The following is a 57,671-nucleotide window of genomic DNA, read 5'->3' as shown; positions in this document are numbered from 1 at the left end:
AAGTATTGAACTGGAAGTCTGATGTGATTTGTGAGCCAATTGCTTGAGCGCTTCGGCTTGGTAAATACTTAAGGATAAATATTTGTTCAGGCGCTGAAGCTGCTGTTGTCAGAGCCAGAAGATAATTCTGTTTGCGCAGCTTAGACTCATTCATGCGCTCCTTGGCACACTTTCCTCTTCCCTGAGCTTCAAGCACCGGAAATACAGTTTCATCTGCAATTAGTACATCGGCTTTCTTTAAAGAGGATTCATAAAGCAGAGCAAGAGGATGCAGGTAAAAGCGGGCTAAATCATGCAAGTTGTACGAGACGGTGTCATGGCCCAAGCAAAGCTTTTGCTGCAGCTCCTTAATCTGTCTGTACAGCGGTATTCCGCTGTAAAGTCCCATAGCTAGCTCAAGCAGCATCGATGTACCGACTGTACGTGCGCAGTTAACCGGATGCTCTGCATCGACCGGGAGCCTGACATGTGCTTGTCCGCATTTGGGACATACATAAACATCTTGCCGCTGAGAGAGCGCCTCAAGATTGTTCAGTTTCGGCAGTGTCTTTCTTCTTATTGTTTCTACAAAGCTAGAGAGCTTTACCATCTCTTCCGTGCAGCCTTTGCAGTGAGGAACTTTGTCGGAAGCAGGAACAACGGTGCGCTCTCTTACCTTTGGATTTACCTTTTGGCGCCCAAGGCTCGGTTTCTTTTCTAAAGCGGCAATCGAAGCAGCAGGCTCATTGACGATGCTTTTAAATTCTCCGGCTAACGGAGTGTTCTCCGGCAACGATTTAACGACTTGATCAACGATGCGTGTGGCCTCTATCAGTTCTTTGCTGCCGTTAACCCACGAACCTTTGTTTTCTTTGAGTTCTTTATCAACCTCTGCCCTACCAATTTTTTCCGATCCTTTTCCCAGTAACGCTTGAAATTGACTCGAACTATTTTCAGCCAAGACTCTGAGCGATTCAAGCATATGGCTGATCTGCTGTTCAATGGCTAGCCCCATCCATTTATCTTCGGCAATCAGATATTTGTCGGCTAATAAGGCCACTTCTTTACAGTTGTGAAATGCGTTGATGACAATTGTGGAGAGCCCGCGAAATCGCGCCTGTATTTCTTCTTTTTCTTTTTCCGTTTTAAGCACAAGCTCAATGAGTTCTTCTTGTGACAAATTTTTGAGCTGCTTCTTGTTGAACACTTTGCTCTCCGGTTGGGAATGCCGAACACTGTTCATTATGAAGCAACTGAAAGCAGATTAAAACCGGCCTTAGCAGTCCCCTCCAAAGCTCTCAAATACCATGGCTAAAAGCCTTGGTGATCAAGGTTTATAGGATGGATTTTTTTAACGTTCGTTATCAAACAAAGTGTTACAACTTATTGTTCCTTAAAGTAGTTTTTGCGGGCTCCTTCAATGCGTTTTCCATTTAAAAAGGATACGAGCTGTTCAGCTGTTAGGCTTCTTTTAGCCGGGCTGTCAAGAAGACTCATTAGCTGTTGGAAGCTCCCATGATGCAGCCGTCTGGTTATCAAAGTCATTCCCGACTGGTCAGCTGCGATAATCTTGGCCAGCGCCCGTGTACGAGATAAAAACACAACACAATGATTGCCCGAGCAGATGTCTATATTAAGAGTGCTTCTAGCAAAGGCTTCCAGTCTAAAGTAACCGGCTCGTAGATCAGTGGCAGTGGTGACGACCGTAATCTTGCAGCCTTTAAAGTTCAGAAAACTCATGACTGCACTCCGAGAAGCATCTTTATCAAACCTCTGGCTTCAAGGCTAGGATCCGCCGTTTCATAGCTCACAGTAACCTCCGATCTTACAGAAACGGTAATTTGCTTCGAGGCTGGTCCTAATTCTGCCGGCTTTTCTACTGCGGCCGGCTCGATTTCAAATATCTCAACCTCGTCTTCTTGCATATCTTGCTCGGCTGCCTCAAGTTCGTCGGGGACAACTGTTGGGCTCGGATTGGCTTCCACTGTAACGGATGGAAAGGAAAGAACGTAGTCGGCTTGGCTCATGTAAAACTCCTCTCGGTTGTTCAATAAGCCAATTTTTCACCTTCGCTAGAAAATATTCATCACAGTCATGGGAACCTTACGATACAACAAAGCAGACCCTCTAAATAAAAAAAAGGAAGTATCTGCAGACCAGGATCTGCAAAAATCCATTTACAGGTCCACAGATACTTTGGGTGCAAAGCTGGAAGAGGGAGGGAAGAACAAGTGTTCTCTAACATTTCTCCTCAGTTGCCACCCCAAGAGGGTAAAACGAATTAATCAGTAGAACGGATATTTTTTCTCCGGCTGAGGAGCATTTTCGTAGAGACGGAAACGGAATAAATTTCCGCGATTTGTCCTAACATGAAGCAGGTAAGGAGTGTCTTCTTTTATTTCGACCTCTTTAACATATCCGAGTTTTTGAGGCTCTTCCTTGTAGCAGTATTTGTACCTTTCCTTTTCCTCTTCATTTCGAGGTTCCTTCGGAAGAGGCTCGTATGTCAGTCTTATTTCATGCCGACCTTTTGGAAGCAAGAAACTTGTCTTTTCATCCTTCTTGATAATGAACGCTAATTTCTTATCAATCCACAAGCTCATCCCGCATTTTCCAGTAACTTGATAGGTCTCTAATTGGATCGGCGTTCCCGACGTTTCTCTGTAAAGAACTCTATCCTCTGGGATTGGTTTTAAAGCCGGCGGCTCTTTTTGAACGTATGCTGCGGCAGCCATCGTAGTAGTCAAAGATAGGCCAAGCAAAATCAAAGAAGTTTTAACTTTAAGCATGGGTTCCCCTCTTCGGCTCCCTTCCGGGAGCCTGAATTAAATTAATTTTTAGAAAACGTAACGAAGACCAAAGTCGAGGCGGTAATCTTGCTTTAACTTCCCGCCCACACTTCGTTTTGCTTGTGCATATCCGTGAAGGTTTTTATCGAATTGATAATTTCCTCCCACACTGATTTCACCCCATGTGCTTCTGAGATCGATATCGCTGTTGTTTTTGGCTTTTTCCAGAGCGTAGTTAGTCTTGTATTGAGCCGTAAAATCACGCAAAACGTCGGCTCGGACGAAAACTCCTCCTTTAGCATTTTCATAGCCAACCCCAACGCCTACACGGCCAATCAAGGAATTAACTCGATCCGTATTGACCTTAACTCCGTTTTTAGTAGTAAAGCTCAACCCTTGGATATGTCCGTATGTCACCTGAATTTGAGGATCCACATACCAATTAGGATTCAAAGGAATCTTTTGTCCATATTCAACGGAAGCAGAATAAGCATTGCCGGAGCGTTTACCTTTAGTGATGTACCTTGCCTGATCACTGACAACAGTGAAATCATTATGAATTCGAGAAGCACGAAGTACTACATCCAGATAACTACCGTCATCAAATGCGCCCAAAGCGTAAATGGATCCGCTGGCAATCCAGTTGTCATCCTTACCGCCGTTAGTAAGTTTGCCGTCCCCGTAGGTATAGGAAGCTGCCGCACCCAAAGTCCACTCTTCATCCAAGGGTCGGTCTAGGCCCAGCTGAACTCCGTAGTACTGATTCTTAAAGTAATTGCCTGCCTCGGAATATTTATTTCTTCCTCCGCGTACTTTCACCCAAAGTCCTCTGGCACTTGAGTCATCTCTAACCTCGCCTAAGCGCTGATAAAGCGTTTCGTTTTCTTGACGCCAGATGAAGTAATTTGCCATACCCAGTGAGTCGATTGAATCCATAGTCGAGGTGGTTTTCTGCGGCTTGTTTTCGCCAGGACCAGATGGGTTAGCAGGGTTAGCAGGGTTAGAAGGATCAGCAGGATCGTCCGGGTTCTCGGGTCCAGGAGGATTGTCTACAGCAGCGAAGTTTTGAGAAAGTTCCTTGTCACTTACCACACTACCAACACCAGAATTAGTGTAAGAGGCAGATATTGTTGGGTCTACATCTTCGTCTGCCAATGTTACTGCATCAGAGTGAAGACTTTGGGCCACTTCTTTCAGGATATCTTCTGCTTTAGCCACTTCTTGACTCACATCGCGACCTGTGCCGTCTTTGTCATCAAAATAGTATTTAGCAAAAAGAGTATTTTCCGGTGTAATCAGGCCCTCTTTATAGGAAAGGGTGACATAACCAGCTGCTTTCCTCATAGAGGAGGAAACTTGGGTTAAGTCTGGATTCTTTAGAGCTAAATTCTTTTCAGTGTCCATCTTGGCACCAACTTCCATAGCCTCTGCCACATCAAGTCCTCCCAGAGCCAAGGCGCCTTCTTCGACACTCCCCACAATTAAATTCTGAACAGCCTGATTCATGATATGAAGCACGGTACTTGTATTTGAATTAAAGATATCTGAAGTTTTGCCCGCGCCATCTAAGGCTGACGTAACATCGACTTGAAGATTCAGATGAGAAGCTCTTCCGTCACCTTGCTTTGTTATCGTTTTAATTATGATAGGCGTGGAATTAACGATAATTTGATTGTTCTTCCAACTAGACCCTAAAAGGAAAGTCCCATTTCCATTAAATTCTCCGTCCACATAGACCGCATTTCCTTCCGAGGGAAGATGAACTGTATAGTTATCTAGAGAAGAATCTCCTAAACCCATAGAAAAAATCGCGCGGGAATTGACTGAATTGCTCTGCATGCTGCCTTTGTCAATATCCCAAGCTCTATTCGTAACGAGCAATTTACCCTTATCGTTAAAATTAAATGTTCCTAGACCGGAATTCGCCCTTAGATTTAACGCAACTTTAAGATTTTGATAACGGTCCGAATAATTTCCTGTCATCAACCCAAGAACGGCTACATGACCTTGAACTGCATCAAAATTTCCATTCAATGTTGTAACAACAGGTAGACTGCGTAAACTCGAAATTTTATCGAATGTTACAGTTGTACCATCCGGAGGAAAACGTAACTGCTGAAGTCTATTAAACTCGGGGTAAACCAAAACCGCAAAGTCCTTTGTTGTCCCCTCTCCCACATCAAGTGTAACTTGCTGGGCAAGTGATGTGATTTCTTGAGTTCCTCCTAGGTTAGCGATGGCAGCCCGGAATGAAAGTGGTTTTTTCCCATTTGAAGTGATAAAAACGTATTGTGGGTTTTGGAGTTTTACACTTCCTTTAACTTCAATTTTTCCTGATATACCTACCTGTTGGGCGAAATTGTTATCTGAACTCCAATTATCTAAAGTTTCTTTCATGGAGTCCGGATCTTTTGATAGAGTACCTACTACACCAATAGACGAGGACTGTGTGCTAATGCCTGCTATTGTCGCCAACTCTCTAACTGTCTGATTATCACTGTTAATGAAGATGTTATTTACCTTGTCGATCAACTGAGTAGTAAAAAAAGAACCTCTTCCTCGACTGATTACGATTCCTGCTTCTGTCGCAAAAATATCTCCTATCTCCTTGACATGCTGCTGCGCCTTTATATTCTTATTCCCAATTGCAGCGGCTTCATCAAATTGAGCTTGCACGCCTATATTAAATCTAAAATCAGAATCTCCGATTTGTTTAATCACGCTATTAATTGTTTGGGATTTGATCTGATCATCTTTCTTTGACTCAAATTGACCCTGACCTTCTCTAAAGGCTATCCCATAGCCAAGTCCATTTTTTCCCGTAGATAATTTCTCAATGGTAGAACCTTCTGATCCAACCTCTTGAAAAACATTGCCTTGGTATATCTTATAGTTGGTTCCATTAACAAACGCATAGCCATCGAGAAGAAAGACTGTAGAAACTCCGTGAGACACCTTATAACTCCCTAGAGTGCTACTGTCATTCTTCACATTGTCCAAATAAATTTCATGAATTGTGTTGGGCCCAAAATCAAAGTTTTGTCGGTATTCTTTAACATCTGAAGAGCCGGCGTTTGCAACTGCCTGCTTTTGCATAAGAAAACCGCCGCCAGAGGCACTGATTTTATTGATCCCGGATAAAACCCCGTCCTTACTAATTGTAATCTCTGAGCGTTCATTACGACCTAAAAACGGAAGAGTGGTCGATATGAAATCCGTTGTTTTTATTGTGCTATCCGCAGGATCGCTTATTTGATAAGACCACTGTCTTGTGAATACTCCGTCACTACTCATTTCCTCAGACGTTGGATTACGCGCCGAAGGGTTAGAAATTATTGTTTCGGCCTTCACCAAAGTAGATGAAGATAGAAATCCTATCAAACAGATCAAATGTACGCTAGCTGTGAGTTTATTAAGAGTAAAAAATTCATTTTTTGACATAGTAACCATCCTTCATCCACCTTCATTAAGGGCTTAAACAAAGAGGTAGTAAAAACTAGAAGATGATGCGGATACCTGCGTCAAACCGGTAATCCTGTTTAATATCAGCGGCGAAGGACCGTTTTGCCTGAGCAAAGCCATAAACATTCTTTTTGAAGTTATAGGTACCGCCTACTGTAATCTCTCCCCAGGTATCCTTCATATTGATTCGACTAGAAGCTTCGCCACCGTCATTTGAGGTGTAATGCGCCTTAAATTGGTTTGTGAATTCCCTTAATGCATCAACTTTTACAAAGGCACTTCCGCTCTTTCCTTCCTTGCCAAAACCGACTCCAGCTCTTCCGATCAAACTATTGGAGCTTTTGATCCTGGCAGTAACCCCTGTATCAGTTAGATACTTGGCAGCACGAAGGTGTCCATAAGTCAGTTGAAGTTCAGGATCGAGATACCATCCTTTGCCAAACATATATTTCTTACCAACTTCTGCACTTGCTTGGAGACCGTAAGTGTGGAATTTTCCCTTTGAGATGTAGCGTGACCCGTCTGAGAGCAAATCACTAATAGCAGTGAAGTCATTATTTAAGCGGCTCCCTTTGACAATGAAATCGACGTAGGCACCGTTATTCCATTGTCTAGTTGCATACGCACTTATAGTTCCAATCCAGTTGTCATCTTTTCCTCCATTGCCTAACTTGCTATCCCCCTTTGTGTAGGTAAGGCCAAGCCCAAGCAACCACGTTCCTCCCTTTTCTTTTTTCAAGAGGTGGTCAATACCCAACTGGATTCCGTAGTATTTGTTTCTGTAGTAATACTTATTTTTGTCGTATGTATTCTTTCCTGCTAGTCCTCTGAACCAGAGACCTTCCAAGTTAGCATTGTCTCTGACTTCACCCATACGTTGATAAAGTGTTTCATTCTCTTGCCTCCATAGGAAATAATTAATGATGGATGCAGAATTGAGAGTCTTAACGGTTGAACTTGAGTCATCTGGCCGGTCATGAATTACGGGCGTAGGATCCGGCTCCTCCGGACGTGCAAAAATTGTTCCTTCTCCCAAGTTGGACTGATGAGCTTTACGATCTTCTTCAGAGTTTTCCTTTTGTTCGTTCTGAGGTTCAGCTGCTGCAAGAGCATATGCGCGAGCTTTGCCCGTACCTTGAGTATCATCAGAGGCTATCTCTTCATTGCGTTCGCGATCCTCAGTTGCTAGTGAGTCCGAAATATCATTTGGATTAGCAACCCATTCAGAATTTTCAATGTAGTAAATCGTCGAGAAAGTCTCTGCCGGCTCTAATAATGTTTCATCCAGATATATAGAAACCTTGCCTGCAACCATCTTGCCGCTGACATCCGTTATCTTTTTCTCAGTAATCGGTACCTGGACCCATTGTTTAAGCTGATTAAGTTGCCAAACGTATTTAACCGAGATGTCTTCATTCTTCATACCTTGTGCGAATGTCTTATCGGCAGTAATTTCTATATTTTGGGCATTCCCAGACGCCTGAAGTTTTGCTTGGAAGTCAGCTAAGTCCTCCGCTGTTATCTCTAATCCTGCATGTGTATTTAAAGTTCCGGGACCCGTAGCCTTCTCAATGAAGTCTCCGATGAACACATTATTAGCGGCCTGTTGCAAAAGCTGACCAGCGCGTCCAGATGCATCATATTTGAAATAATTCTTGAGCTGTTGAGCAGAAACGCCTGCTTGGTTGTTGCTAAGGTTAACAACTAAATTCAGGCTAGATCCTCTAACCACGTCATCCAGAACAATAGGATTTCGGTTTACAGAAATGGCCCCGTTTAATCCATGAACGCTGTTTCCTTGGTTGTCAATCGCTTCTACGGTTAAATTTTCTTTGTTGATATCAACGCCGAACCAAAGTGTACCGTTCCCGCTATATGTACCCTTAACATTAATTTCGCTTCTTTTACCAAGGTGAATGTTGTAGCCTGGATCGTCAGCCTTTGTCGAATCTCCGAGCAAAAAGTAGTGTTTTGATTTTTCGAAAGAGGCAACCTTACCGGCTTCATCGTAGTATCCAACAGCAGGGAATACTTTGATGTTTACTTCATCATTAAGCCAGGTAGTATTAAAAATTTCTCCGTTTTCACCTTTTTTAAGATCTCCTTTTTCGTAGTACCAAATTCCGCTTAATGGTTCATCCTCTTTGTTTTTGTTATCCATATAAACTGGCACTTTTTCTCGTGCGGCAGCAAACTGCAGGACCACATCCGCACGCAGCTCCTGGCCGAAGGTATTTTTGACGTAGTCGATAGAGTCTTGGTGAGAGGTAAGTTTCACCATGTTATCAAACTGCTGGTGAGGCTGAACGACAATGTCACCGGCAGCAAATCTAAAGTTTCCGGACAGCTCGGTTTTTGTCGTAAGATCTTGCCAAGCGGCTAGCCCAAAACCATTCTCAACAGAATATTCTCTGATGCCATCCCAAGAAAGGGGCTTATCCTTTCCGCCCGATGTCCAGATACCACTTTCTCGTCTAAACTCCGGAGAAACAAGAACAGAAAAAACTTGCGCATTTTGGAGTTGTTTTTGGTACTTCCCATCGACGAGAGACTTATCTTCTTCCGTGGAAATAACTACGCCATCAAACGCTTCGGACCATATTTCCTGCACGCCGCCTCTGTTGTATATCGCGGCTGCAACAGCTTTTTCTCGGTCTCCCTCTTGAGGTTTTTGTGAATTGAATTTTTCATAATTTTTAAAATTACCCCAGATGACGTCTCTACCGGATTTATTCAAGAGATAGTCAAGACCGCCTTCGCTTTGAAAATTTCCTATCTCAGTCTCACTTCCAAGCGCGGCCCGTACGGAAATACCTTTTGTCAAAATAACCTGTTGCTGGACGGGAAGATTTTTTACTTTGTTTTTAATGGTGTAACCTGCCGTTCCCCAGTTGTACACGCCAAAAGCATGGTTTAAGAACCTTGGTGTGTCGGATCCGCGAATCGTATAACCCGCTCCAACAATATTGATTTGTCCCACATTGCTTAGAAGCTGAACACCCGCTGTCCTTCCTTCGGCATGCAACACGCCGGCTTCGATAGCATTAATCTCTCCGACATTGCCAAGATGCTGAACAATGATCGGAGTGTCCATATCTCCCCTCCAGTCTGACAATGTAGGATGAAAAGCCGCTCCCCTTAAAGCCAATTGGGTATGAGGTTCAGAAGAACGTTCGGCATAACTTCCAATTTTTCCGATAGACTCGACAAATTGAGCAACTGCAGCTCTGGAGCCGTCTGTTTTTGTATGCGGAGCCGAGGCCAGCACCATCATCGTACCAACGCCGGACATGTCTACTTCTTTATCAAAGTAATAAGTATTCGTTATTAAATTTTCTATATGATCAAAAATCTGTTGAGAGACGTCTCCACTTGGAGAAGAAAGGGGGTCTGCAGACATGTCATATGTCAGATGAACTCCTGAGTCACTGGCATAAAGATTTCCGATCTTTACATGCGCATTTTGGGTATAAGAATTTTTTTATCGCCTTTGCTTCCATTAATCCTGGCCTCAAAACCGTGAGGAGTGTAAATATCGGCGACCTCTAAGTTTCCCTCTACTCCGTCTTTTAAGCCATAGATCTTTTGATATAGGGACGAAGAAACTTCGCTGGCATTCCATGGGTCACTGTTATAGGAGTTTCCCATGTGAAAAACTGACCCCAAGCTTGAGTGGTAATCGGAAACGATAAGTTTGAGAGGAATTGTTGAATAAAACTCTGCATTCCCGTTATTAGGGCGTTTGCTGCCGACCCAGTAAAGCGGGTCGCTGGCTTGACTAATTATTTCGGATTTTGTGCCGCCTACGCTAATATCTACTTTATTTGCGGCTTGTGTAAAGGAAGGTGTAAGAAAACAAGCTGCGCTTAAAACAGCTGCGAATAATTTAGAATACCCCCCTGTATCTTATTTCATCAAAGGGGAGTCTTCCATCCAAAGGGAGCAATGATTTTTCTAATGACATAACTATTCCTCAGATTTCAGACGGTATAAGTCTTTTATTTTTCATACCCATTATGGTGTAGACGTTGCAAGATGTAATTCGGGTTTTGTCCAAAATTTTGTATAATCCCTAATATTTGTATGACAATTGAGACCTATTCATCGAACCAATCTTACAAATTAAAAGAATTTTCTTTTAGTCTTTACCTTAATTTTTCTTCAACAATCTCGCTTAAGAGAATTCTGGGGAATTATTTATAAAATTCAAAAAATTAAATCTCCTTATTTTTTAGGAAAAATGCAAAATTATTTGTATAAAAAATTGTTCCTATAGGGGGTACAAATTTGAATGAAATGTCATTTTGCTTAACGGACAAATCAAATTTTATAAAGTTGTTTTAAAGCAACTTTTCGCAATTGATGAAAATGTAAAACCTCTATCTAGCCAAAAGACTTTTCCGCTTCACATTTGCATTTTTGTTGCCTAATACAAAAATTGGTTCAGATTCAAATTCGAATCAGTATTCTTGCTTATCCTTTCTTCATCCTTGTGAGTTGCGAAATGCACAATTAAAAGCATGGTCAGTTTCTTGACATATTTATCAACTCGCTGCCAATCTTAAGTTTCGGACTACCTGATTTTTCACGTAAAAAAGGCCCACTAATTGAGCCTGCGACAAAAAAGAAAATTTTCTGAAGATTACTTGTTAAATTTCATGCCTTTTAATTTTGCAAAAGGATTTTCCTTTTCTAGCGGTTCATCATCTTTATTCAACTTCTCCTTATCAAGGCATGCATAATCATGAGATGGAACCAACGGAATAGAAAGAATAATTTCTTCTTCAATCCAGTCCATCACATTAAGTTTTTCGCTTCCTACAACAACTTCGGTATCGTCATCTTCTTCAATAGGAATGGTGTCGGCTTCTTCCTCTGATTTAGCAAATCTAAAGACTACTTCTCTATCAATAGGAACATCAACAGGATTGTTGCAGCGGTTGCATGGAACGGCGACTTTTCCGTGAAGTTCCATAATTGCCCCGGACCAGCCTAACTTACCTGTCATACCGGTAATAACGTAATCAAAAATATCATCATGATTAGATGCAGTCTCCGCCAATCTCTTCATATCGCCGACTTTGACTTTGCCTTCGATCTTTCTTTTATCCCTGGACATTCTGTATACGTCTACATAGTCGGTCGACTTGAGTAACTCTGTCATTTGCGTTCCTTTTTTCGATTTTTCCGGTTTTAAAATAAGGCCTGTTTACAACAAACGACCTAACTATGACTTCAAAACCCTCTTTAATTCTTGGCTCCAGCTCTCCGTACCGCAAAGAATTGCTGGAAAGATTACATGTGAAATTTACCACTGACTCCCCACAAGTGGATGAAACTCCGCTCAAAGAGGAGACTCCAAGAGATTTGTCTTTGCGTCTATCCCGCCTAAAAGCTCGTGCCGTTGCACAAAAACATCCGGGATGTGTCGTCATCGGTTCTGACCAAGTCCTGGATCTGGAAGGAAAATGTGTCGGCAAACCAGGCAACAGAGAAAACTGCATCAAACAGCTCGAGGAGATGGCTGGTAAAACCTTAATTTTCCATACAGCAATGACAGTGATCGATGCAAGTGGTTTAGGCCACTCTGCTGTTGTCGATACTACCATCAAGATGAAAAAGCTCAAGAGAGAAACGATTGAAGCCTACGTTGATCTCGAAAAACCCTTCAACTGCGCCGGTTCCGCTAAACTAGAAAAACTCGGGATCTGCTTGATCTCCTCTTTCCAGTCTGACGACCCAACAGCTATTATTGGTTTAGGTCTAATTGAATTGACCTCTATGCTGGAAAAATGCGGCATCGAGGTTCTCCCCGGACTTAAATAAGGAAATCTCTCATGGCCGGCTGCCTCTTTATGCTTCCCGTTCCGATTTCAGATAGCCCCGCAAAGGAATCTCTGCCCGCACTAACAATCGAAACGGCAAAACGTTTGGATTATTTTTTGGCTGAGAACGCCAAGTCTGCCCGCGCATTCTTAAAGAAAATCGGACATCCAAAACCTATTGCGGAATTGAGCATCGTAGAGATTGGCCACCGGCCCGATCCTGCTCAGGTTAAAAGCTGGCTTGCACCCTGGCCGCAGGCCATGATATTGGAATTGTCAGCGAAGCGGGCTGCCCCGGGATTGCCGATCCGGGAGCGCAAGTTGCACAAAAAGCTCAGGAAATGAATTATCCGGTCCGTCCATTGGTAGGTCCCTGCTCAATGATTTTGGCTTTAATGGCTTCCGGTATGGACGGTCAAAATTTCAGATTCAGCGGTTATCTGCCGATAAAAGAACCCGAAAGATCTAGAGCTATTAAAGAGTTAGATAAAATAAGTACATTAGGATCCGGGGAGACTCAGCTCTTTATTGAGACACCGTATAGGAATAATCAAATGCTCAAAGATCTTCTGACCTTCTGCAGTCTCCAGACGCGAGTTCTCGTAGCAATGGACATTACAGGCCCGGAAGAATTTATTAAAACCAGAACCGTAGAACAGTGGAAAAAAGAAAACCCTGAACTTCCAAAATTGCCTTCAATTTTTGGGATCCTCGGGCCTCAGAAACGGACCGGACGAAGCCGTTAGCCTGTATTTATTAGCGATACAGGCGCACCTTTGCTACTACAATACTTCAAGTGTCTGCTGAAGTTCTTGAACGGTGTCCACAATCTTAGTCGGATGGTACTGTGCCAGCTCTTTTCTGCTCATTGCACCGTAGGAAACGGCAACGGTATCTACTCCGGCATTCTGAGCCATCTTTAAATCATGCTCAGAATCGCCAATCACAACGGCATCTTCCGGCCTTAAGTCATATTTCCTCAGCAATTTGTTGACCATCTGCGGAGATGGCTTTGGTTCAGATTCTGACGGACAGATATTGAAATCAAAGTATTTATCAAAACCAAGCATCTCATCCAAACGATCAAGGCTGGCTCTGCCCTTTCCCGTCGCAATGGTCAAAATAAAACCTTTCTCTTTAAGAGAGGCAAGCATTTCTTCAATTCCATCGAAATAACCTGCTTCTTTTGCCCGAGCGAAGAAATACTTATTGAATCTGTCTGTGAATTCCTGCAGTTTAGAAAGAGACTTGTCGCCCGATACCTGCTCGTAGATAACTGAGAGACTGAGACCGATAGTTTTGCGGGCAAAATCTAATGTTATTGGGTTCCAGCCCATTTCATTAACGGCATTTACTTCCGCCTCGGACAAATATCTAATGGAATCAAAAAGTGTTCCGTCAAAATCAAAAATAAGGAGTTTTTTCTTATTTTGCATTTTTCTCTAATACTTCAATAAGTTGTTTGCATTCTGCCGGAAGCGGACTTTCAATGATAAGTTTGTCTCCGGAGATTGGATGATTTAATGTCAGTCGATGCGCGTGAAGAAACATTCTCTTAAACGGCACACCCAAAAGTCCTTGCTCGACCTTGGCGTTAAAGTCAAAATCTCCGTATTTGTCATCGCCTACCAACGGAAAGCCTGACGCTTGAGCATGGACTCGAATTTGATGAGTACGTCCTGTCTTCAGTTCAACTTCCAAATAAGAAACCTGCCCGAATCTTTCAATCAAAGTAAAGATGCTGTGGCTCGGTAAACCTTCTTCTTTATCGACCTTGACTCTTCTTTCTCCGGAGGCCGTTAGAAATTTATGTAATGGAAGTTTGACGTGCTGTCTGTCGTTTACCCAGTCCCCTTTGACTAAGGTAAGGTAAACCTTTTGAACCTCGCCTTCACGCATCATTTCATGGAGACGGACAAGAGCTCTTCTGGATTTAGCAAGAATAATGACGCCTGAAGTATCTCTGTCGAGCCTGTGAGCCAATTCTAAAAATTGGTCCGATCCGAAAGTCGTTCTCATTCTTTCGATTAAGCCGTAAGAGATACCGCTTCCCCCGTGACAAGCCATACCAGCCGGTTTTTCCACAATCAGAAGATCTTTATCTTCGAAAAGAATATTGGGCATGTCTTCCGACTTAATCGGCGGAACGTAGCTATTTGGCTTTTCTTCCACACGAATCGGAGGAATACGAACCAAATCACCAGCTTTTAGTCGAGCTTCCACCTTTACACGGCCCTTATTGATTCGGACTTCTCCGTTCCTGACCATACGGTAGATATGAGATTTCGGTACGCCTTTTAACAAAGTAATCAGGAAGTTGTCCAAACGCTGCCCCTCATTGGCCGCTGAAACGGTCACTAAACGAGCTTTCAAATTTTGAGGTTCTGGTTTAGGCAACCGGCGGGCTTTTTCTTGTTTTTGGACACTCGGCTTCTGCTCCTTCTGGGCAGAACGGATTTGTTCCAAGATATCCTTACCTTTTCTTGTCCGACCTTTTGCCTCAGGCCGTTTTCTATTCGTAACTTCTTTGTCCGTTGCGTTTTTTTGCGGATGGCGCTCTGTGCTCATTTGTTTTAAAATCCTCACCGAGACAAATTATTAGCCGTTTGAAGGTGCCGCCAAGACTATTAAAGTCCTTGTGCTTAGGCCTCAAAGCTCGATATATGACACGTTGTTGTCACTAATAATTTTCGTCGCTCGTAAGCGTTGATTGTAGCCTTTTCGGACAGCCTTAATTTCCGCCTGCTAGGAAATTGAGATCCCAAACAGCTCATCGCGCAAAATGTTGAACATAAATCCGAGAGATTCGAGAACAATTTCTCAGTGGATCTTCGGTGGCGTTTCTTTTATTAGAACGTCTTGCTGAAAAGAATATTTTTTATTTTGCTGTGCAGCGTCCGGTTGATGCTGCAGGCAGAGAAGAACTAGAAGTTGTAGTTGTTGTTATTGTTTTTTAACTGGTAGAGGAAAGTAATTGAGCGTTTCCAACAGAGGAGAACTTACGGTCCGGGATCGAAGAATCCTTCGGAGGCCAATCTCCCCGTGCATAAAATCTGAAACGGAAGGCTCAGCGGATGCCCACAAATTACTAGCTTACCTTTTAACTAAACGTCCTCATCAATCTTTCACCTAGAGACATATTCTTTCAGCACGCCTGTGATCCGCGTCAGTGATCGAGGAGTGCCCAATGAAGCGCATGTTATTTAATGCCACGCATCCTGAGGAGCTGCGTGTCTGTATCGTTGACAGCCAACAACTGATCGACATGGATCTGGAGTCGTCTGCCCGCGAACAAAGAAAGTCCAACATCTACAAAGGTATTATTACTCGTGTTGAACCCTCTCTGGAGGCCTGCTTCGTAGACTACGGAGAAGAAAGACACGGCTTTTTGCCTTTTAAAGAAATCTCTAAAGCCTATTTCAACGAGGGAGTCGACTACAGAACAGCCACTATCAAGGAAGCTGTTTCCGAAGGCATGGAACTCATCGTTCAAGTTGAAAAAGAAGAAAGAGGAAACAAGGGCGCTGCTCTGACGACCTTCATTTCTTTAGCAGGCCGCTATCTTGTCTTAATGCCCAACAATCCTCGCGGAGGCGGCGTCAGCCGCCGCATTGAAGGCGAAGAAAGAGAAGAGCTCAAAGAAAACCTCAGCAAGCTTCAGTATCCGAAAGGCATGAGCCTTATCGCTCGTACCGCCGGTATCGGCAGAAGCGTTGAAGAGCTTCAATGGGACTTGGATTATCTTCTTAAACTGTGGGAAGCGATCGATGACGCAGCTAAGCCGCAGTACGATGACGGCAAAGGCAACATAGTCGACACCGCTACCATCAACGGCAGACCTTTGAAGAGGGTCAATCCGGCTCCTTTCTTGATCGTTGAAGAAAGCAATCTGGTTATTCGCGCCATCCGCGACTACTTCCAGCCGGAAATCAGCGAAATCCTCATTGATACCGACGAAATCTATGAACAGGCCCGTCAATTTATGAGCCATGTCATGCCGGATATGGTCGACAGAGTCAAGAGATATCACGACGACATTCCTCTGTTTACCCGCTTTTTGGTGGAAAAACAGATTGAAACAGCTTATTCCCGCACAGTTCCCCTTCCCTCCGGCGGTGCCATTGTTATCGACCATACGGAAGCTTTGGTGGCTATTGACGTTAACTCGGCCAAGTCCACCAGAGGGGCCGATATTGAAGAGACAGCTTTCAAGACCAATATGGAAGCTGCTGAAGAAGTTGCCCGCCAGATGAGGCTGCGCGACCTCGGCGGTTTAATTGTTATCGACTTCATTGATATGGAGAATCCGAACAATCAGAGAGAGCTTGAGCAGAAGATGAAGGAGGAGCTCAAAAACGACAGAGCCCGCGTACAAGCTGCCAAGATTTCCCGCTTCGGCTTAATGGAAATTTCCCGTCAAAGACTGCGTCCCACATTGTATGAAGGCAGCCACATTACCTGCCCGAGATGCAACGGCGTCGGTGTTATCCGCGACACAGAATCCAGTGCCATTCAAGTTCTCCGTATCCTTCAGGAAGAAGCTCTCAAAGATGGGACAGCCGCTATGCAGGCTCAGGTACCGGTTGATGTCGGCACATTCCTTCTCAATGAAAAGAGAAACGATATTGCCAAGATTGAATCTCGTCATAAGATCAAGATCTTCTTGATTCCTAACAAGAACTTAGAAACTCCCCATTATCAAATCGAAAGAATTCGTCCTGATGATGAAAGACTTGATTCCGTTCTTCCAAGCTACGAAAGAGTAGAAAGCTTTGAAGCCGAAACCAATGAGCCCTATTCCAGAGCTCCTCAACAGCATACTTCGGACAGACCAAAGCAAGTTCCTGTTATTAAAGGACTTCCTGCACGTGAAGAAGCTCCGAAGCATGTTGACTCCAAGAGCAAAGCTCAACCGAAAGAAAATAAACAATCGTTCTGGCAGAAACTCATCAGTTTCTTTACCGGAAGCGAGGAAGTTACTGAAGAACAAGTTAAGAAAGAAAAAGCTAAAACCCGCAAAGAGCAGAAGGCTGCCAAAGGTCAGGAAAGAAAAGCTAAACCTTCCAGAGCCGAAAGAAAGAACGCCGGCAAAGGCAGAGATCAGGCAAAGCAAGAAAGAGCCGAACGCTCCGAAAAAACCGAAAAGCCGTCCCGTTCCGCCTCAAAAGCCGAAGGCAAGAGAGACAGAACTGAAGACAGACGCACTTCTAAGAAAGCCGAGGCGGTTCCACAGCAGACTGCAGCAGAAAGCAAACCGGAAGAAGTCAAATCTCAGAGACGTGCTGAGAAAGAGGCTCAACCGACAAAACGCTCCAGAGAAACCGCTAAAGTTCCTGCTATTGCTCCGGCCAACGATGAAACAGAAGTTAAAGCAGCTCCATTAGCCGAAGCCGTTAAACCTCAAACTGAAACTATTGACGTTTCCGTTCCGGCCCCTGACGCTGCTGAAGCTGACAAGAACATCAAGGTCTCTGCTCCTGCAGCTGAAACAGCTCCGGTCAGAAAGCCAAGACGCTCCAGAAAAGAAAAAGAAGGACTTTTTGACCAGGTTGAAACTCCGAAACCGCCGGTTGCCGTAGCTCCGGTAACTGCCGCAGTTGAAGTAGCCGTTATGGATCAGGTGAATGCTTTTGTTCCGCATCAAGAAGCAGCTACCGTTTCCGCACCTTCCGCAGAAGTTCCGGCTGTTAATGTTGCCGACCTTTCTCTCGAAGAAAAGCCTGAAAAGCAATTCAGACACAACCCTTACAGAACCCGCAGAGGCAGAGGCGAAAGAAAGCAGCAAGCAGAGAAGAGCACTGAACAGGCGCAACCGGTTGCTGAAGCAAAACCCGCAGAAGCTACGCCGGCCCCGCAGCCTGAAGTACCTTCTTTGAAGGAAATTCAGAAACCAGCGCATGAAATCAGCTTCAAGGCAGAATCTTCCATCCCGGCTGAACCAGTTAAGGAAGAACCGAAACAAGCGGCTGAAGTTAAACAGGAACCGGTAAAAGCTCCTGCAGCACTCACTCCTGTAGTGGCCACTGTCCCGGTACAAGCTCCCACTCCGGCAAAAACAGCCGAAGAAAAGCCAGCTGCTAAGCCGGCAAAGAAAGCTGGAGCATCTGCAGAACCAAAACTTGAGCTCGTCTCTACCAAAGTAACTGATGAACCTACTGTTGAGGTTCAGAAACCAAAATTAGGCAGAAAGAGAATCAAGAAAACAGTTTCTGACGAACCGTTCGTTTTAGAACAAGTCCAGACAACAGCTAAATAATAGTCTGTCCGAAACTCAAAAAGCACCTTGGAGCCCGCTCTTCGCGGGCTCTAATTTTTGCTTAGTCGATCTGCTGTTTGGTAAGGTTCCCATGGCTCGATAAGAGCCGCAGATTTTCCGGCATTAGCTCTCTGCTTGCAATTGTTTGTAGGTAGACGGAAGCCATGGCTTGAGGCCGTAATCTTCCAGTCCGTGCTTGAAGTCCAAGGAACCTATCTTCTTGGTTTTATCGTGTCCGTCTTTTAACGCTTCCGTCCAAGCCTTATCGAGGACGTGACCATAGACGCTCCGACAGTGGACCTGCGGACAAAATCTTGGACACTTACTGCCTCAGTAAATTCCTCTCCAAGTTTTATATTTAAGTTCGTTTCTCTTTTTATACCCCCTCCCGGAACCCTCGGCTCCGGAAACTCCAATGCCTTTACATCCTTTCCCCTTCTCATCCTTACAAAATCTCTGCCCACTTAACGAATTCTCTATCTTTTAAAGAAAAAACTAAGGCCATCCGTTTAATTTCCAAATGAGTTTCAGATAAGCCGTAACTGCGTTCCTTCATTTGTATTTCCGCTTCCCTAAGCTTTTTCTCCGGACTCTCCCCATCTTTGACTAGCTTGAATTCGAACACCCAATGACGGAAACCGGACCTCACCTCTAAATCACTCCGGCCCTTGTTATTATGGACTTCGGTTCTGGCTCTCAAACCTGCGCCTGCGCAATATATTTGTATGAAAGACTGAATACTGGACTCTTTAAAGTCTTTGTAAGCCCGATAATCAATTCCTCTCAAGAAGTGATTAAGATTGTGATAAACCGACTCGGCATTCTCATTTGCCAAAAGATATGCAATGTTGCCTGCACCTATTTGTTCTACAGTTCGGCCTCTTAACATTTGCTCTAGATAAAGCTGAGCCATTGCTGTTCTTACTTCAAGGTTCGGATAATCCACATACGCTGTCGTGCCCTGAATTCTTTTTATTGTCAAGTAACCGGCTTGCGTAAGAAGCCCTACATCTGACAAATTTTCAACATCAGAAGAACCGCTCAATATGTTCAACGCTAGGGCCTTCTCTTTTCCATAGTACATCGGATCCCGTAACGTATGAGATTGTAAGTATTTGGCTAAAACACTAGGTTTTCCACCGCTTTCAAACCAATAATCCTTCAATCCTCTCTCTGGAGAGGAGAAAAAATGTAATAAAGACCAGGGAGCAAGGACCTTTTGTTTTGCGTTTTCTTCAAAACAAAAGCCGTCATAATGAGCAGTTAACTGGTTCAGAAGTTCCTCCCGCTCCACTTTCAGAGTTTCTGAAGCACATGACAAATACTTGGAAAAATACTCTTCTACTTCTTTATGCGTATATCCTAATAGGGAGCCGTATTCTGTCGAAAGCGAAATATCCGTTAAATTATTTAATGCTGAAAAAATATTTGTCTTGCTAAATTTCGTTATTCCAGTAATAAATAAAAAACGTAATGCTGTATCGTTAGATTTAAGGATCGAGTAAAACTTTGAAAGGTAATTCCTAACTTGTAAAAACAATTTAGGATCATCTAGACACTCTGTTAACGGGGTATCGTATTCATCGATCAATAATACCAACGACGAAGCTGGCAATCCGTCTAAAAAGGCTTCCAACTGATTGGTAAAAAAATTGGACCCACTTTTCTTAAACCCTATCTTTTGAAATTGCGTATCCAAATAATCATCAAAATATTCTTGGAATTCTTTGAAAGTTCCTTCTGGCTTTACTCTGGCAAAGTCCAGCCTCACCACTCGATAGTTCTTTTCGTCCTTCCAAAGCTTTTCAATTTCCAGACCCTTAAAGTCTCTCAAACCATGTTTAAACAAAGACTCAAAGGCGGAAATTAACAATGATTTTCCGAACCTTCTTGGACGAGCTAAGAAATACTTTCCTCTATTGGAGGCCAAACGGTAGATATAACTTGTTTTATCTACATAAATTTCATCCGACTCTCGAAGAGCTTCAAAGGAAGATGTGCCTAAAGGCAATCGTTTCAATAATTCCGTATTCATAAGAGTCCCTTCACTTTATTCTCACCATTATAGAAGTGCCCGCCTTTCTCAAAACATCTGTCTTCATGAGGTTACTCAAATAATCAAACTAGTCCTAAATTTCAATGACATGGTTTTGGATTTTTCCTGACATTGAGAGGTTCAGGATAAGTTCGCATCTTCTAATAGCAGCAATCCATCGAAAAGCTTCATTTCTCTATCAGAGAGAACCCGGACAGGTGGTTCCTGCTTGTCACCTCTTAAGCCAGATTTATTTTAATCATCAGATTAATCATGTTCTCGCATTTCTTCGCTAGCTATCTGAAAACTTCAAGCTGGGCGCGCAATGAATCTAGTTTCCTTAAATGTCCTAATCCTCCGTCACGGAGATACCTACTTTATATTCCATCGGGAAATTCCTGAAGGTGCAACAAGGGATCTTTAGATAGCATTACAGTTACCGACCTATGGGTGATTAAGTGGAGAATCGCTCTTTTTCCAAGGCACGTTATATGCAAAAAAAGAATAAAAAAAAGGAAGTCTCTATCTTCCGTTCAAAACCTCATTCTGTTAAGTTTTTTTTCTTACATAAGAAGTCTCCTTTATTAAAGCGCCAAGTATTGGCACTCTTTTCTGCTTTGTTTGTTCCTTTAGCCGCATTGGCCGCAACTGAACAAGACTTTAAAACGCCGGAGTATTACGCTTCGAACGGGCTGGATTTAATCAATGCAGCTCCTGCTTATGCGCAGGGATTCACTGGAAAAGGCGTGTTGATTGGTTTATTAGATACTGAGATGCAGTCATATCATCCGGAATTATCCGAGAAGTTTGAAGTCGTTCAAGCTTTTGACAAGGACGGAAACAGACTTCCTCTCCCAACGGTCTGGGACGTATCCGTGAGTCACGGAACCCATGTTGCCTCCATCATGGCTGCAAAAAAAGACGATAACGGAATGCACGGTGTTGCTTTTGATTCGAATGTTGTCGGACAGGTCTACATTGGACTTCAAGAATTTTATTATCCGGATAACGAAAATTTCTTTCAAAAACATCCTGAGATTAAAATTCTCAACAACAGTTGGACCTCACCTGAGCTCAATAAAGATCAGCTTCCAACAGGTGAGCTGTACAGCATAAACGAAGCGAAAAAGCTTTCCAAGTTAATGGGTGAGCGTCCGCATTCAGGCAGTCTCGTCAACTGGGCTCTAAACAATCCTAACAGTCTCGCGGTCATTGCCGCGGCCAACGACGGTTGGGTCCATCCTTCTTTTACCGGAATGCTCCCTCGCTATTACGGTTCCGAACTTGGAAACTGGATTACCGTTGTCTCAGCTAATCCTCTCGATACGCGTCGAGAAAACGGAAAAATTGTCTTCGGCCCAACAGGCCTTTCTTTGTTTTCTAATGTAGCTCGCGGTGCAGAACTGTTTTCTATCACCGCGCCCGGAAGCAATATTTTGGCCGCAAATGTAATTGACGGAAAGTACGTCTTAAAATCCGGCACCTCTATGGCTGCGCCTCAGGTTTCGGGAGCTGCCGCCCTAGTAGCTCAAGCTTTTCCGTGGATGACAGGAAAGCAACTAGCCGATACGCTTCTCACAACGGCTAACAGCAATATTGAATGTCCGGACATTCTTGTCGGTTTTGATAATTCGGTTGCTTCAGTTCTCGTCTTTTATTACTTTTCCAATGACAGACCCTCCCAAGAGCAACTAATTCAGGCTATCACCAAAACATACCAAGCCGATCCTGCTGCGTGGCCAACTTATTCTCTTAATACTCTTATTGACCTTTTCGTCAAAGACCATTACGAAAAAGACGGCACAGAAAAGTTCGACGATAAGTATGTAAGACTTGTTAAAGTCACCAAAGAAGAAGTGTTTGGCCAAGGCATGCTTGACGTTGGCAAAGCTGTGAACGGTATTGCACGCTTAGACGTCAACCGAATGAAGGCAGAAGACATTCGATCCTATGCTGAATTCGGAAACGAAAAGTTTGCTTTTGAAAGATTTAACACCCAAGGAAAAACAGCCTTCTTTAACAACGATATTTCCGAAAGCCTTTGGAATGACAAGTACCACCACGAAGAATACAAAGAAGGTGTTTATAGAGCGGCGACAACTTTCACCGGGTTAAAGCCCGGATTGATTAAGGAAGGAAGCGGCGTTTTAGTCTTAACCGGAACGAACACGTACTCCGCACCGACAGTTGTTGAAGGGGGCGTTTTAGACATTAGCAAACGAGCCGACGGTTCCGGTGGAACGCTGGTGCATAGTTCCATCTTAGTTCAAAACGAAGGTGCGCTTTTAGGCAACGGCACAGTTAACAACAAAGTAATAAATCATGGTACTTTTATTCCCGGTGATTTTGTGGCTCCTTTCACGGTTGGACATTACGTTCAAAGTCCGTCGGGAAATCTCATTTTCTTTGTAAGTAATGAGGGCGAGCACAACAGTCTGAAAGTGCTTGACGAAGCCAAATTAGAAGGCAAGATCTTACTTGGTTTAGAAAGAGGCTTTCACGTCAATGATAGTCTTCATCAAATCCAGCTTCAGGAACTTATCGAAGTAAGCGATCCCTCAAAATTATCCTTAGATTTGGAAGCTATTAAGTTTTTTAAAAATTCAGGAACTTTAGACGCTGAATTAGAAAGAAAAGGAAACTCCATCTTTTTAAAAATTTTGAGATTGCCCGACAGTTACACGCAATATGCCCAGACACCAGCTCAGTTTTCTTTGGGAAATGCGTTATATGCCGTTGCGTCGCAGAGTTCCTTAAGCAACGGTTTGAATAATTTAATCGAGTTAGTAGATTTTTCCGATCCCAGAAACAATGAGGTATCCAATATTCTCCAAGACACGCTGCCAAATTTATACCTGAATGCTCAGAAAGCGGACTTAGAACAGCTTCGAACTATTAATAACCTTCTCTTCTCGGCTCAGACCGAGAACGGTTATTGGACTAAGGTTTTAGGCACTCGAGGCTCTACCGCTAACTCGACTTATCTCAACGGCTATCGGACTTATCAGTACGGCGTGTTAGGAGGATACAGAACCAAAGTTTCTGACCAAGTCAAATCCGGACTATTTATCGGTGCTGCTCAATTAAATCTGAAGGAAAAGAATAGCGGGAGCAAATACGATTCAACAAGATTTTTGATTGGAGCAGAAGCGAGATACTTGCCCCAAAAAATTGATGGATTAACAGTTTTTGGCTCTATGTTTGTCGGCGTTAATGATGCCAAAGCAACTAGAAAATCAGTCGGCAGTGCTTATAAAGGCCACTGGACAGGTTTTGGTTTCAGTACTCAAGCAGGAGCGGAATTCTTAGCCGGATCAGAAACTATCAAAGCAGGTCCTTTTGCATTGGTTGATTACAGTTGGCTACGGACACCTTCTTTCACAGAGAAAGGCTCGGGCATTCCGCAATCCATCGCATCACACCATAGAGGAAACATTTCAAGCTTGATCGGCCTTAAATTTCAAGGCAGCACTCAAATTATCCAAACATCGATAACTTCCGATATATGGCTCGGCTGGCGCCATAGCTATTCAACGAGCGAGGCCAAGATTGGCACAAAATTTGCCGACGCTTCTCCGAGATTTTTTGCCGGAACTGACAGTTTCCAAAAAGATTCCATGGAAGGCTCTTTAAGAGTCAGTTTAGAACAAAAGACTGGCGTCTACGGCGGACTTGAAGCTTGGGGAGCTGCTTCCGGAAAAGCTCGCAACATTGGTGCCAATCTATTTATTGGAAAGAAGTTCTAGCCAAAAGAAGCGAAGAACTATTTCTTCCTGAATTTGACTGCTTGTCATTAAGCCGTCATTGCGATTTCGCCATAACTAGCTTCTCTTGCTTCGGCTGTCTACAGCACTGCGCAGTTCTGCCCGCCTTGTGTTGTAACAGACGCTCTGAGAGCGTTGGTCTGAGTTCCTGCAACAGTCGTGAGAATAATCACCTCTACTCGCAATGTTAATATTCAGTCCTTCGAGTTGTCTCTACTATGACCTCGGCTGACTTCTGATTTAACATCCAGTTCCCTCTCGAGTTCTGTAGCCGGTAGCATTAAATCAGACCTCCCCAGGTATGACGCCGTTCTTTCCCGCCTGTCCATCGGATCTACGTCCTAGGGTCTTGTATGAGTATTGGGCGTTGGGTACTTTAGCCCCCTCCCCTCAAAAAAAAACGCCTAGACCGCCTCATATCCGCTTCCTGTCCGTTGAACATGCGTTTTGCTGTCAGCTTCCTTCAGATTTAACGTCATCGTTGAACCCTTGCCGAGTCGCTAACCTTTCCCCTCACCGGGCAGGTTCGGGATTTGCACCCTATGGAGAGATGCCCTGCTGGGCGCACTAAAATAAAGCCAGCAGGTTTTAACTGCCGGCTTGTTTTTCCTAATGAGTTAATTAGGTCGTTTCAGGATTAGTTAGAGAAGAAATATTTCCTTTACCTTCATCCTGCAGCATATGGTTTAGTTCTCTCTGAAGCAGAACAATAACGGTATAACGGTTCACGACTTCTCTGTAGAACTGTAGGAGGGCCAAGTAGAGCTCAGAGCGGTGCAAAGGCATTTGATTGATATCAATCTGCTTCATCAATTCAAGCTGATAAAGATTGACCTCTTCTAAGTTAGTATTGGATAACCTCAGCAATACTTCGTCAGAGGTTGAGCCTGAAAGGATAAAGTTATCCAGAGTCTTCTGAAGACTCTTCAAATCACTAATGGACTTAAGAAGATTGTTTCTCAACACACCCTTGAAGACAGAGTGGGAGTTAGCAATGTGATCGTCCATCTGGCTCACTACCTTTGTTAAAAGCTGAGCCACGTCCTTCATGTTGGAGAACGTACGGTAGTAATAGTTTCGGGCATCGTAATCACCATCTTTACCATGAATAATCATCAGATAGTATTGACTTCTCATACGCACGATATGATCCAGCAAAGCCTGAGAACGGCTCTTGCATTGTCCAAGCTCAGACAAATCTTCTGCTAACAAGGCCTTAACGGCATCCGAGAAGATGTTGATAGTCTGTTCGAGGTTTTTTCCAATAGCATTGTTAAGACGATTTCTAATCTCTTCACGGGTCATATTTTCGTCAAGAAACTCTTCTGCTTGCTGTTCTTTCTTGGAACCAGCCAAGAAGTTAGAACGAATTAACAAAGTAACAACTACTAAACCCGCAGGAATCATGAACCACGCACCGAGCCATAAGCAAAGAAGAGCAGCAATACCGCAGGAAATAAAGGCGGTAAAGGCTGTCAAGAACCATCCGCTGATAACGGCTAAGACACCGGAAATACGATAAACTGCTGTTTCTCTATCCCAAGCACCGTCAGCCAAAGAGCTTCCCATGGCTACCATAAACGTGACGTAGGTAGTTGACAAAGGCAGCTTGAGGGAGGTAGCCGTTGCAATCAAAATACTGGCCAGCACCAAGTTAACAGACGCTCTGACCTGATCAAAAGGCAATGGGATCTCACCCTTTTGCAAACGAGGCTTTTCTAGTCTGTTATCAATTGCTGTTAGGACGGAACGAGGAAGAATTTGATTAACAATCTTATTGACGCTCAAGGCTGAGCGAACAATGACACGGCCTGTTACAGTGGCGCCGAACTGCTCTTTCTCGTTTCTGTCGCTGGCAGACAAGTTAATAGCTGTCTGCACAACTCGTCGTGCCTTCGGGCTGAACCACAAGGTTCCAACCATAATTAAGCCGGAAATAACAAGATAGATGGTCGGAGTTTGAACACTCTCCTTTAACCCGCCCATATAAAAAGTTTCAGGAGTAAGGGCTCCGTTCAAAGCATGAGCCGCGTCAGCTATCTGTACGCTCTGCAAAGCTGCAAGAGGCACACCAACGAAGTTCACCAAGTCGTTGCCTGCGAAAGCGAAAGCCAGTGAGAATGTGCCGGCCAAAATTACAAGACGAAGTGCATTGTAATTAAAGAACCAGATGAGGCACTGAATGACAACTGTCGTGCCTAAGAAGGTGTAAAGAAGAATATCGAAAGTATTAGCATTAATCCAGGTCAAAAGTTCCGGAGTCATGAAAGAAGCACCTTTTGCACCCTTCACGACAAGGAAGTAGAAAATAGCTGTTAAACAGAAACCGGAATAAATACCGCCGATATAACGGTATACCTTCTGGAATTTAAAGGAGAATACCATGCGGACGATCCATTGGATAATGACGCCGCAGGTAAAAGCAATAATGACAGAAGAAAGAATACCGATGATGATACTCAGTGCTTTTTCATTATTGATATAGGCTCCTAAACCTCCTAAAGATCCCGTTGTAATCCAAAGTTTGTAGCTAGCTGTAATGACAGAGCCGCCGAGCAATTCGAAAACAATGGAAACTGTGGTTGAGGTTGGAAGTCCAAGAGAATTAAAGGTGTCAAGGAGAAGTACGTCGGTCATCATAACAGCAAAGAAAACTATCATGACGTCGTAGAAGGTAAACATTGTCGGATTAAAGATACCGCTTCGTGCGATTTCCATCATTCCGCTTGAGAATGTACAGCCTAAAAGCACACCGGCGGCAGCGACGAACATTACTCTATTGAAAGAAGCTGCTCTCGATCCTAATGCGGAACTTAAAAAGTTAACCGCATCATTACTTACCCCCACAAATAGGTTAAACGAGGCAAGAAGCATTAAGAACAGCATAATGCCTGTTAAAAAAGTGTCCATATAGTAATAATTTTAGAAATAACTTAACCACCCTATGTTAGATATCCAATATGACAAATTTATTACATAAAAGGGTTATTTTCTCTTTATAACCTTGACCCTCAAAACCATTTTAGTCAGTCATAGCCCGCCGGCTCTTTCTTAAAAGCTTCTGCGAAGCTTTCTAAAGAGTATTATTGCCAGAATAAAAAAGTCTCACTTTTACAACACGAATAAGGAATGACTCATGAAGTTTAAAGTTCTTACCTGTCAAGCCGGTATTGCAGCTGCCATGCTCGCAGTCGCACCAGCCAGTCATGCTGACTTTCTTTCCGACCTTTTTGGTTCCTCTGCTAAAGAACCGGCCGTTTTGCCGTTGACTACTTCTCAGATTCTTCAAAAAGAAGTTTATTCGATCGATGGACGTAAAGTCTCTGCTTGGGAAGTTGTGCCAGTCTCCACTAAGCGGGGCACACGCTATAACTTGGTCCAGAAAGAAGGTACCGGCACTTTATTTGGAAGCCAACTCGATGCCGGCAACGTGGTTACCAAAAACGGCAAAGTTGCCTTGGATAAAGCCGCTGGAGTTACATTCCTTAAAAACGGAGATGCTCAATTCACTTTCGGTCATCCAAAGACACCTGTCATTATTGACTTGAATCTTCGTGCCATTGACGTCAGCGGTCAAAAAATTGCAGACTATCTCAAGACCCGCGACGGCAAAACCAGCAATGATTCTGAAAAAGTTGGAAACTCTAAATTCCCGGAAGGCTCAATTGCTTACCAGGCCGTTACTAAATTCGTAAATGGTGAAATGGTTCTTCCTGTAAACGAATCCTTTACTAATGCTAAGGCCTCACGAGAAATCATTGAGAACTTCAGAACTGTTCCTTACTGTTTGAACTACGAATCCAGAATGGATTCTCACGCCTACGGCATCGTCTTTGACCCGTCTGCTCCAAAAGCTACAACAGGTACATACAAGATTCTTCCGGTCAGAAGAGACACTATTTTCTGCAAGCCGACAGGAGAACCAGCTGTTGCCAGCGGAAACTGGAATGCTGTCACAACCAAGAACTCCTCTGCTGTTGTTTTAACACTTCCGTCCAATGTTGATCCGCGAGACTGCGGCCTCAAGATTCATGAAAACGGGGTTGCTAAGATTGCCTTCATTGCACCGGCTAAAGGCGACCATGTATTCAGACCAGGCCGTTACTATGCCAAAGGTGCAGCAGTTCAAGGTCAGAACTATTTATTCAACAATGTAGCCGCTGACGCTGCTACAAAAGCTCTTGGACTGTAACATTCCGTCCTTCATTGAAGCCTCGCCGACCGCGAGGCTTTTTGTTATAGCCTATACTTCCTAACTCGGCTTCTTTTTTCCTCACTACCGTCATCCTTCCTTTTAAGACTCTTTCCGTTAGCTAGCGTAACTTTCTGTTTCTTTTGAAATAACCCTGTAGTCTTTTTACTATATGAAATTATTCAAATAATTGATATGATAATCATTATCATTTTCATTTATTGTTTTATTAGCCATGTTTAGAACTTCTTTGTCTGTACTTTTTGCAGGATTATTCTCTGCTTCCCTTTGTTTCGCTGCCGATTTGCCAAAGGAAATCAATATCGTTTATGTCAAAGCTCCTTTCAACCTACAGAATATTGTTATGAAAGAGAAAGGAATGCTTGAAAAAGCATTTGAAAAGGACAACATTAAGATAAATTGGAAAACAATTACCTCCGGCTCTAAACAAACTCAAGCTATGGCTGGAAAATCTATTGATATTTCCGCTGTGATGAATACTTCCTCTCTATTAATGGCTAATGGTGTCGGCAATAAAATATTAATTGCTACCGGTGTTTCACATCCGGCCGACACTTTCGCGATTGTTGGAAAACCAGAAGCCATCCAATCCATCAAAGATCTCAAAGGTAAGAAAATCGTAGGACCAAAAGGTACTGTGCTTCATCAGCTGCTCGTTGCCGCCTTAAATAAGGAAGGAATGAGCATCAAAGATGTTGAGTTTATTTCTATGGATCAACCAACGGCTCTGGCCGCGTTGCTGGCAGGTAGGGTGGATGCTGCATTATTAGCTGCAAGCGGCGTTATCAAAGCCGAAAAATCCGGAACCAAAGTCATTACAACGGCAAAAGATTTGGTTAACGTGAACCTTGTTACCACCGTTACAGAAGATTTTGCAAAGAAGTATCCTGAGGTTCTCGATACAGTAGTAAAGGTTCAGAGAGAAGCTTTGGACTGGATTAAAAAGAATCCTGAAGAAGCTATCGGTTTAGGAGCTAAAGAGCATGGTATAGATATGGATGATGCCCGCAAACTTGCTTCCTGGTCTAACTATTACAACACCTTAAGTGAGAAAGATATCGAGGGCCTTCAAAAAGACCAAGATTTCTTATTCGACAACAAAATGATGGAAAAGAAAGTTGATGTTAAATCCTTAGTCCTTCCTTCAGCTCTGAAATAAAAATGTATTCCAATATCAAAGATTTTCTAATCTTCAAAGAACCAGAAGGCATCATTGGATATCGTGAAGATGATCTTTATCGTTTTGCCGGCCCGCGTGCTTTGATTGCCAGTGCGTTAGTTTTTCGTTTGATGAAAGAGGCTATAAAAGATTTGTCTCCAAATGAAATTCCATGCCGCAAGGACTTCACCGTCATCTCGGGCCATTCTGGGCCGGGTGTCAAAGACGGTTTTGAATACTTGACACGAGCGGTCAGCGAAAGGCGTTACCTTTACGATCCCGATAAGGCACGGAGCAATGCACCAGCTGCACCGGCTTCTGCCGCAGAAGGCTTCATGTATTTTGAAATTGGCTACCGTGGAAAAGCAATCCGATATGTCCTTGCTGACGATATTTTTGATTCAGAATGGTTTTCTCAGGTAAGGAAGCACCAAGAAGGATCTTCTTCCGTATCTGAGCACTCCCGCTATCTGATGTATAAAGATTCCGTGGTTTCTAAGCTAAGAAGAAAAGAGGATATTTTCAAACAAAAAGTACAGATTAGCGAAGACCCTTGATTTAATTGAGTATGACTTCTTTCTTTTTGGAGAAATTATGAGAGTCCTTCATTACATTTGAGGGAATACTTAAGCACACCATCTTTGAATGAAAAAAGTTTCAGAGGCAAAGATTATGAGACGAATCTTTTCAGATTAGTTTTGCCGTCATCAATTTTTCTCTGCACTCCAATATATCTTCCTCAGTCTCTTCCTATAAAATAATCTTCATACAAGAAGAGAACGATTCAGGTGTGAGCCATAAGACTTTGGACTCTAAACTGTGAACAGAGGCTTTTCTGTTACTTTCAACAAAGATGGCCTCTTCGTGCAGCTTACTTCCTTCTTCTCCAAGGCCGGTTTCACTCGAATTTTGCGGCTCGAGCGGGAACCTGCCTCTCCACAAGCTGCCACGATGGAATTCAGCGCCATATTCTTCAAATTAATTTCCGCTCTAAGACCTGGACTGTCGCGCAACTGGAGCACTTCCATTTGTGAGCCGACAATGGCAACAATTCAGACTTATATCCGCAAATAGAGAAACTCTTGCTGCTCGGGAAAAATCTGTTCCCAACTTTAACATATCCCCCCCCCACCTTATCGCCGTCTTGCACTACAGTTGGCTAGAAACTCATGTCGGAAATAGCTCTAGGCAAATGATTGTTTTTCATCATACATAGGTTGTGATTGAGCCATCCAGTGCTGAAGCGGCTTCTCTTATGCCTACTAATCTTTTCTTTTTGAAGATGCCGGCGAAGATATGAAAAGATTTCAAGTAACCTATTCAAGTCCAACTTCCTCCTATTGGAATACTCAAAGATAAAAAAACGGAACTGCCGAAACATTTGCAGAAAGAGGAACGTCTTCATTTACAAAACTAAGAAGTGCTCCTTTTCCTCTAACCTCCTTTGGCAAAACGTCAAAACTTTTGACCATAGAAGCTCGTGGAGAACTTGTTTTTTTTATCTCTATGGGATAAAGCATCCCTGCCTCTTCAATAATAAGGTCAATTTCTCTGCCATCAGTATCCCGATAATAAAAAAGGCTTGGTTCTCGTCCAATGTTGCGATAGCCTTTCAAAATTTCAATGATTGCATAATTCTCCAGAAAAGCTCCACTCATCGTTCCCGCCTCTATTGCTTGCTCAGTAAGCCAGCCGCTTAAAAAAGATGCCAGTCCAGTATCCGTAAAATAGAGCTTTGGTGATTTGACTAAACGTTTAAGACGATTATTAAAATATGGCGGGAGAAAATATACGAGCCCTGAAGCCTCCAAAACTGAAAGCCATGCTTTAGCAGTAGGTTGACTTATACCAACATCATTTGCCAAAGAGTTAAAGTTGATTTGTTGCCCAATCCGACCTGCTACTGCTCTTACAAATCTAACAAAATCCATTTCATTAGATACTTTCGTCAAGTTACGAACGTCACGCTGAAGATAAGTTTGAAAGTAGGAGTTATAAAAAATCTCCCAATCTACATCTGCCGTCCATAACATGGGATAACTGCCTTTCCATATAAAATGAAAAACCTTATCTAACGCAATTGACGTGCGTTTTCGGCAACTTTCCAGGTAATTCTCTGTAGGTAGGAAAGGCTTTTGTTTTAACCATCCCTGTAGTTCTCTCTGAGAAAGTCCAAGAAGTCTAAGAATTGCTATGCGACCAGCTAGACTTTCTGAAACATGCTGCATGAGATGGAATTGCTGAGAACCTGTAAGCCAAAAGAGACCGTTATTTTCATCTTGATCAACAATTGACTTAATAGCAGGAAAAAGGGTTGGAGCGTACTGAATTTCATCTATAAGAACAGGTGGTTTGTAGCGTTGGAGAAAAAGACTCGGATCTGAGTCTGCAAGCTCGCGGGCAGTGATTAAATCTAAAGAGATGTAAGGACGGCCCGGTGCTACGTGCTTTAGCATAGTACTTTTTCCAACTTGTCTAGGCCCAGTAACCAACAAGGTTTTAAATTGTCCGCCTACTTTATTTACAACAACCTGTTCCTCTCTCTGTATGTACATTCTTTTTCCTTCCAGTGATGTCTCATATAATTATATCCAGAAATTTCAAAATCCTATTTTGAAATTTAAGCTCTTTTATAAATTGATCTTCACTATTTTTATGAGAAAGAGAAGAAACCTCTGGATTAAAATAAGGCAGTAAAGAATCCAAGGAACAAAAATGAAACTTACCGTTGTTGTAGATAATTTCTGCCAAAAACAAGGTTTACTCGCTGAATGGGGTTACTCTTCTTGGCTGGAAACAAAAGATACCAACATTCTTTTGGACACAGCCGGAATTTGCCACGTGCTAACGCACAACCTGAATTTCTTGAACTTGGATCCAACAAAACTCTCGTCGGTAATTCTTTCTCACGGTCACTTCGACCATATCTCCGGACTAATGGACATTCTGCGGATTCAGCCGCAGGTTAATGTGTATGCCTCCCCGGCAGTCTCTATTGAAAAAAGAGGAGATGCGGACGCAAAACGTTTGAGCGGCGGATTTCCAATCCAAAGCTTAAGACAATTCCGTCCGATTGAAGGCATAACGGAAGTAGCTCCGGACGTCTTTGCTTTCACCGTTCCAAAAGCAAGAAGAAATCCGCACTATGTATGCTGCAGAAATCTTTGGGAAGTTAACGAAAACGGCTCCGTTGAGACCGACAACTTTGAAGATGATGTTTCAGTCGCCGTTAAAGGAAATAAAGGCTGGTCGCTGCTTTTAGGCTGTTCTCATGCCGGTCTGCCCAACATCATGAGATATATCTCTGAAGAGCTCAATATTGAAGTATTTGATACCGTCGTCGGAGGTTCTCATCTTTGCGCTGCTGCACCGAGAGAATATCCTTTGTGGGCGGAAAAGCTCAGTGAATTTAAGGTAAAACGCTGGAGACTGAACCATTGCACCGGCTTCAAAGCCGCCGCTGCAATGGCCAAATATTTTGATGATGTAGATTGGGCCGGATGCGGTTCAGTCATAGAACTATAAAAAGCTCTAGCCGAAATTATCGTCGTCCGCGTCCCAATATCTTTCTATGTCCGACCAACCGGCTTTAGCATAGGCATAGTTGAGAATATTTGAGCCTTCATGCTCGATGGCGGCTGAATCACTCAATGTCCTTCTCCAAGCCTTTGCACCGGCCAATCCTGTAAGCAGGCCGTGCATATGGCGGCAAACCGCCCTTACCGCTCTTTGATCAGACCCTACCGTCTTCAAGTATTCAGTCATGACCTCAATTACTTTTTCTCGAGTAATCGGCTCATGACTGTCGCCGTAAATTCTGTCATCTACATCGCTTAAAAGCCAAGGAGTGTTGTAAGCAGCACGGCCTACCATCACTCCATCCACAAACTTGAGCTGTTCTTCGACTTGGCCTAAATCTTGAATTGCCCCGTTGATCACAAAGATTAATTCAGGGAAATCTTTTTTAAGCTGATATGCAAACTCTCTTTTGAGAGGAGGAATTTCGCGGTTTTCTTTTGGAGAAAGACCTTTGAGCCAAGCGTTTCTTGTATGAACAATGAAAACATTTGTCCCTGCTTCGGATACCGTCCCAACAAAATCTCGGACGAAGTCATAGTTTTCAATTTTATCGATACCGATTCTATGCTTAACCGTGACAGGGATATCTACGGCATCTCTCATCGCCTTTATACAATCGGCAACCAGGGCCGGTTCCGACATTAGGCAAGCACCGAAAGATCCTTTTTGAACACGCTCACTCGGACATCCGCAATTAATGTTAACTTCGTCATAGCCCCAATCCTGAGCTAATTTTGCACAGGCTGCCATGTCTTTCGGATCAGATCCTCCAAGCTGCAAGGCAACCGGATGCTCTTCTTTATTAAAGTCCAAATGTCTAGGCCTGTCGCCGTATATCAATGCGCCGGTTGTCACCATTTCCGTATACAAACGGGCGTCTTTTGACAACTGACGATGAAAATATCTGCAATGTCTGTCTGTCCAGTCCAGCATCGGAGCTACACAGAATTTCCAAGAATCTTTACTGTTCATAAAACTAAAAAAAGCTGCCAGAAGGCAACTTCAAAAATTAGGATAGGATCCCGTCAACATAAAACCATCGTCCGTTTTCTTTCAAGAATCGACTCTTTTCTTCCTGCTTAAATCCGCGTCCTGCAATCAAGCCGCGGGCAATGAAATGAACTAAGCCTTCATCGGGTGAATTGAAACCGGTGCTTTTTATCTTCAAAGAAAGCCATTTAACCGGGTCATCCAAATTAAGCTCAGACGGTCGCGTTGAAGGATGCCAAGTGTCGAGAAGATACATTGGCTTCTTCACGACAAAAGCAGAATATCTGGAACGCATCAGCTGTTCCGGCGTTTCAGGAACAGCTTTTCCGTCATGAAAGCGTCCGCAGCAGTCGGAATAGAGTTTCCCGCTGCCGCAAGGACACATATCGCTGGGTTTAGATTCCCGGGCCAACTCTTTCGTCTCCGCGGGCAGCTCTTCTGCGTTCGAATTCTTTCAGCCAGCGCTTACGAATTCTGATGCTCTTCGGCGTAATTTCCGCAAGCTCGTCATCGTTAATAAATTCAACGGCGCTTTCAAGGGTAAGCTGAATCGGAGGAACCAAACGAATAGCTTCGTCTGTACCGGAAGCACGAATGTTGGTCAGCTGCTTGCCTTTAATCGGTGTAACGACAATATCATTGTCTCTGGAGTGGATACCGATAACCATACCTTCGTAAATCGGTTCTCCCGGACCAATGAACAGACGACCTCTTTCCTGAATCTTCCACAACGCGTAAGCAACCGAAGTACCGTCATCTTGGCTGATGATGGCACCGTTTCTTCTATCGCCTAAGTCACCGGATTTAACAGGTGCATATTCGTCAAATACATGGCTCATAACGCCGGTACCGCGAGTCATTGTCAAGAAATCGTTCTGGAAGCCGATCAAACCGCGTGCCGGGATCTTGTATTCGAGTCTAACGCGACCTTTACCGTCCGGCTGCATATCCTGAAGATCACCCTTTCTGCGGCCTAATTCTTCCATAACCGGGCCTTGGTGATTTTCTTCAACGTCGACTGTCAAGCTTTCGTACGGTTCCATCTTCACGCCGTCAACTTCTTTATAAAGTACGCGTGGTCTGGAAACTGCCAATTCATAGCCTTCGCGTCTCATATTTTCAATGAGAATGGTCAAGTGCAATTCGCCGCGGCCGGCAACTTCGAAAACACCTTCGTTGTCAGTCGGCTTCATGCGCATAGCCACGTTGCTCTTGAGTTCTCTTTCAAGTCTTTCACGAATCTGACGGCTTGTAACGTATTTGCCTTCTTTACCGGCCAACGGAGAAGTATTGACGTGGAAGTTCATTGTCAAAGTCGGCTCGTCAACATGAAGCAGCGGGAGGGCTTCCGGTGCAGCAGGATCGCAAAGCGTCGTACCGATACCGATGTCTTCAATACCGTTGATAAGAACGATATCTCCTGCCTGAGCTTCATCAACAACCTTTCTTTCCAAACCTTGGAACTTCAAGACCTGATTGACTTTGGCTCTCTTAGGAACAGAATCAGGACCGTTCATAATGACAACTTCCTGGAGAGGTTTGATTTTGCCTCTTTTGATGCGGCCGATACCGATCTTGCCAACGTAGCTTGAGTAATCCAAAGAGGAAATCTGCAGCTGCAAAGGACCATCAGGATCATCGTCTCTGACCGGGACGTGATCAAGGATAGTATCGAAAATCGCCTTCATGTTGCCGATTTTCTTGAGTTCTTCAACATCTTCGGTAAAGCCGGCATAACCGCCTAAAGCGGAAGCGTAAATGACCGGAAAGTCTAACTGTTCGTCTGTTGCACCAAGTTTGTCAAACAAATCGAAAGTCTGGTTGATAACCCATTCAGGACGGGCACCCGGACGATCGATCTTGTTAATCACAACGATCGGACGCAAGCCTTGTGCAAGAGCTTTTTTAGTCACGAAACGTGTTTGAGGCATCGGGCCCTCAACAGCGTCAACCAGCAGAAGAACGCCGTCAACCATAGACAAAACCCGTTCTACTTCACCGCCGAAGTCAGCGTGTCCCGGGGTATCAACAATGTTGATGTGAGTACCGTTGTAATCAACCGCACAATTTTTTGCGAGAATGGTAATGCCGCGTTCACGCTCGATGTCATTACTGTCCATGACTCTTTCTGCAACTGCTTGGTTCTCACGGAATGTTCCGGACTGTTGGAGAAGCTTGTCGACTAAGGTTGTTTTACCATGGTCCACGTGAGCAATAATTGCCACATTTCTAATTGAGCGATTCATATATTTACTTTAATTACTACTATTCGAAATTAATCTTTCCGCGGAAAGAACGCCGTCAGTACTCAGCCGAGCGCATCCAAGCAGCTCACGCTTACCGTCTGACAGTCTGTAAACTTTTACTTTTTTCTCTGAATTTTCAGATCTCGTTATCCTAATACTTTGACCATGCAAAAAACGAACAGCTAACTCTTCTTTTAATTCAATAGGTTCTAATTGACTAAGAAGTCTGTCCGGAGGGTCGAGCATATCAAGTCTTTGAGCAATATCGGCTTCTTCAAAATCCTGTAGGCTGACAGCTTCAGAAATGTCGATATCTGCAATTTTTGTTCTTCTCAAAGCCGTTAAATGCGCTCCGCATCCGAGAATCTTGCCGATATCTTCGCCAAGCACACGCACATACGTGCCTTTGGAGCATTTAACTCTAACCAACGCTTCAGGTTTGTTAAAACTTAAAAGTTCAAGCTCGTAAACAGTGACGCGTCTGGGCTCTCTTTCGATCTCTTGTCCCTGACGTGCTAATTCGTATAACCGGACACCGTCCTTTTTTAACGCGGAATACATCGGCGGAATTTGGTCAATCTCACCGGTAAGGGATTCCAGAGCCTTATGGAGCTGTTCTTCAGTGAAGTCAACCGGTCTGGTTTCAATAATCTCTCCTTCTACATCGGCTGTCGTAGTTGTTTCTCCGAACTTTATAGAGGCAACATATTCTTTATCGGCGTGAAGCAAATCAGCACTGAATTTTGTAGCCTCTCCGAAGCACAACGGCAACAGCCCCGATGCAAAAGGATCTAAGGTTCCCGTATGACCTGCTTTTTGAGCATTTAAAGCTCTTCGGGCTTTTTGCAGTGCGGTGTTGCTGGAAAGACCGACTGGTTTATCCAGCATTAAAACACCGTCAATCTTGTCTCCTTTTTTTCTGCGGGACAAAATTTACTCCTTAATTTTTTCTGCGTCCTCAGCGCGGGCCTGCTTAATGAGCTGATCCATTTCAAAGCCGTCTTCAACGCTCTTGTCGTAGACGAAGTGAAGCTGAGGAACGGTGTGGATCTTCAACAGTTTGAAGATTCTCGGATAAAGAATCGGAGAGGCACTGTTAAGAGCTTCTTCGGAGGCTTCCGGAGTGGAGCCGATGGAAGTGAAATACACTGTGGCATGGACATAATCCGGCGTGATTTTAACGCCTGTAATCGTAACAAGACCAATTCTCTTATCGCTTAATTCTTTCGGAATCATTGTCGCCAAATCTCTTTGGATTTGTTCTTCGATACGGTTTGCACGACCCGGTTTGCTTGGTTTAATCATCATTGTTCTCCATTCATTTAAAAAGCAAAAGAGCCCGCCGGCCCTTCTGCTTTCGACTTCTAAGAAGGATTATTCAATCGTTCTTGCGACCTCTTCTACTTCGAAGATTTCAAGTCTGTCATTGACTTGAATATCGTCATAATTCTTCAAAGAAATACCGCATTCGGCACCGGCCTTAACTTCTTTGACGTCATCTTTGAAACGTCTCAGAGAGTTAATCTCTCCTGTCCAAATGATCACATTGTCTCTTAAAAGACGTACATGTGAATTACGTTTAACCACTCCTTCGAGCACCATACAACCGGCAACGGTTCCCACTTTGGGAACGCGAATGACTTGACGGATTTCGACAAGACCGACGTGGTTTTCACGGCGTTCCGGAGCCAACATACCGCTCATGGCTGCCTTAACGTCATCTACAGCGTCGTAAATAATGTTGTAGTAACGAATGTCAATGCCGTTGTTTTCCGCAAGCTTGCGAGCCTGAGAATCAGCACGAACGTTAAAGCCGATAACTACTGCATTGCTGGCGATAGCCAAGTTGATATCGGATTCGCTGATGCCGCCGACGGCTGCGTGAACCACAGAGACCTTAACTTCCTTGTTGGAAAGCTTGGTAAGGGCGTGGACCAAGGCTTCCTGAGAACCTTGAACGTCACTCTTAATGACCAAGGACAAGGACTTCTGACCTTCATCCCCGTCTTTGAACAGGTTGTCAAGCTTAGCGGCCTGCTGGCGGGCAAGCTTAACGTCACGGTATTTGCCTTGACGGTAGTTGGCCAACTCTCTGGCTTTTCTTTCGTCATTAATGACAATGATTTCGTCACCGGCTGCCGGAACATCGGACAAGCCCTGAATTTCCACCGGAATGGAAGGACCTGCGGAAGTCACGGCCTTGCCGTTTTCGTCCAAGAGGGCTCTGACGCGGCCGTATGTAGCACCGGCCAAAACGATATCTCCTTTCTTCAAAGTACCGGACTGAATAAGGACGGACGCAACGGCACCCTTACCTTTATCCAATCTGGATTCGATAACCACGCCTTTAGCAGGAGCGTCAACCGGAGCTTGGAGCTCAAGGATTTCCGCCTGCAAAAGAACGTTTTCGAGAAGATCGTCGATACCCTGACCGGTCTTAGCAGAAACAGGAATAAACGGAACATCGCCGCCGTATTCTTCCGGCATGACCTCATTGGCCACCAATTCCTGCTTAACTCTTTCGGGATTGGCATCCGGCTTATCTATCTTGTTGATAGCTACAACCAAAGGCACGTTGCCGGCTTTGGCGTGAGAAATAGCCTCTTTGGTCTGTGGCATAACACCGTCGTCAGCAGCAACCACCAAAATTACGATATCGGTTGCCTGAGCACCGCGGGCACGCATAGCCGTAAAGGCTTCGTGGCCCGGAGTATCCAAGAAAGTAATGATGCCTCTGGGAGTCTCAACGTGGTAAGCACCGATATGCTGTGTAATGCCGCCAGCTTCGCCTGCAGCGACCTTGGTTCTTCTGATGTAGTCAAGAAGAGAAGTCTTACCATGGTCAACGTGGCCCATGATAGTAACAACCGGCGGTCTCGGCACCTTGGGTACTTCAGCCAATGCGCTTGCTTCTTCTTCCAAGAAGGCTTCCGGATCATCAGCTTTAGCGGCTGTTGCACGGTGTCCCATTTCTTCAACAACAATCATGGCAGTGTCTTGGTCGAGCATCTGGTTGATCGTAACCATCTGACCAAGCTTCATCATTTGCTTAATGACTTCGGTTGCCTTGACGCTCATCTTGTGGGCCAATTCAGCGACAGTAATGGTTTCAGGAACCACAACATCACGGATAATAGGTTCTTGGACAGCAGGCTGCTGTCTTTGCGGCACATTGTTCTTCTGCTGCTTGCCGCGTTTGTTTCTGCGGTCAGACTTCCAGCCGCTGCCTTCGTCGTTGTTTTCTCCGCCTTTGATCTTCATGGTTCTCTTATGCTGGTTTTCGTCTCCCCAGTTTTCAGAGCGGCGGTTGTCTTTCTGAGCCTTGTTTTCTTTCTTAACGCTGTTCTTATGCTGTTTCTTCTGGCCTTCTTTAGCATCTTTGCTTTCTTCGGCTTTAGCAGTTAAAACACGTTTCGGGGCAGACATCATTTCGCGAATAGCTCTGGCTTCAGCCTCAGCTTTCTTACGGGCTTTTTCACGTTCTTCAGCCAAACGCTTGCTTTCTTCTTTAGCCTTAGCGGCAGCTTCGGCAGCTGCTTTCTCAGCAGCAGCGCGCTTACGGGCTTCTTCAGCGCGTTTAGCGGCTTCACGTGCGGATTTTTCAGCCTGTTCTTTCTTCAAGCTTTCTTCCTTAGCCAATTTCTGAGCTTCTGCTTCTCTAACCTTTCTTTCTTCTTCGGCTTTTCTAGCTTCTTCAGCTGCGCGAGCAGCAGCTTCCCTAGCTTTTTGTTCAGCTTCTGCCTTAGCTTTTGCCTCCGCAGCTGCTTTTTCAGCGGCGGCCTTGGCCAATGCTTCCTGTTCTTTCTGTCTCAGGATTTCAGCTGCTGCTTTTTCTGCTTCCTCGCGGGCCTTAGCCTCGATGTCAGAACGCTTAACAAGTACTTTCTTTCTTCTGACCTCGACCTGGATGGAGTGAGTACGACCGCCTGATGCAGGTTGAGTAATCACTTTCTTTTCTTTCCTAGTCAGGGTGATCTTTGTCTTTCCGGTACTGGTGCTTCCGCGTGCTGCTTTCAATGAATCAAGCAGTATCTGTCTGTCAATGTCATTGATTTCATCATCGGCCTTTCTCTGCGGACGACCTGCACTTTTGAGCTGAGCCAAAATTTCTTCAATCGGTAATTTCAGATCTGCCGCTAAACTAGATACAGTATTTTGTGTCATATAGTTCTTTTTCTCCTATTACCGTATTGATTAGTTGTCCCAATGAGCGCGGGCTGCAACGATTAATTTCTGTGCATCCTGCTCTTCCATATTTGTCATTTCCACCAATTCGGCAGTGGACAAATCAGCCAAATCATCTAATGTCTTTACGCCCTTCTTGCTCAGCAGGGCCACAAGATCGTGTTCCATTCCTGGAAGTTCTAAAAGTTTAGGGTCAGCTGTTTTTAACAATTCTTCTCTTTCAAGAGCCTGAGTAATCAGACCTGTACGGGCTCTGGAGCGAAGTTCACGGATAGTGTCTTCGTCAAAATCTTCCATTGCGAAGAGTTCATCTTCCGGACCGTAGGCAAGGTTTTCAAGAGTGTCGATGCCGTTTTCGATCAAGGCTTCTGCCACTTCTTCGTCTACTTCAAGGTACTGCATAAGCTTGCTGCGGATCTCTCCGATTTCTTTTTCTTTCTCTTCAGCAGCTTCTTCAGCAGTCATCACGTTGATATCCCAACCGGTGAGCTTAGAAGCAAGCTTCACGTTTTGGCCGGAAGCACCAACAGCTCCTTTTTTGTTTTCCTGGTCAACCACAACGTCCATTTTGCCCGCGTCTGCGTGTACAACAACGGAGGTAACAGTGGCCGGGGCCAAAGCACTGACGACATACTCAACAGGCTGGTCGGACCAGCGAACAATATCAATACGTTCGTTATTTAATTCTTTAGTAACGTTTTGAACACGGCTGCCTTTGACACCGACGCAAGTACCGATTGGGTCGATTCTCTTATCCTTGACCTGGACGGCAATCTTGGCTCTCTGGCCCGGTTCTCTGGCTACATTCTTAATTTCAAGCAGGCCTTCGTTGATTTCAGGAACTTCCAACTTCAAGAGTTCAATCAAGAATTCGTTACAGGCACGGCTCAAAGTCACCTGCTGCTGTCTTGAAGCCGGATCAATCTTGGAAACATAGGCACGGATACGGTCATTGGTTCTCAGTAATTCATGAGGGATGCATTCGCTCTTTGGCAGTCTTGCTTCGACCTTACCGATTTCAACAATCCAGTCTCCCCCGACGTTCTTACGAATTTGACCGTGAACAATTTTCTGATCTTTGTAGAGGTTCTTGAATTCTTCAAGATTTTTAATTCTTTCGGCTTCTCTCAATTTCTGGAGAATGACCTGCCGGGCATCAGTAGCGAATCTACGGCCTGTCACGCTGTAATCTTTGAGTTCCTGACGGACATAATCGCCGACATTCATTTCGCCCTGGTCAGAATAATCCTCCTTGGCTTCCCACTGAAGAATCTGACGATCAGGCTCCTGAAGTCCCTGGTCATCAGGAACGACGAGCCATTGGCGCCAAACTTGGTAATCACCGGTCTTAGGGTCTACTTTTACTGCGATATCCGCGTCTTCGCCCGGAAACTCGGATTTCTTAACAGCACTGGCGATAGCACTCTCAAGTGCCATCAGTACTAGCTCCTTATCGACACTTTTTTCATTTGCAAGGAGTTCTACGTAGTCAAGCAGATTCTTATTCATTTATTTTGAACCTCTAAAATCTAAATCGGCCAATAAAGAGGCGCGTTCAATGTCTTTAAATGGAATATTGAGGATGACAGGAGCGGCCTGAGCTTCTCCTGATTTTTTGGCTTTAGCTTTAGCTTTGGCAATTTCGCTCGGGGTGCGGCCCAATCTTTCAGTAATGAGCTCGAGCGTGATGGTCGGGCTGGCTTCCTCGCCTTCTACGGCAAGAAGCTTACCGTCCATTCTTCTTCTGCCGTTGGCAGGCAAACCTTCGCCTGTCATCGGTGTATAGAGCTCGATATGAACGTTGCTGCCGACAAAACGAACGAAGTCATTAGCGCGTCTGAGAGGACGATCCACACCCGGGGAAGAGACTTCAAGACGATCGAAATCCACGTTGTCCACGGTTAAAGCGGGATTCAAAAGATTGCTGACTTTTTCGCAATCGTCCAACGTAATGCCGCCTTCTTTATCAATAGTGACGCGGATAAGACCTCTTGGAAGACGTTCGACGTCAACCAATTCGTAACCGAGACCTTCCACGGTCGACTCAATTAATTCGAAAACCTGAGATGGAACCGCCATTCTGCTGCAACCTCTTAACTAAACCAAAAAAAAACGGGCGCTAAGCCCATCTATTTACAACCCTTGACAGGTGTATTCCCATACCAAAGATACAGAAATACCCGGCAAATTTTTATAATCTGCCAGAAATTTGCAAGCATTGTACTCCTAACTTATTAAAAAAACGGAAGTTTTTGTAAAAATGGATAAAAAACCACTTCTTTCCTAAAGTTTTTTATTATTTGTCAAGCGGTAAATTTCCCTTACTAAACATAAAGTTATCCATTTCGCTTATACAAAGCATGGAAAAGACCTTAAAAACTGACTCATTTTGAGGCCTCTGCTGAGTTTACCGGAAAATCCGCTATCTTCCGGCTCTCGGCGTGCCGGATGCAGGCTTTCTTCCGCTTCTCGGAGCTTTTGCAGCAGGTCTGTTTCCGGCGGGAGGTCTTCTTCCTGGTGCCCCTGAAGCTGCTCTAGGACTTGATCCCGTTCTGCGTGTTCCGCCGGCGGGGCCGGCTTTAGGACGGGAAGGAATCAGTTTGGAAACCGGCTCTTTATCCAAACCGGATTCTTTAATCCATGCTTCAACAACTTCTTTCGAGAGTCTTTCGAATTTGCCGCGAGTTAAGTTGGAAGGCAAATTGATTGAGCCGTAACGAGTACGGATCAAGCGGGACACCGGCATACCTACAGCTTCGAACATACGGCGGACCTCTCTGTTTCTTCCTTCAGAGAGCTTAACCTGATACCAACGATTGAATCCTTTACCGCCGATTTCTTCTAAGGAAGTAAATTTTGCCGGGCCGTCATCGAGCATAACCTTGGTCAGAAGCTTTTCTTTATCTTCCTTAGAGAGCTCTCCTTGAATTCTGACAGCGTACTCTCTTTCGATTTCGTACTTCGGATGCATCAAGCGGTTAGCCAATTCTCCGTCAGTCGTAAAGAGCAATAAACCCTCGGTATTGAAGTCCAAACGGCCGACAGCGATCCATCTGCCGTTTCTTGCACGAGGAAGATGATCAAAAACCGTTGGCCTGCCCTCCGGATCGTCTTTGGAGACAATTTCTCCTGCCGGTTTGTGGTAAATCAAAACTTGAGGAACGCTCTCAGCATGCTTCATTGCACGTCTGACCGGCTTGCCGTTTACGCGGACCAAATCCGTCGGAAGTACGCGTTGTCCGATAAAAGCGGGTTCGCCGTTGACGGAGACGCGGCCTTGCGTAATTAGCTCTTCCATGTCTCTGCGGGAACCAAGGCCGGCATCAGCAAGAACTTTATGAAGTTTTTCGCTTACTGCAGGAGCAGAGTCCTGAGCCGGGACGCGCGGACCTTTAGAAGCAGAAGGACTAAAAGCGGTGGCAGGCAGGTGCAAATCGGCGGTTTCTCCGTCCTGGCTTGATTTAAAACCTGCCGGACGCGGACTTCTAGTTTTAATACCTGAGGAGCCAGCTGATTTTGCCGTCTGTTTAGGCCTAAAAGGAGTTCTGCGGCCTTTGTTTTGAAATGCCATTTAATGTTTTCCTAACAGTTGAATCTTTTTATTAATTTTCTGATTATCGCTGTCTTTTGCGCATTGTGTCTGCTTGAAGTCTCTAAATCGGACTATTTCCTTAGAGACTAGCGATAAATTGTTCCATTTTGGCTTTTTTAGAATTAATAGACTCTTGTTCTTTTTCGCGTAGGGCTTTGAACTCTTCGTCTTCCATTTTATAAAGCGGAGTGCCTTTGCATTTTTTTGCTAAAAGTTCCAAAAATGCTTCGTGAGCCTTCAAATCTTCCTCGCTGGCCTTGATGACGATGTGAGTATCTTCAATATCATCGAGTTTTTTACCGGACAGAGTCAGACTGTCAATATCCATTGACTCCTGATCCTGCTTGAGGACTAAATAGACCTGGGCAAGAAGCTGAGCATCGATTAATGCGCCGTGGCCGTCATTACGAGAAGTTAAATCGACGCCTAAACGTTTACACAAAGCGTCAAGAGAGTTTTGCTGCTGAGGAAACACCTTACGGCTGATTTCCAAAGAGTCAATAACATCTACGCAATGATCTCGGAGTTTGCCCTTTCCGATTCTGGTCAATTCCTGATCCAAGAAAGACTCATCGAAGGGAGAATTATGAGCGATTAACTTCGCACCTTTGATAAACTCCAAGAATTCATCAGCGATTTCTTCGAATGTTGGCTTATCGGCCACCATTTCATTAGTAATGTTATGGATTCGAATGGCTTCTTCAGGAATATCTCTTTGAGGATTGATGAAGCGATGAAATTTATTTTCAGAGATACCGTAACGGGAAAGTTCGACGCAGCCGATTTCGATCAGACGGTCGCCCTCTTTAGCTCTAAACCCTGTGGTTTCAGTATCAAAACAAATTTCTCGCACGTATGCCGGTTCTTCCACGCTTTAAGCTCCAGTAGGAAATAACTTTTCAGAAACAGCGAGTTTAGACCTTCTACGAAGATTTTTCAGTAGACCTATTGGTCAAATTCCAGCAGTGACTTCACACAACGGACGTGCATAAGTCAGCGAGATCTGTTCCTTAGCGCATGTGCCCGCTTGAATCGATAGTCTTTATGATTCGGATGACACGCTTCCAATCTCAATGAACCTTCTCATTAGCAGAGTCGGCTAATAGAATCGAAGAGCCTCCTGAGGAAATTAGGAATCCGATTATCAAACTATACAAGCCGACGTTGGAGAAAATATTAAGTTTCTCTAACCAAACCAAGAATACACTCTCCACATGAAAATAATTCTCACACTGTTTTTTATCAAACAGGTCAGCAAAACACCGCCTATAGGACGGTGATATAAGGCTCCTTTGATAAATAGAGCAACATATTAGAACTACAGGATGTCACAATCTATCAAAATCAGTCAATTTTGTTGATATATATTAATCGATTGATAGATAGATAAAAATATATTAATAAGTTTTTAGATTAACCCGAAAGATCAAACAATTCGTCTATTGGACAGAGCTTGCACAACGCATGAATATCAGACATCCTAGGATCCAGAATGTGATTCAGGCCGTCCACGATACAAAAATCGATACTCTATAGTCAGCATTCAATGCACTTGGGAGAGAGTTGCTTATGGAGGCCAGGCGAGAGGCTTCTTCATTGATGCTTCATAGCAGCCGCCTCCCTTACCGCTAGCCTATCAGTTTTATTTAAGAGATCAAAAAAGCCCAGGAACACTAAATTCTGGGCAATTTTTTGTTTTTTGTCTCTGACTAGTTAGAATCCTCAGAGGCAGATGCTGTCATGAACTGACCGCTCAGCCAGGCCTTAAGCTTTTCTGCATCTTGGTTTCTTGCTGCTTTATTAGGAGAATCTAAGAAGATAATGGCTACAGTTTTGCCGCCAATCTCAGTTTCCATTGCCAAGCAGTAACCTGCTGCTGTGGTCAGCCCTGTCTTCTGCAAAGAAACGTCCCAATTGTCGTTAGCCACGAAACTGTTGGTAGTGCGGCTCGTCACCAAACGGCGTCCGACAGGAATCTGAGCCATCGGGGTTGTAGAAAGCTCGCGGATAAGGTCATACTCACCTGCGCTTGCTAACAATCTTGAAAGGTCAAGTGCAGAAGACTTGTTTTCATTGTTCAAACCGATGGAATCATAAAAAACGGAATCAAACATGCCAATCATGGCAGCTTTGGTATTCATGTCGCGAATAAAACGTGCTTTTCCACCCGGGAAGGTTCTCGCCAAAAAGTGAGCTGCGCGATTATCAGAACTCATCAAAGCTAGATGCAACGCCTGCTTGCGGGAAAGATACATACCGTTTCTCAATTTGCTTCGGGCACTGGATCTAACAAAGTCTTCTTTGGTTACTTTGAATTTTTCGTCTAAGGAAACACCGGATTCTACGATGACCAATGCTGTCATTAATTTTGTAATTGAAGCAATCGGAAGTCTTTCATCGGCATTTTTTTCGTAGAGGACTTCATTGCTGTCCATGTCATAAGCAAGAACCGCAGTCGTTTGAAGTCCCAACGGATCGGAAGATCCTCTGAGTCCATGAAGCTGAGCGTAAGAAGGACCTCTAACTTTGCGTACGGCATATCTCTTTTTGGAAACTTTCTTGGAAGCAGCAAACTTTCTGCTTGTTGTTGTCTTACCGGCAGTCTTTCTTACTGACTTGTTAGAAGCAGCTACCACGGCTTTTTTACGAACATTCTTCTTTGCAGAGACCTTCTTTGTCTTAACTGCTTTTGCTGATTTTTTCTTGACTGTCTTAGTTGCCGTTGCCTTGGATTTTTGAGGTGCCGCGTCGGCAGTGGGAGAAAGCGCTAGAGAAAAGGCTAAAAAAACTGAACAAAAAAAGGACGCCCATGTGCGCATTTACATATTCTCCCGAACCGAGTTATTTGTTTCCTTTTTTTATTTTGACATCTTTTATATTTACTTAACTAAACTCCATATAAAAAATTACAAAAATGGATAAAACTATTTCTTAAAAAGAGAACTTTCCCTTAAGAAAATAAAACCAAAATAGTTATTACTTGGTAGAAACACCTAGAAAATAGTGTAACGGCTGGAAATATTAATTTATTAATAAATTCCAGCCGAAAAATTAATAATATTAAAAGCCTCGAGAAGAACCGATTAACGAGTCCCAAACTTTGTTCAGTCTTTTAACACTTACCGGCATGGGAGTTCTAAGTTCTTGAGCAAAAAGAGAAACTCTTAGCTCTTGAAGTAAGTTCTCAAATTCATCCAGGCGCGGATCCTCTACACCCCTTCTCGCAGCTTTTTCTCGATTGAGCTTTATAGTTAGCTTATTAATCTCTTCTGCTTTTTCCGCATCTTTTGAAGGATCTTTTCTGTACTTTTCTAAACGAACTTCAACCGCTTTTAAATATCTCGGATAATTTCTCAAAATATTAATTGACTTGTTTTCTATAAAATTCTTAAAAAACATTTCTTTTAATTGGGAATTAATATTTTCATTTAATTCTTTAATATTTTTAAAAGCATTTAATTTCTGGTTTACCCCTGCGGCTTGATTAACGATCTGTTCAATTAATCGCGAAATCTCCATGGCTATAAGGTTCAATTTACCCTTACTTTCCTGGCAAATAACCCCAAATTCTTGTTGATTAATAGGCAATTTCCCTAGTAAGCAACTTTGTTCAATGGCCGCATTGATTACTTGAGACTTTAAATTTTCAAAGCTTTCAAAAGCTTGTTTTGCAAATGGCAAACTTGAACCGACAATCTGGGCAGACTGGAGAGACTTCAAACTCTTATCTAAATACTTGATTTGCTCTTTAAGCTGGAAACGGATAAGTTTTCTGATGCCTTTTTTATGAACTTCTTTGGCTTCTTCCGGTTCATCAAACACTTCAATGGAGCAATAATCACCGCGATCAGCAATAGCAGGATGTCCAATCAAGGAAACGCCCTTTCTTCGGATTTCCATCACTTCGGGAAGCTCTCCGAAAGTCCAGTCCACAATTTCTTCCTGCAAGTCTTCAGCTACTCTGGAATCCATGGAAGCCACTTGCTGGAAATAATCCTTGGCTTGCTGGCTGAATTCACTTCTAAGCTTCGGAAGACTTCTATCCATTCCAACTTGCCGGCCGTGCTCATCTACAACTTTGTAATTCATCCTTAGATGAGGCGGAAGATTTTCTACCTTGAAATCTGTCTTATTGATTTCAATCCGGAATTGCTCTGCCGCCTCCCGGCTGATGGCCTCAAGAAGACCGCCCTCCGGGGTTTCATGAGCCTGCGCAAAACTCTTTGCCCAATCAGGAATCGGAACAAAGTGACGGCGCAGTCTTTGCGGAAGCCCTTTTAAAAGAGCAGCCGTTTTTTCTTTGACCATTCCCGGCACCAGCCATTCCATCTGCTCTTCGCTGATTTGGTTCAGAGCGTAGAGAGGAACCGTTAAGGTCACACCGTCTCTGGGAGAGCCAGGATCGAAGTTGTAGCTGACGGCCATAGGAATGCCTGCAGCCTCAATCTTCTTAGGGAAGTATTCGATAGTGATGCCCGAAGCATCATGTCTCATCAAATCCTTCTTAGAGAGGAAAAGCAGTTTCGGCTCTTTAGCTTCGTTTTCTTTTCTCCACTTTTCTAACGTAGAAACACTACAAACCTCTGCACCGAGACGAGAGTCATAAAAAGCAAAAATCTGCTCGTCATCGACCAAAACATCCGGACGGCGAGATTTATGTTCCATGTCTCGGATGTCTTTGATAAGAGATTTGTTGTGCTGCCAGAAAGGCGCCTGAGAATCAAAATCTTCATTGACCAAAGCCTCTCTAATGAAAATTTCCCTGGCTAACTTCGCATCTTTAGGCGCAAAGTTCACTCGTCTCTGTCCGTAAACAGGCAAACCGTATAACGTGCCTTTCTCAAAGGCAATCACGTTTCCGGCGTTTTTCTCCCAATGGGGATCCGACCAAGATTTCTTGATTAAATGTGCACCGACTTTTTCCAGCCACTCGGGTTCTATATTAGCTATGGTACGGGCATACAAACGGGAAGTCTCAACGATTTCAGAAGCCATAATCCACTTACCGGCTTTTTTAGCCAGTGCAGAACCGGGCCATGGCCAAAACTTGATTCCCCGGGCACCGGCAAAGGGAGGGCTTCTCCAATCGGGCTCAACAATCCGATTCCCGATACTGCCGAGCAAACCGCTTAATAACGCTTTATGAAGCTGTTCATAGGTTGCGGGCGCAGTATTTAATCTCCAGCCGAGCTCGGTGACCATTTCTTTGAGCTGACGGTACACGTCTCTCCATTCGCGCAGTCTTCTAGCAGACAAGAAGTTCGTCTGAAACTGTCTTTCCAGCAAACGATTACTCTTTTTATTTGCTATTGCATCCTGTGCATAGTTCCAAATCTTGAGATAACTCAAGAAATCACTCTTATCGTCTGAAAATTTCTTATGGGCCTGGTCAGCCTGCGTCTGTTTATCTAACGGACGTTCTCTCGGGTCCTGAACACTGATCGCCGAAGCGATGATCAGGACTTCAGATAATGCTTGATTATCTTGAGCAGCCTGAAGCATACGGGCTACTTTGGCATCGACGGGAAGCTTTGCCAATTCTCTGCCGACCTTTGTCAACTCCCCTTCGCGAGCCGTTACGGCGTTTAATTCGATCAGCAAATCGTAGCCGTCGGTAATAGCTTTTGGCATCGGCGGTTCTACAAAAGGAAATTCCCGGACATCAGAAAGATGCAGAGACTTCATTCGCAGAATGACCGTAGCTAAGGAGCTTCTTAAGATTTCAGGATCGGTGTATTTGGAGCGCTTGTCAAAATCCTGTTCGTCATACAGACGAATACAAATACCGTTGGAGACGCGGCCGCAGCGGCCCGCTCTCTGCTGAGCAGCTGCTTGGCTGATTGGTTCGACTTGAAGTTGTTCTACTTTATTACGGTAGGAATAACGCTTTACTCGGCCAAGGCCGGAGTCCACCACATAGCGGATGCCCGGAACCGTAATTGAAGTCTCGGCAATATTGGTAGCGAGCACAATCCTTCGAGCTCCGCTCGGACGAAAAATCCTGTCTTGCTCTTCAATGCTCAGGCGAGAAAACAAAGGAAGAATCTCCAAGCCGGGCTTAGAATTTCTGCCTAATACATCTGCCGCCTCTCGAATTTCCCGTTCTCCGGGCAGAAATACCAAGATATCTCCGGGACCTGAGTGAAGCAGTTCGTCACATGCATCCGCAATAGCCTCCATTAAGGTACGGTCATCGTTTTCGTCTTCTTCGATAACCGGACGATAGCGGATTTGCACGGGATACAGTCTTCCCGAGACATTGATAACGGGAACGGGCTTGCCGCCGTTGACTTGATCAAAGTGCTTCGCGAAACGTTCCGAATCGATAGTGGCAGAAGTAATAATGACCTTTAAATCGGGACGCTTCGGCAGAATTTGACGAAGATAGCCCAGCAGGAAGTCAATATTGAGACTTCTTTCGTGGGCTTCATCAATGATGATGGTGTCGTATTTTTTAAGAAGAGGATCGGTTTGTGTCTCCGCAAGCAAAATACCGTCGGTCATGAGCTTAATGCTGGCACCGGCTTCCATCTCGTCTTTAAAACGGATTTGATATCCGGCGACCTCACCAACTTTTGTTCCGGTTTCTTCGGCAATTCTTTTTGCGATAGATACGGCAGCAATTCTTCTCGGCTGCGTATGGCCGATAAGTCCCTTTTGTCCTCTTCCCAGCTGAAGACAGATTTTAGGAAGCTGTGTGGTCTTACCCGAACCGGTTTCTCCGGAAACAATCACAATCTGATTATTCTTGATGGCTTCACGGATGTCATCGGCCCTTTCAGAAACAGGAAGGTTTTCTGCCAACTCTAATTTTGCAGGGACGTTTCGGAAGATTTCACTGGTTTCTTTTTCTCCCCTTACTCGTACGCGTCTCGATTTGTTCTCTGTTTCGGGCTTATCCGGTTTAACCGGACCGGTCTTCTTGACCTCGATTTTCTTTAAATCAGCTAGAGAAGTTAACTTTTTCCCTTTTTCTTGGCCGGGAACCGGCTTTGTTTTCTTTTTTTCTTGCCGAACTTCAGATTTCTGGGTCTTTTCTTGCTTTTTAAGATCCGAATCTTCTTGCGGGAGGGGCTGCTTGCTCGGCGCCTGTCCCCTTCCCTTGGCGGCGGCAGGTTTATTTCTGCCTGCAAAAGCCATTAATTCTTTGAGCTGTTCGGATGTAGCCTGCTTTGCGCCGGAAACTACCATCTTAGGCTGTAGTTTTTTCTTCTTCGTGAAATTCGTTTCTTGAGCAGAAGCCGCTGCCTCAATTTCAGGCTGTTTTGCTTTAACTTCCTGCCATTTATCTTTTAAATCTTGGAGTGAAGAACTCATTGCTTTAATTTTTCTCATAACGAGCTCATTATAATTATTTGAATTCGGCAATCTTTTTTGAGAAAGACTCATGACGGACACACAAGAAGAGAAAAACTTAGAACAAGAGGAGCTCCAAGAAGAGGAAGAGTCCATTGCTCCCTGGGTGCAATGGTTCAGAGGAGTTGCTCCGCATATCCACTCTATTAAAAATCAGACTATCGTTATCGCCGTTTCCGGAGAAATGATTGAACGAGGCAAGCTGGAAAGTTTTATTCATGATGTCAGCGTTATTTCCGCTCTCGGCTCCAAACTAGTCTTAGTTTACGGTGTACGTCCGCAAGTAGAAAGACTCTTAAAGCTGCAGAATATCCGGCCTTCCCTTTCCAACAACATTCGTATTACGGATCCGGAAACGCTTTCCTGCGTCAAAGAAGCCGCCGGCGAAGTGCGCCTAGACATTGAAGCTGCTTTTTCTCAGGGTCTGCCAAACACTCCGATGGCGCACAGTCATGTGAGAGTCGTCAGCGGCAATTTCGTTATTGCCCGCCCTCTCGGAATTATCGACGGCATAGATTTCAAATTAACGGGGATTGTCCGCAAAGTTGATTCCGAAGCCATTCATCAGCAGCTTAATAACAAGAATATCGTACTTGTTGCACCTTTAGGTTTTTCTCCGACCGGAGAGGCCTTTAACCTTACTTTGGAAGATGTTGCATCTTCCATTGCGGGTGCAATTAAAGCTGACAAGCTGGTTCTCCTCTCCGATGTTGACGGAGTAAGACGCTTCGGAGAGGTCATCAGCGAACTGACCGCTGAACAAGCCGAAGAGTTTGTAGAGAAAGGCCTGGTTGATCAAGAGGACATCTACAATCTCGGTTATGCCTTAAAAGCCATCAAAAAAGGCGTGGACCGCGTGCACATTATTCCGTACTTCCTCGACGGGGGCATTCTCGGAGAGCTGTTTACGCATGACGGAGTAGGCACCCTGATCACTGAAGAACATATGGAATCCATGAAAACCGCAACCATTGACGATCTTCAAGGTCTCATTAAGCTTCTTCAACCGTTGGAAGAAGACGGTACTTTAGTTAAGCGTCCGAGGGAAAAATTGGAAGCTGATATTTCCAAATTTATTGTTCTCGAACACGACGGCATTATTTACGGCAGCGCCGCTTTATATGCCTTCCCGGAAGAGAAAATCGGTGAAATGGGAGCCTTGACCGTCCATCCCGACTATCAAGGTAAAGGCGAAGCCGATAAGCTTTTAAGACAAATTGAAAAACAAGCCAGGAAAGAAGGTCTTACCCGTTTATTTGTCTTAACAACCCGAACCGCTCACTGGTTTTTGAAGAAAGGCTTCAGAACCGCGTCGTTAGAAGAACTTCCGCTCAAAAAGCGAGACCTTTACAACTGGCAGAGAAGATCTCAGATTTTTATCAAAGACCTTTAAGTGCCAGTTAAACGTAATTACTTGTAAATTGAGCATAATGATGATTCTCCGTTACGCTCAATTTGTTTTTACTGTTTCTTCAAAGACATCCAGTTATCTTTCATGGAGCCTTCGGCTTCAAGGTTCGAGTGATTGAAGAAAAGTTCATCACCATTGTTTTTAACCGTGAAGTCCCAGACTATTGGCTTCTCAAACTCCTGAGGATGACATCCAACGGTGATGACTTGGTCTTCAACCTTGTAATAGCCGATTGTCTTTACAGGTTTTGGAAAGGCTTGATAGAAGTCGGAAGAGCATTCAAGAGCACGGTTTTTCTTGAAATGAAGCGTTAATTTTACGGCTAAACCCCCTCCTTTACCGTCACCGATAAAAGTTTTGCCGACTAATAAATCTTGCAAACGCCTGTCTTCTTCTCGAGAAACAATTTGCAGCTCTGCCTGATTCTTATCGTCATTTCGTTTTACGAAATTTGCCGATCCAATATTCGGTGAAGTGAGCTTGAAGATTGATCCAGCAACAACACCAAAAGCCTTAGGAGCGTTGAGGAGCCGACGAAGATTGAGCTCGACGATTTCTTTGTCGCATGCCATTCCCGTAACCAGTGCATTGTGGAAAAGAATTTTGCCGTTAATGACTTGGTACATGCCGTTAATCGTGTTGCAATCCGTCCGCATGCTGAAGACTTGGTTGGCGGCATCAAATCTCAACTTGAATTGAGCCGTAGCATCGAAATTTGTTGTTTGACCATCAATTAAGTAGGATTCTAAGTTCCAAGTTCCGTTAACCGCAGACGATCTGCTCAATTGGTTTTGCGAATCGACCGCCTTATCTGCAGATGCGCAGCCTCCCAAGGCTGCCAAAATGGCTAAAGCTACAGCCAATTTGATTTTTGTCATTTCTGTTCCTTTCTTTTTAACTGCCAAAAGCGGTGCTCTTCGGCAGCTTTTTTCTCAAAATCTGCCCGTGATAATAGAAGAAAATTTAGCTAATTCGCTTGCGTCCTATTCGAGGAAAAACTCGTTTCTGCACGAGCTTCTCAGAAAAGTGTAAAAACAGCGCCTGATAAAGCTTGGCAAGTACAAGAAAATAAGGAAGTCAAACAAACTGTTAAATTTTGAAAATGGATTTAAGTTGAAGATTTCAGCCTGATTAGTTTAGACTACTTGAAAAATTTAAAGGAGAAGGCTCATGGCCCGTATGGTTCAGTGCGTAAAGTTAGGAAGAGAAGCTGAAGGTTTGGAACTGCCTCCGCTTCCAGGCGAATTAGGAAAAAAAATCTACTTGAATGTTTCCAAGGAAGCTTGGGAACAGTGGAAAAGACTTCAGACCATGTTAGTCAATGAAAACAGACTTTCCATGGCTGATCCGAAAGCCCGCAAATGGCTTTTGGAACAGATCGAAGCTCACTTCTTTGGTGAAGGTGTAGCCCATCCAGAAGGTTATGTCGAACCTGAGAAGAAATAATATAGGATTGTTCCCAACCCGCTCTTGACTGCTCAACGGCGGGTTTTGTTTACTAGTTAAAATTATCTATGACAATCCTGAGTTCGTGATTGTCACACCGAGCAAAACTATTTTCTATCGCACGTATTAATCGTTCAACGAAGGCAATACTATGGCAACAAGAAGATCTAAGAAAACAACAGAGTTTGAATCTCTTCCTATCCAGGTTCCGCTTTCAATTGATACCTTTGCTGCTATCGTTGATGCAGGAAGAGTGATGGAAGACTCGATTAAATATATTGATGATCCTCTCATGCGTTCGGAAACAATCTTCATCTCTCATTCCATCCTTGAGCAAGGCCAAATGGGGCTAAAAGACATCGAGATTGCCAGAGATCCGAAACGTCAGAGTGAGAAATCCACTTCCCGAGCATTAGTGCCTCTGCCATTTTTCATGGCAATTGCTTTCGGCGTCCGTCTGTTTACCAACTACCTTACCACCAGCCTCCCTAAGATGCCGGAGGAAAAGAAGACGGCCTCTCTGAAAACCTTAAATGACTCCCTTACCGAATTTGAAAAGGCAAAGCTTGAAGGCATCAAAGATCAAGACAAAATCGCCCGCATGATGCAGCAGCTTATCGAGCAAATTGGAGAAAATCCGGACGATCTTTCGCCGCTCGATATTGATGAAAAGAAAAACTCTATCAACTAAAGGAATCGTTTAAGAGCAACGGCTGAAAACCTGATGGTTGCCAGCCGCTTTAATTTTCTTGTTTACTCTGACTTCGCGCCTTTTTCAAAATTTTTGTCGTTGGAACTTGTCTTCTCTTTACCCTTGAAGGTTTGTTCCAAAAGTTTATAGATGCACAGCATATCCAACGGTTTTGATAAGTGAGCATTCATCCCTGCACTTAAGGACAACGAGACGTCCTCAGTAAAGGCGTTTGCCGTCATGGCAATGATTGGAACCGACACGGCATCCGGATGGGAAGATGCACGGATTTTTTTGGTGGCCTCGTATCCGTTCATTACAGGCATTTGAATATCCATCAAAATCGCATCGTAGTATCCTACAGGAGACTCGAAGAACTTCTTAACTGCGATTTGGCCGTTTTCAGCCGTGTCTGTTTCCACATGAGCCATTGACAAGAATTCTTGAGCCACTTCTTGATTGAATACATTATCTTCCACCAGTAAGACCCTCTTACCGGTGAAATCGTACATATCGGGGGCTGCCAAGGCCGTCTTGGTCTGCACCTCTTTATCAACCGACATCAATGCTGCCTTCAGCGAATTAGCAAAGAACGGTTTGGCAACAAAGCTGTTAACACCGGCCTCTCGGGCGCTTTCTTCAATTGGCGCCCAATCGTAAGCGCTCATGATGATAATTAACAGGTTTAGCCCCTCGAGCTTTCTGATTCTTCTTGCGGTTTCTTCTCCATCAATTCCCGGCATCTTCCAGTCGATAAAGACCACATCGTAAGGATGTCCTTCATCGCGGGACTCTTTAACCATTTCAACGGCTTTATAACCGTCAAGAGCAAACTCAGTGTTCTGGCCCAAGCGCTTCAAAATCAAGCATGCGTGCTCACAGGTGCCAATATCATCATCCACGACAAGCACTTTGAATTCACCGAGGCCATGAGGGGCGGTATTCTCTTCATTAGTAAAGCCGAACGGAAGCTCGACGGAGAACTCTGACCCGAGACCTTCCTGACTTTGAACGGAGATAGAGCCTCCCATCAACAAGACTAAGTTGCGGGTAATGGAGAGACCAAGACCAGTACCTCCGTAAATAGAAGAAATTTTCACGGAAGCCTGCTCAAACGGATCAAACACTTTCTTTTGGAATTCCGGACTCATTCCGATACCGTTGTCTTTAACAATGAATTGCAAATAAACTGTGTTCTGCTTTATCCAAAGTCTGTTGACAATGAGCTTGACTTCTCCGCCTTCAGGCGTGAACTTTACGGCATTGGACAAAATGTTGATAAGAACCTGATTAAGCCTCATTGCATCGCCAATCAAAGTCTCTTCAATCTCGTCATTGAAAACTACGTCGAATTTAATATTTTTTTCGCTTGCCTGCGGGGCAATTAAATTCACGACGGATGTGACTGCTTCACTGAACTTGAATTCATCGGCAGCGATCGTCAGTTTGTTTTCCTCGATCTTCGACATATCAAGAATATCGTTGATGAGTCCCAACAAGTGACGAGATGACTGAGATATCTTCAACAAGCAGTCTTCTACCTTCGGTTTGTCATTAATTTTTGCCAGTGCGATGGTAGCCATACCAATAATGGCATTCATCGGGGTACGGATTTCATGAGAAACGTGAGAAAGGAAGCGGCTCTTAGCAACACTTGCCGACAAGGCATTATTCAAAGAATCACTCAGAATCCGCTTCTGCTCCTGGGCTTCGGTTTCATCAGATACTACTACGATGTAGCCTGCTTCACCGGAAGCTTCCAGGATTGGATAGAAGCGTATCTTAAACTGACGGTTAATTCCTTCGCATTGAAAATCTTTTTCTCTGATTTGAAAAGCTTCTTCGAGATTGATCTGATCGCTTAGTGAGGCGGTTATATCTTCCATTAAACGGACAGCAAAGTCGCCTTTACTACGGAGCAGATCATTTGATTTGGTTCCTAAGACTCGCTCGCTGTTGGAGCTGATGAACTCGGGTTTGAGCTTCTTATTAAAAATGATGAATACTTCATCAACGGTATGGGAAAGAATATTAAAAAGCTGTTCTCGATGGCGAATTGCTTTATGAGCTCTTTCTTCGGAGTTCAGAACATACCAAAGAAATCCAACGAGAAGAAGTCCGAATAAGCAAGTTGTGATGATAACGGAATCGATTAGACGCTGAGCCTGGGCTTTAATTTCCGCACTTCTTGCATCGGCATTTGCACTGACCTTACTGAGGGTCTTATCCAAAACATCAAAATACGGGGCAACCTGTTCTTGATACATCCTAAGAACTTCGTCCTTATTTTTGCCCACGGTTTCGAGGGCTAATTTGCGTCTTTGTTCTTTAATGTTGGAGAAGTCCTGCATCAGCTGCTGATATTCTTTCGGATCTCCGCGGAAGTGGTGTTCCAAGAACTCCAAAGAACGGTTTTGTTCTTCTTCCTGCATTTTCAGCACTTCCACAATATCTTCGAAGGAGTCCGTATTGCCCATAATAAATGGAATGGTGTGGCCCATTTCATTAAGACGAGCTTGGATTTCGCTGACGCTCCGAGTGACTTGATACGGATATTCAAACATATCAACCGTATGCTGATTTGCTCTCCACATACTTATCGTCACAAAAACTGTATAAACAATAATGAGTACATAAAGAGCACGGATCAAAATTTTGCTTTTTACAGACGACAATTTAGTTCTCAACTCGGA

At 44.1% G+C, this 57,671-nt stretch carries 40 protein-coding genes (2 of these 40 running past the window's edge); 13 read left to right on the top strand and 27 right to left on the bottom strand.

Translation table 11 applies throughout. From position 1 onward, the window contains the following. The 8 genes from ADH67_RS03100 to ADH67_RS03060 all read right to left on the bottom strand — a co-directional run. Nucleotides 1-1,186: the 5' portion of an IS66 family transposase gene (locus ADH67_RS03100; protein WP_066591538.1), read on the bottom strand. 836 nt of this gene lie to the left of the window's left edge; only the first 1,186 of its 2,022 coding nucleotides appear in the window; the start codon lies at nucleotides 1,184-1,186; its stop codon lies off the left edge, out of view. Between the two features lie 176 nt (nucleotides 1,187-1,362). Next, nucleotides 1,363-1,719 carry an IS66 family insertion sequence element accessory protein TnpB gene (gene tnpB, locus ADH67_RS03095; protein WP_066591535.1) on the bottom strand — a complete coding sequence of 119 codons (357 nt, stop codon included), beginning with the start codon at nucleotides 1,717-1,719 and terminating at the stop codon, nucleotides 1,363-1,365. Further along, entirely contained in the window at nucleotides 1,716-2,006 is a 291-nt protein-coding gene (locus ADH67_RS03090; protein ID WP_066591529.1) for a hypothetical protein, read from the bottom strand. The genes tnpB and ADH67_RS03090 overlap by 4 nt, the downstream gene beginning before the upstream one ends. 258 nt (nucleotides 2,007-2,264) lie before the next feature. Then, on the bottom strand, nucleotides 2,265-2,768 hold the full coding sequence (locus ADH67_RS03080; RefSeq protein ID WP_066591523.1) for a hypothetical protein: 504 nt from the start codon (nucleotides 2,766-2,768) through the stop codon (nucleotides 2,265-2,267). Between the two features lie 48 nt (nucleotides 2,769-2,816). Further along, nucleotides 2,817-6,209: an autotransporter outer membrane beta-barrel domain-containing protein gene (locus tag ADH67_RS03075; protein ID WP_066591516.1), complete on the bottom strand. Its 3,393-nt coding sequence runs from the start codon at nucleotides 6,207-6,209 to the stop codon at nucleotides 2,817-2,819. A gap of 55 nt (nucleotides 6,210-6,264) precedes the next feature. Next, a complete protein-coding gene (locus ADH67_RS03070; protein ID WP_066591513.1) occupies nucleotides 6,265-9,630 on the bottom strand; it encodes an autotransporter outer membrane beta-barrel domain-containing protein in 3,366 nt (1,121 codons plus the stop codon). Nucleotides 9,631-9,680: 50 nt separating this feature from the next. After that, complete coding sequence (locus tag ADH67_RS03065; RefSeq protein WP_066591510.1) at nucleotides 9,681-9,878, bottom strand: hypothetical protein; 198 nt, start codon at nucleotides 9,876-9,878, stop codon at nucleotides 9,681-9,683. 994 nt (nucleotides 9,879-10,872) lie between these two features. Beyond that, nucleotides 10,873-11,394, bottom strand: coding sequence for a YceD family protein (locus tag ADH67_RS03060; protein WP_066591508.1), 522 nt, complete (start codon nucleotides 11,392-11,394; stop codon nucleotides 10,873-10,875). A 65-nt stretch (nucleotides 11,395-11,459) separates the two neighbouring features. Between ADH67_RS03060 and ADH67_RS03055 the strand changes: the two genes are divergently transcribed. From ADH67_RS03055 to ADH67_RS13410, 3 genes are read left to right on the top strand one after another with little or no spacing between them, the layout of a single operon-like run. Further along, nucleotides 11,460-12,056, top strand: coding sequence for a Maf family protein (locus tag ADH67_RS03055; protein WP_066591506.1), 597 nt, complete (start codon nucleotides 11,460-11,462; stop codon nucleotides 12,054-12,056). Between the two features lie 11 nt (nucleotides 12,057-12,067). Continuing rightward, nucleotides 12,068-12,400 carry a hypothetical protein gene (locus tag ADH67_RS13415; protein WP_236578466.1) on the top strand — a complete coding sequence of 111 codons (333 nt, stop codon included), beginning with the start codon at nucleotides 12,068-12,070 and terminating at the stop codon, nucleotides 12,398-12,400. Further along, nucleotides 12,292-12,801: an SAM-dependent methyltransferase gene (locus ADH67_RS13410; RefSeq protein ID WP_330873125.1), complete on the top strand. Its 510-nt coding sequence runs from the start codon at nucleotides 12,292-12,294 to the stop codon at nucleotides 12,799-12,801. The genes ADH67_RS13415 and ADH67_RS13410 overlap by 109 nt, the downstream gene beginning before the upstream one ends. Nucleotides 12,802-12,837: 36 nt before the next feature. On the opposite strand, the gene ADH67_RS03045 is transcribed toward ADH67_RS13410, so the two are convergent. Both ADH67_RS03045 and ADH67_RS03040 read right to left on the bottom strand, forming a co-directional pair. Further along, nucleotides 12,838-13,491, bottom strand: coding sequence for an HAD family hydrolase (locus tag ADH67_RS03045; protein WP_066591504.1), 654 nt, complete (start codon nucleotides 13,489-13,491; stop codon nucleotides 12,838-12,840). After that, nucleotides 13,481-14,623, bottom strand: a complete 1,143-nt coding sequence (locus ADH67_RS03040) for an RluA family pseudouridine synthase (RefSeq protein ID WP_084081435.1) — start codon at nucleotides 14,621-14,623, stop codon at nucleotides 13,481-13,483. Before ADH67_RS03040 ends, ADH67_RS03045 begins: the two co-directional genes overlap by 11 nt. A 266-nt stretch (nucleotides 14,624-14,889) precedes the next feature. Between ADH67_RS03040 and ADH67_RS13615 the strand changes: the two genes are divergently transcribed. Both ADH67_RS13615 and ADH67_RS03035 read left to right on the top strand, forming a co-directional pair. Continuing rightward, nucleotides 14,890-15,012: a hypothetical protein gene (locus ADH67_RS13615; RefSeq protein ID WP_255202359.1), complete on the top strand. Its 123-nt coding sequence runs from the start codon at nucleotides 14,890-14,892 to the stop codon at nucleotides 15,010-15,012. Between the two features lie 230 nt (nucleotides 15,013-15,242). Next, nucleotides 15,243-18,311, top strand: a complete 3,069-nt coding sequence (locus tag ADH67_RS03035) for an Rne/Rng family ribonuclease (protein WP_066591503.1) — start codon at nucleotides 15,243-15,245, stop codon at nucleotides 18,309-18,311. Between the two features lie 445 nt (nucleotides 18,312-18,756). On the opposite strand, the gene ADH67_RS03025 is transcribed toward ADH67_RS03035, so the two are convergent. After that, nucleotides 18,757-20,346 (bottom strand): AAA family ATPase, encoded by a 1,590-nt coding sequence (locus ADH67_RS03025; RefSeq protein WP_066591500.1) that lies wholly within the window; start codon nucleotides 20,344-20,346, stop codon nucleotides 18,757-18,759. A gap of 491 nt (nucleotides 20,347-20,837) precedes the next feature. Here ADH67_RS03025 and ADH67_RS03020 point away from each other — a divergent pair, with 491 nt between their 5' ends. Continuing rightward, nucleotides 20,838-24,092, top strand: a complete 3,255-nt coding sequence (locus ADH67_RS03020; protein WP_066591497.1) for a S8 family serine peptidase — start codon at nucleotides 20,838-20,840, stop codon at nucleotides 24,090-24,092. 639 nt (nucleotides 24,093-24,731) lie between these two features. On the opposite strand, the gene ADH67_RS03015 is transcribed toward ADH67_RS03020, so the two are convergent. After that, a complete protein-coding gene (locus tag ADH67_RS03015) occupies nucleotides 24,732-27,020 on the bottom strand; it encodes an inorganic phosphate transporter (RefSeq protein WP_066591488.1) in 2,289 nt (762 codons plus the stop codon). 226 nt (nucleotides 27,021-27,246) lie between these two features. On the opposite strand from ADH67_RS03015, the gene ADH67_RS03010 reads away from it, so the two are divergent. From ADH67_RS03010 to ADH67_RS03000, 3 genes are all read left to right on the top strand, one after another. Beyond that, on the top strand, nucleotides 27,247-28,302 hold the full coding sequence (locus ADH67_RS03010; RefSeq protein ID WP_066591486.1) for a hypothetical protein: 1,056 nt from the start codon (nucleotides 27,247-27,249) through the stop codon (nucleotides 28,300-28,302). Nucleotides 28,303-28,552: 250 nt separating this feature from the next. Beyond that, nucleotides 28,553-29,482 (top strand): ABC transporter substrate-binding protein, encoded by a 930-nt coding sequence (locus ADH67_RS03005; RefSeq protein WP_236578464.1) that lies wholly within the window; start codon nucleotides 28,553-28,555, stop codon nucleotides 29,480-29,482. Nucleotides 29,483-29,484: 2 nt separating this feature from the next. Further along, the gene (locus ADH67_RS03000; RefSeq protein WP_066591482.1) at nucleotides 29,485-30,039 is read left to right on the top strand and encodes a hypothetical protein; all 555 of its coding nucleotides are present in this window, start codon (nucleotides 29,485-29,487) and stop codon (nucleotides 30,037-30,039) included. 792 nt (nucleotides 30,040-30,831) lie between these two features. On the opposite strand, the gene ADH67_RS02990 is transcribed toward ADH67_RS03000, so the two are convergent. Beyond that, a complete protein-coding gene (locus tag ADH67_RS02990; protein WP_066591478.1) occupies nucleotides 30,832-32,037 on the bottom strand; it encodes an ATP-binding protein in 1,206 nt (401 codons plus the stop codon). A 160-nt stretch (nucleotides 32,038-32,197) separates the two neighbouring features. On the opposite strand from ADH67_RS02990, the gene ADH67_RS02985 reads away from it, so the two are divergent. Beyond that, complete coding sequence (locus ADH67_RS02985) at nucleotides 32,198-33,007, top strand: MBL fold metallo-hydrolase (RefSeq protein ID WP_066591477.1); 810 nt, start codon at nucleotides 32,198-32,200, stop codon at nucleotides 33,005-33,007. Between the two features lie 6 nt (nucleotides 33,008-33,013). Here ADH67_RS02985 and dusA read toward each other — a convergent pair whose 3' ends face one another. The 12 genes from dusA to hrpA all read right to left on the bottom strand — a co-directional run bounded on the left by dusA (nucleotide 33,014) and on the right by hrpA (nucleotide 51,409). Next, nucleotides 33,014-34,033, bottom strand: coding sequence for a tRNA dihydrouridine(20/20a) synthase DusA (gene dusA / locus ADH67_RS02980; RefSeq protein ID WP_066591475.1), 1,020 nt, complete (start codon nucleotides 34,031-34,033; stop codon nucleotides 33,014-33,016). Nucleotides 34,034-34,070: 37 nt separating this feature from the next. Further along, nucleotides 34,071-34,463, bottom strand: a complete 393-nt coding sequence (locus ADH67_RS02975; protein WP_255202358.1) for a YchJ family protein — start codon at nucleotides 34,461-34,463, stop codon at nucleotides 34,071-34,073. Next, complete coding sequence (typA, locus tag ADH67_RS02970) at nucleotides 34,447-36,297, bottom strand: translational GTPase TypA (RefSeq protein WP_066591471.1); 1,851 nt, start codon at nucleotides 36,295-36,297, stop codon at nucleotides 34,447-34,449. Before typA ends, ADH67_RS02975 begins: the two co-directional genes overlap by 17 nt. 9 nt (nucleotides 36,298-36,306) lie before the next feature. Then, a complete protein-coding gene (gene truB / locus ADH67_RS02965; RefSeq protein WP_066591470.1) occupies nucleotides 36,307-37,227 on the bottom strand; it encodes a tRNA pseudouridine(55) synthase TruB in 921 nt (306 codons plus the stop codon). Between the two features lie 3 nt (nucleotides 37,228-37,230). Beyond that, nucleotides 37,231-37,602 (bottom strand): 30S ribosome-binding factor RbfA, encoded by a 372-nt coding sequence (gene rbfA / locus ADH67_RS02960; protein ID WP_066591468.1) that lies wholly within the window; start codon nucleotides 37,600-37,602, stop codon nucleotides 37,231-37,233. 69 nt (nucleotides 37,603-37,671) lie between these two features. Next, nucleotides 37,672-40,461, bottom strand: coding sequence for a translation initiation factor IF-2 (gene infB / locus ADH67_RS02955; RefSeq protein WP_066591467.1), 2,790 nt, complete (start codon nucleotides 40,459-40,461; stop codon nucleotides 37,672-37,674). A 30-nt stretch (nucleotides 40,462-40,491) separates the two neighbouring features. Continuing rightward, entirely contained in the window at nucleotides 40,492-41,991 is a 1,500-nt protein-coding gene (gene nusA, locus ADH67_RS02950; RefSeq protein ID WP_066591466.1) for a transcription termination factor NusA, read from the bottom strand. Continuing rightward, nucleotides 41,992-42,561, bottom strand: coding sequence for a ribosome maturation factor RimP (gene rimP, locus ADH67_RS02945; RefSeq protein WP_066591465.1), 570 nt, complete (start codon nucleotides 42,559-42,561; stop codon nucleotides 41,992-41,994). A 343-nt stretch (nucleotides 42,562-42,904) separates the two neighbouring features. Continuing rightward, nucleotides 42,905-44,053 carry a 23S rRNA pseudouridine(2605) synthase RluB gene (gene rluB, locus ADH67_RS02940; RefSeq protein WP_084081434.1) on the bottom strand — a complete coding sequence of 383 codons (1,149 nt, stop codon included), beginning with the start codon at nucleotides 44,051-44,053 and terminating at the stop codon, nucleotides 42,905-42,907. A 100-nt stretch (nucleotides 44,054-44,153) separates the two neighbouring features. Further along, the gene (gene dnaQ, locus ADH67_RS02935; RefSeq protein WP_236578463.1) at nucleotides 44,154-44,945 is read right to left on the bottom strand and encodes a DNA polymerase III subunit epsilon; all 792 of its coding nucleotides are present in this window, start codon (nucleotides 44,943-44,945) and stop codon (nucleotides 44,154-44,156) included. Nucleotides 44,946-45,783: 838 nt separating this feature from the next. Next, nucleotides 45,784-46,893: a D-alanyl-D-alanine carboxypeptidase family protein gene (locus ADH67_RS02930; RefSeq protein ID WP_066591463.1), complete on the bottom strand. Its 1,110-nt coding sequence runs from the start codon at nucleotides 46,891-46,893 to the stop codon at nucleotides 45,784-45,786. 241 nt (nucleotides 46,894-47,134) lie between these two features. Beyond that, nucleotides 47,135-51,409, bottom strand: a complete 4,275-nt coding sequence (gene hrpA, locus ADH67_RS02925) for an ATP-dependent RNA helicase HrpA (RefSeq protein WP_236578462.1) — start codon at nucleotides 51,407-51,409, stop codon at nucleotides 47,135-47,137. Between the two features lie 52 nt (nucleotides 51,410-51,461). On the opposite strand from hrpA, the gene argA reads away from it, so the two are divergent. Beyond that, nucleotides 51,462-52,823, top strand: a complete 1,362-nt coding sequence (gene argA, locus ADH67_RS02920; RefSeq protein WP_084081433.1) for an amino-acid N-acetyltransferase — start codon at nucleotides 51,462-51,464, stop codon at nucleotides 52,821-52,823. 68 nt (nucleotides 52,824-52,891) lie between these two features. Here argA and ADH67_RS02915 read toward each other — a convergent pair whose 3' ends face one another. Beyond that, entirely contained in the window at nucleotides 52,892-53,719 is an 828-nt protein-coding gene (locus ADH67_RS02915; protein WP_089275698.1) for an META domain-containing protein, read from the bottom strand. Nucleotides 53,720-54,011: 292 nt separating this feature from the next. Between ADH67_RS02915 and ADH67_RS02910 the strand changes: the two genes are divergently transcribed. Together ADH67_RS02910 and ADH67_RS02905 are read left to right on the top strand one after the other, a co-directional pair. Continuing rightward, on the top strand, nucleotides 54,012-54,287 hold the full coding sequence (locus tag ADH67_RS02910; protein WP_066591457.1) for an oxidative damage protection protein: 276 nt from the start codon (nucleotides 54,012-54,014) through the stop codon (nucleotides 54,285-54,287). A gap of 151 nt (nucleotides 54,288-54,438) precedes the next feature. Then, complete coding sequence (locus ADH67_RS02905) at nucleotides 54,439-54,978, top strand: hypothetical protein (RefSeq protein ID WP_066591454.1); 540 nt, start codon at nucleotides 54,439-54,441, stop codon at nucleotides 54,976-54,978. Between the two features lie 62 nt (nucleotides 54,979-55,040). Here the strand turns inward: ADH67_RS02905 and ADH67_RS02900 are convergent, their stop codons facing one another. Next, nucleotides 55,041-57,671 carry the 3' portion of a response regulator gene (locus ADH67_RS02900; RefSeq protein ID WP_066591451.1) on the bottom strand. The gene runs 12 nt beyond the window's last position, so 2,631 of the gene's 2,643 nt are visible here — the last part of the coding sequence; its start codon lies off the right edge, out of view; the stop codon is at nucleotides 55,041-55,043.

It is taken from the genome of Turicimonas muris (assembly GCF_002221595.1).
Taxonomy (GTDB): Bacteria; Pseudomonadota; Gammaproteobacteria; order Burkholderiales; family Burkholderiaceae_F; genus Turicimonas; species Turicimonas muris.
The sequence above is the reverse complement of the archived record's forward strand: the minus strand, read 5'-3'. Positions and strand labels throughout refer to the sequence as shown.

What these genes read in the sequence shown, in the direction of transcription:
- ADH67_RS13415 (WP_236578466.1), top strand. Translation starts at nt 12,068, where the DNA reads ATGGCCGGCTGCCTCTTTATGCTTCCCGTTCCGATTTCAGATAGCCCC.
- rluB (WP_084081434.1), bottom strand. Translation starts at nt 44,053, where the DNA reads ATGGCATTTCAAAACAAAGGCCGCAGAACTCCTTTTAGGCCTAAACAG.
- ADH67_RS03045 (WP_066591504.1), bottom strand. Translation starts at nt 13,491, where the DNA reads ATGCAAAATAAGAAAAAACTCCTTATTTTTGATTTTGACGGAACACTT.
- ADH67_RS02930 (WP_066591463.1), bottom strand. Translation starts at nt 46,893, where the DNA reads ATGCGCACATGGGCGTCCTTTTTTTGTTCAGTTTTTTTAGCCTTTTCT.
- ADH67_RS03055 (WP_066591506.1), top strand. Translation starts at nt 11,460, where the DNA reads ATGACTTCAAAACCCTCTTTAATTCTTGGCTCCAGCTCTCCGTACCGC.
- ADH67_RS03075 (WP_066591516.1), bottom strand. Translation starts at nt 6,209, where the DNA reads ATGTCAAAAAATGAATTTTTTACTCTTAATAAACTCACAGCTAGCGTA.
- ADH67_RS03090 (WP_066591529.1), bottom strand. Translation starts at nt 2,006, where the DNA reads ATGAGCCAAGCCGACTACGTTCTTTCCTTTCCATCCGTTACAGTGGAA.
- nusA (WP_066591466.1), bottom strand. Translation starts at nt 41,991, where the DNA reads ATGAATAAGAATCTGCTTGACTACGTAGAACTCCTTGCAAATGAAAAA.
- ADH67_RS03080 (WP_066591523.1), bottom strand. Translation starts at nt 2,768, where the DNA reads ATGCTTAAAGTTAAAACTTCTTTGATTTTGCTTGGCCTATCTTTGACT.
- infB (WP_066591467.1), bottom strand. Translation starts at nt 40,461, where the DNA reads ATGACACAAAATACTGTATCTAGTTTAGCGGCAGATCTGAAATTACCG.
- ADH67_RS03070 (WP_066591513.1), bottom strand. Translation starts at nt 9,630, where the DNA reads ATGTCTGCAGACCCCCTTTCTTCTCCAAGTGGAGACGTCTCTCAACAG.
- ADH67_RS02910 (WP_066591457.1), top strand. Translation starts at nt 54,012, where the DNA reads ATGGCCCGTATGGTTCAGTGCGTAAAGTTAGGAAGAGAAGCTGAAGGT.
- ADH67_RS03035 (WP_066591503.1), top strand. Translation starts at nt 15,243, where the DNA reads ATGAAGCGCATGTTATTTAATGCCACGCATCCTGAGGAGCTGCGTGTC.
- ADH67_RS02905 (WP_066591454.1), top strand. Translation starts at nt 54,439, where the DNA reads ATGGCAACAAGAAGATCTAAGAAAACAACAGAGTTTGAATCTCTTCCT.
- argA (WP_084081433.1), top strand. Translation starts at nt 51,462, where the DNA reads ATGACGGACACACAAGAAGAGAAAAACTTAGAACAAGAGGAGCTCCAA.
- dusA (WP_066591475.1), bottom strand. Translation starts at nt 34,033, where the DNA reads ATGAACAGTAAAGATTCTTGGAAATTCTGTGTAGCTCCGATGCTGGAC.
- ADH67_RS02915 (WP_089275698.1), bottom strand. Translation starts at nt 53,719, where the DNA reads ATGACAAAAATCAAATTGGCTGTAGCTTTAGCCATTTTGGCAGCCTTG.
- ADH67_RS03065 (WP_066591510.1), bottom strand. Translation starts at nt 9,878, where the DNA reads ATGGGAAACTCCTATAACAGTGACCCATGGAATGCCAGCGAAGTTTCT.
- tnpB (WP_066591535.1), bottom strand. Translation starts at nt 1,719, where the DNA reads ATGAGTTTTCTGAACTTTAAAGGCTGCAAGATTACGGTCGTCACCACT.
- ADH67_RS02985 (WP_066591477.1), top strand. Translation starts at nt 32,198, where the DNA reads ATGAAACTTACCGTTGTTGTAGATAATTTCTGCCAAAAACAAGGTTTA.
- rbfA (WP_066591468.1), bottom strand. Translation starts at nt 37,602, where the DNA reads ATGATTAAACCAAGCAAACCGGGTCGTGCAAACCGTATCGAAGAACAA.
- ADH67_RS03000 (WP_066591482.1), top strand. Translation starts at nt 29,485, where the DNA reads ATGTATTCCAATATCAAAGATTTTCTAATCTTCAAAGAACCAGAAGGC.
- rimP (WP_066591465.1), bottom strand. Translation starts at nt 42,561, where the DNA reads ATGGCGGTTCCATCTCAGGTTTTCGAATTAATTGAGTCGACCGTGGAA.
- typA (WP_066591471.1), bottom strand. Translation starts at nt 36,297, where the DNA reads ATGAATCGCTCAATTAGAAATGTGGCAATTATTGCTCACGTGGACCAT.
- ADH67_RS03010 (WP_066591486.1), top strand. Translation starts at nt 27,247, where the DNA reads ATGAAGTTTAAAGTTCTTACCTGTCAAGCCGGTATTGCAGCTGCCATG.
- ADH67_RS03015 (WP_066591488.1), bottom strand. Translation starts at nt 27,020, where the DNA reads ATGGACACTTTTTTAACAGGCATTATGCTGTTCTTAATGCTTCTTGCC.
- ADH67_RS03060 (WP_066591508.1), bottom strand. Translation starts at nt 11,394, where the DNA reads ATGACAGAGTTACTCAAGTCGACCGACTATGTAGACGTATACAGAATG.
- ADH67_RS03020 (WP_066591497.1), top strand. Translation starts at nt 20,838, where the DNA reads ATGCAAAAAAAGAATAAAAAAAAGGAAGTCTCTATCTTCCGTTCAAAA.
- ADH67_RS03025 (WP_066591500.1), bottom strand. Translation starts at nt 20,346, where the DNA reads ATGAATACGGAATTATTGAAACGATTGCCTTTAGGCACATCTTCCTTT.
- hrpA (WP_236578462.1), bottom strand. Translation starts at nt 51,409, where the DNA reads ATGAGAAAAATTAAAGCAATGAGTTCTTCACTCCAAGATTTAAAAGAT.
- ADH67_RS03040 (WP_084081435.1), bottom strand. Translation starts at nt 14,623, where the DNA reads ATGAGCACAGAGCGCCATCCGCAAAAAAACGCAACGGACAAAGAAGTT.
- ADH67_RS02990 (WP_066591478.1), bottom strand. Translation starts at nt 32,037, where the DNA reads ATGTACATACAGAGAGAGGAACAGGTTGTTGTAAATAAAGTAGGCGGA.